Origin of the sequence: Pseudomonas sp. B6(2017), assembly GCF_002112765.1 — a bacterium.
GTDB classification, from domain to species: domain Bacteria; phylum Pseudomonadota; class Gammaproteobacteria; order Pseudomonadales; family Pseudomonadaceae; genus Aquipseudomonas; species Aquipseudomonas piscis.
Genome location: NZ_NEIQ01000029.1, coordinates 1 through 47,108, shown reverse-complemented (window position 1 = coordinate 47,108; position 47,108 = coordinate 1). Strand labels below are relative to the sequence as shown.

The following is a 47,108-nucleotide window of genomic DNA, read 5'->3' as shown; positions in this document are numbered from 1 at the left end:
AAGGATCCGGGGCTCGATGGCCTGGACCAGGAGGCGGTGCAGGTGTTTTCCAGCCTGGCGGCCGCTCGCGGCGAACCCTGGATCAGCCGCTTCGACCCCGGGCAGTTGCAGCACTGGCTGTTGGAGCTGGGGTTTACCGAGGCGCTACTGGTCGCTCCGGCCGAGTTGGAGCAGCGCTACTTCGCCGGGCGCACGGACGGCCTGCGGGCACCGTTCTTCGAACAACTAATGATCGCGCGGGTATAGGCGCCGGCGAGTTGTCGTCTTTAGGCGGGATCTATTCATATGCCGTTTGGCTGTTCACGTTTAACAAATAGCAAATGTCCGGTGGTAAAGGACTGGTGGTTCGGTTTTCGTGGTAGCTAGTCGCGGTAGGTAAAAACGACCACTGCTCGATTCGACGGCTGTGTCATACGCTGAAAGCCCATACTAGCTAGCAATTATTACGCTAGGCTGTCTTAGCCGAAATCTGTACGTGCTCAAGGCGACCAGCGACGGTGGGGATCAAGCATTCCTGGCTGAAGAGCGGCGGCGATCATGAATCTGATCCAGTAGGCACGCATGAACGGGCATGATCCGTATGAGTATTTGAAGGGCGTACTGGCGAGGCTGCCGACGCACCGAGATGTTGGCGCATAATTGGAAGACGACTCAGCCTTTAGGAACATAAGCGTTCGCGCTAGCCTGTGCATCAATGACTAAAATCTCGGTGAAACCCTCGCTCAAGCATGGAGGCTGAAGTGCTTTAAAGACGTTCCTGATGGCATTTTCAGGAACAATCTCATCATCAGGGCGCAATTGATTGCGTGCCAAACAGTCTTCCAGCGAAGTAGTGAACCAAGTTGCAATTACATCTACCTCATACTCCTTGGCAACCTGTATGAGCGGTTCACGCTCGCAGCGTTGAACCAGGATGGTATCAAAGATTACAGCGCTAGGCTCAACTACGAGCATCGATTTGGCCCAGGTGCTTTTTCCTGCACCCTGAGGGCCTATCAATAGATACAGACGAGAAGGCTTGGGAATCGCTAGCAGAGCCTTTGATAGGGCGCGGTGAGCCCTCTGCCAAGCCAACCTATTTAGCTCAGCGTTGATAAGGCGTCCATTCTTCGTTTGTAGGAAATGATCAGGGTTGAGGTGCATGAAGGCGGCCTGCCAGTAAAAGCTTGAATGTAGCATTTGAAAGCAGCGTGGGCCGGAGACTGTTTTTGGCAGGAATTAGGAAGGTCAGCCCTGAGCCGCGAAAATCTAAGTCTTTCGCAACAGCATTGAAGGTGTGTTAGCTAGACGCTTACTCCATTTTTTTCCGCGATCAGCGGCCCTTTCGGGTAAGGCTTTTACCATTCCGACCCATTCCATTAGCCGTTCCCCCCTTTTCTGCTCACTTTTTGAACGCTCCGAGAAACCGCCAAGTGTGCATGTTTTCTTTACTTTTTTGAAATGACAGCTATACCCAAAATGCAGAATTGAACATTAAGGATGTTAACTGTTTTGTTAATTTGTTCGATAAGTTTTAGGCTTGAACTGAAGAGTTTAATTATATATTTATGGTTTTTGAGTTATTTGCTCTGCAAGTGAGAAGGTTATTTTGTTTATAAATTATTCCTCTTAAGGATTTGAGGTGAAGAATGAGATTTTGGGGTAATCATAAGTTTCAAAATGTCTTTTTCGAGCTAAACGATAGATTTAGGGGGGCGATTATTTCAAAAATACTTGTTTTTCTTTGTGGGTTGTTCCTCCTGCAGTCAGCAAGTGCAGATAAGGTGCGTGTTGATATTTTAAATGGAGAGGTAGTCGGGGTATTTCACTTTGGGTTATATGAAACTTTTGATCAGGCTTTTTCGGAGTGTGAAAAGGCGATGATTGGTGTCAATTGGAGTAGGCCTCGACCTAGTTGCCATAAGTGGTTTACAGACTTCACTGGCACACATATGGAAGGTGTTGAGGTAATAGGGTGCTTTTTTTTTCCATCGTCGGATATGAACTGCCCGAATTTCTATGTTCGATATATTGTTGGTTCGTGCGACTCGCCATATAAGTTTAATAAAATAACAGGGGAGTGTGGTACTGATGAACAGAACGGCCCTCCACCTTCATTAAGTTGTGTCGGTGATCCTATAGATCTAGTTACAGGAAATGTTTATGAGGAAGAGCAAGATTACTCAATCCTCGGATCGGATTTAAAATTTTCCAGGCACTATAATAGTGCGGATGGCGTCTGGCGTCACAATTTTTCTACTCATCTTTCTTTCTCGCAGGACAAAATTGCTCTTGTTAAAATGACAGGAAAAACATATTTCTATAATGTTGTGGGTGGAGTTGTCAGCGGCGGTGGGCTGGGTAGTGGAGGGTTGACTAAACTTTCGGGGTCTTGGGTCTATATAGATATTGATAATCAAAAGTACTCTTTTGATAAGTTTGGTCGCCTTACTTCATGGCGGACCAATAGTGGCGAATTGTTGTCGTTAGATTACGTAGAAGGAAAAGTATCTGTTATTAGCTCTAGTGGAAAAAATATCGTATTTACACAGGATGACAGATTTCAGCCTATAAGCTTAAGTGCGCAAGGTGTAATCGTAAATTATGCGTATAGTCAAGATGTGAATAGTCCTTCGCGTCTTATTAAGGTTAACTCAAGTTATGATGGTGTTTTAAATAGTAGGGAGTACGCGTATGAAGATCCAGTCAACTCGTACCTGCTAACGAGTATCATCGATGAACGTGGGGTTAAATATGTGGCGTGGAAATACGATGCTAAGGGGCGCGCTATAGAAAACCAACGTTCTGGTGGTGGACGTATGTTGGTTGAATATCTTAATAGTATGCGTACCACTACAAATGAACTGGGTATTCGTACCTCATATATTGTGGAAGATTTTGGAGGTCGAGGCCTAGTTACTTACATTGGTGCTGGGCCAACAAATAATTGCCCGTACAGTGACTCTAGTTATACGTACAATGCTGCCGGTCAGATGCTTAGTAAAACCGATGCAGAAGGCAATGTTACTAAATATTCTTACAATGAACGTGGATTAGAAGTCTCCCGCATTGAAGCTAGCGGATCTCTCATGGCCAGAACAATAAGTACGGAATGGGATCCCCAGCATTATTTGAAAACTAAAATTACTGAGCCGACTAGAATCACACTGTTCACCTATGACGAAGTAGGAAGGATTGTAAGTCAGCAGGTAATTAAAAAATAATTCCTCATTTCCGAGAGGTTTTTATGGGTTCTCTTGTTGGCTTTAGGGAAGTATTGGTGTTCGTGGTTTGTATGTGCGCAAGTTTTTGGTCTTTTGCTGATGGGGTTATTAAATATACCTATACATCTACAGGGAAAATTTTAACCGTCGATGGTCCTAGATTGGATTTGTCCGACATACTCACTTATAAGTATGATCAGGATGATAATCTAGTTGGGGTTAACAATGCTCTTGGGCAATCAGTAAAATTTTCTGATTTTGATAGTCAAGGGCGCGCTCAGGAAATAACAGATTCAAATGGAGTTGCAACGAGTTTTAAGTTTACTGTGAAAGGTTTGCTTGAGTCCGTTGTAGTCGATGGTGGGGAAACATTATTCGCCTATAACTCCGTGGGAGATGTTACACGAATAACAGATCCGAATGGTGGATTTCTTCAATATACATATGATGAATCAAGACGAGTAATTGGCGTTTCGAATGCCATGGGGGAGTCACAGACTTATGTTTTAGATGCTATGGGTAATCGTATACTTGTACAAGTTAAAGACTCTAATGGGACTATTCTTCGACAGCAACAACGAACATACGATGAGTTAGGTCGAATTCTAACCCTGGTTGGTGCTGCAGGACAAATTACAAGATTTTCATACGACCTGAATGGTCAGCAGAATCAGAAAATTAATGCGCTTAATAATTCAAGTAGTAGTGCTTTTGATGCATTAGGACGCATCTATCGTATTACCGATGCGAATGGTGGAGTTACAGAGCTAAAGTATGATGCTGGAGACAATGTATCAAAAGTTATAGATGCTCGAGGTGTAACTACCCAGTACAGCTATGATGAACAGGATAGAGTATTGCAAATCAAGAGCCCGGATGCTGGTACTTCAAACTTTAGTTACGATGAGGCAGGGAACCTCAAGCAGAAGGTAGATGCGCTTGGGCAGATTACTAATTACAAGTATGATGCGCTTAACCGCTTGGCTAGTATAAGTTATCCAGAAGCGCCTATGTTGGACGTTGTATATGGATATGATCAGACAAGTAATAGCAATAAGGGCGTCGGTAGGCTCACATCTATTAAAGATGCAAGCGGGGTTGTTTCATATGCTTATGATGAGAAAGGGCAGCGCATTACTCAAGATTGGACCGCAAATTTAGCAGGACTCAATGTCGGCTCATCCTTGCATTACACCTATGATAAGGCCGGTCGGGTCATTAAGCAGGTGTATCCAGATAATATTTCAGTTGCATATCAGCGTAATAAGTTAGGGCGGACTACTGATGTTACTCTAAGTGTAAATGGTCAAGGGTTTTCTATAGCTAAAAATATTTCTTATATGCCTTTAGGTCCACTCAAAGAATTGACTTGGGGGAATGGTCTATCTTTGAATCGTTCTTATGACAGAGACTATAAAATAATATCTCAGACTGTGGGTGGGTGGCAGAATCAATATGAATATGACCTAGTGGGAAATTTATCCAATCACAGAAGTAATTTATGGGGTGCAGTTCAATATCAGTACGATGCTTTGGGTCGTTTAACTCAAGAACAGAACCTCGTGGAAAAGAAGGACTATGTGCTAGATGCTGCAGGTAATCGAGCAGAGCGTAGGACAACTGAACTTTCATCCGGAACTGTCTCTGAAGCGCAAATTTCTAATATTGCCAAAGATAGTAATCGTGTAGTTGCGCTGGAAGGAGTAAATCTTCCCTACGATGCTGCTGGTAATTTGCTCCAACATTCTACAGGTTTACGTTATGCCTATGATGCAAGCGGGAGAATGAATGCTGTCTATCAAGCAGGTGGTCAGCGTATTGTTTCTTTTTCCTATAATAACCAGGGTCAAAGGCTTCTGAAGACAAAGTTCAATCCTGAAAATAGCTCTTTAATTGGTGGAACTACTTATTTATACGGCGCGAGTGGAGAGCTTCTAGGTGAGGCTGAATATTCGTCTGCAGGGCGCCATCTTGTTACACGTTATTGGTTCTGGCTGGAAAGCCTACCATTGGCGCAGCTAGAAATAAACTATGAAAGTGGTGCTCCCAGTGGATTTAATATAGTGTTTTTGCACTCTGACTATATGAATACACCTCGTTTAGCCAGTACTCATCAAGGTATTGTTTGGAGTTGGAGTAGCGATGCTTATGGCGCGTCAGTCCCTAATGAAGATGTTTCTGGGTCAGGTAAGTTGACTCATATTCCTTTACGATTTCCAGGGCAGATTTACGATGAAGAAACTCGTTTAGCATACAATTATCATCGTGATTACGATCAAAATTTAGGTAGATACGTACAAAGCGATCCTACCGGGTTGAGTGGTGGCTTGAACACATATAACTATGGTGGTGGTAACCCTATAAACAATATTGATCCTGATGGGCTTGTTTGCATCAGTTCTAGCGGCGTAGTTAGTTGCGAGGTTCCGGGTGGGCCAAAGATAAGGTTTCCTGCTCCTAACAATTGGCCGGAATATATTGGGGCGACATCTTCTGGTTATCATTTTTATAATAAGGCTGTTAGTGCGGAAGGAGCTGGGCGTGCATGTCTGGAGAGCTTTGTGCGTAATAATCCAACGCCAGGTCGTCCTATGCCTGCTACGGTATCGGGAACACTTAATGATGCGTCCCCACTATGGGCTAAGTGGATGATCGCAAGTCCGGTTATGAGTTATGAAATGAGCTATAATGGGTCTCCAGTAATTGTCAATGTTACCTTGCCTGGTCATCCACTATTTCCTGGTTATGTGGCCCGTACAGTGGATTTTGAAAGTGCTGGTGGAATGATGAATAACTTTGGTGAAGGACTTGGATGGCTACAAAGCTCAAGTAACCCGTTAGCGGATTTCCTCATAAATAATATCTGGTACAAGCTGTCAGCTGATGCTGTAAATTCTTGCTCTTGTGGCGGTCGGTAGGAGGAAGTATGAACGTCGAAAAATTCAGATTGCTTCTTGGTTTTCTAGTTGCGCCTGTGGTTCCTGCGTTACTTATTTATCTCTGGTCGTTATTAGTATCGAGTGATGCTGATGCAGAGTGGGGGGGGCGTGTTTTTTTAGTGTTCGGCTACCTGGCCATGATTATCTTTGGCGTCCCTATCTTCGCTTTGGTAAACAGAAAGTGGCGTGTGGAAAATCCTGCGGCGTATATGGCTGGCGGAGCTATTATTGGGGCGCTATTGGGAGCGGCTATCTTTGTCCCAGACATTGTTTCGAATTGGCATTCAAAACATAATCAATCTGTTTATTTAATCAAAAGTGGTTTGCCAATCATGGGGGCGGCTTGTGGATTTATCGCTGGAGGAGCTTTTTGGCTCATAGCAATAAAAAAATAATCTTTGTTTCTTAGTCAATTCAAACTGAAATTTCTTTACGATATCAGCCTAACCAACTTCGGCTATCTCGACCTACCATTACCGCCCGAATAGAGCTGAGCTTCGGCACCTGCGACGATCTCAGCGGCTACAAATCGAGATCCGCAAGGAACCTGTCGAATTGACTGCACTCTGCACCCAGATAGTCGAGGAGGTGCGTGCCAGCTACCCCGGGGTGCGGGTCTTGTTCGCGGAGGGGGAGGCGCTCAATGGTCTGTTCGATCCCGGGCGCATGGGCCGGGTCTTCGCCAACCTGCTGGGCAATGCCGTGCAACACGGCGATGTTCGGCAGCCTATCGAGGTGCGCCTGGTGCGTGATCCGACCCAGATCTGCTTTGAAGTGCACAACTATGGAGAACCCATCGCCACTGGTCTGTCCCGCGCTGAGTGGACACTGGCTTAAGGTGGATAATGTCCACCGCTAGGAGTGTTCATGACCCAGACCAGACGGCGTTTTCCTGAATCCTTCAAACGCGAGGCGGTAGACCAGGTGTCGTGTGAGCTCCATTGCTTCATGCAGGACTCGCGCGACCTCCACGATCTGATCCTCAGCGAAGCGGTAGAACACGATGTGCCTGGGCCTTACTACTCGGCCCTCGGTATTCTCCGATCTGTAGAAGAACAGATGCAGGCCTCGTAGGTCTGGCAAGATCTTCTCCCGAAGGCTGTCCTCGGTCTGGATCCGCAGGCCCTGGACCAGTCGATTGAAGATGACTGCCTCGCGGCGCTGGTAAAAGTCCCGCGTCGGCTCGAAATCTTTCATTAGCTTTGTCAGTCTAATAAAAGTCGCGATAACTAATTTGATCTTTATTTATGAAGGCGGCCCGCCTATCAGAAGAAACACCCAGCTCCTTTACTGCCCTGTTGAGGCTTCGCAGATGGAGTTGAGATAATCCTTCGGCAGGTAGGGATGAAGATGCGGGCTGTCAAACTGAATAAATTGCCGTGGAATAGGGTCGTCTTGTGAAGTTTTGCTTCTCCATTTTCCCTCTGTCAGCGGCCCTTTAGGGTAAAGCTTTTACCATTCTGATCCATTCCATTAGCCGTTCAACCTCATTTGCCTTTGCGACATTTCCCTTTAGGTTTATTCGGAGAAGTATTAATGAAGGCAATAAGAGGCAGGTGTTGCTGTTAATTATAGAATAACTGAGTTTTTCAAGCTGATGTGGTGGATCAGCCTTTCACTTAAATCTAATGCTCAGCAGCATCTCTATCATATATATGTAGAAAGCAGCCGTAATGTTTTCACCCATTGGCCTAATAGAATAGACGTTGTCTAGTTCGATTAACGCAATTCTAGTTGCGGCGAAGAACGGTCATGTGTAATCCTTGCCCGGCGCCGCATATCGGCGCCGGGTGTGAGAACCTGAATTGATACCAGCGGGTCGCGTTATGGCGATCCGTAGGGCAGGCGTTCGCGTCTGGCCGGTCTGGTATCAGCCGGTTTCTCACCCCTACGGGTCGCCGCCATCCAATCTCTGATGACGGCACAGCAGAGCCACTCAGGGAGGAGGAAGCGGTATGGAGCATTTCGATAGTCAGATCAAGCCAAGTATCTACGCTGAAACGGCTTATGAGTTGATTCTCAGGGGCGTTAACCGATTTCAGTCTGAAGCAGATAGGCGGTTATTGCTGGACTCACTACTGTGCCAATGCGCTGTGTTTGCCCGTATAATAGCTGGCGAAGAGGCATTTCAGGATTTGCTGGAACGGCTGAAAAATTTTGATTTCGATGCTGAGTTTCAGGCAGATACTCATGCGCATTGATTCTCGCTTAGCAATGGTTGGGTGGGCTGCTATTATATCAATAACAGATCATGCACAGCACTAGCGCCCAATCAGGCTCAATTCTTCCGAACTTGTTTGTTTATTTCAGATGTCGTGTGAGCTCCATTGCGTTATGCAGGACTCGCACGACCTCCACGATCTGATCCTCAGTGGAGCGGTAGAACATGATGTGCTTGGGCCTTACTAGTCGGCCTTCGGTATTCTCCGATCTGCAGAAAAACAGGTGCAGGCTTCGCAGGCTTGGCGAGATCTCCTCACGAGTGACGCTGCCCAATCTATCGGGCGCCTCACCTATGGATCGAAAGGTGTGCTGCAGGATGCTCTGGTACCGACGCCGGGCACCTTCGCCAAACCTCATTTCTGTGTACCGTAGGATGTCAATGACGTCCGTCCGAGCTTGCTTTGAAATGTGTACCTGGAGCTGGCTCATTCTTTCTCGCTTGCCAGTTGGCCCAGGTTTTCGAAGTAAGCCTCCAGATCCTCAATAGCTACAGAATCAAACTGCTCAGACTCAAGCTCCATGATGCCGATCGATGTCGCGTTGCGTAGGGCTTCGAGCCTGGCGGACTCCGATGCCTCATGCTCGAGCAGCATTCGGAGGCCGGCGCGCACGACCTCGCTGAAGTTCTGGTAGCGGCCATCCCTTACCAACTGGTCGATTGACTGTTCCATGGGGTTGGGGACTATGACGTTGTGTGTTGCCATGAGGGTGTCCTACGTGATGGGTGGTCATGGCATTTTACGCCATATCCCTTGCTAAAACACCAAAGGTGTCGTATATCTGAAAATATGGTGTTCTTACGGACTCGAGACATAAATCATGACAGCTGCAGCCACTACAACCTTTGCTCATCGCCTCGGTAGCGCACTGGGGACTGCGGCACGATTCTGTCTGCATGATCGCAACCCAATGGTCCGCTGGATCAAGCGCGCAATCGTTCTTGTCGTCTTGGGCGCTGTCCTCGTGAACTCATTCAGTTTGATTGCAACCGGTCTCTTGAGCTTGGGAAGTATAGGGCTGGTTTTATTGGCTTTGACTAAAGTTGGTGGAGCTGGCTTCGCGGAGAGTAATTGTTCTGAGTTGGCTCATAATCCGAAGATTCCTCGAAATGGCCAGTGGGGATATGGTTATTACGATAATTATGGGAACTTCAAAGGAATGTCAAACCCAGATAAGTGAGTATGTTTTGTTCATCGTGTTGGGGGCCAAATAGCCCCCATTTTTATTTCGATGAAATTGACCCCACAGCCTGTTGAGCCATGCCGCCAGCTTTTTCCCCTGAAGATTGAAGATCTTTCGTACCGCTAGATATTCCCTCAAGAACTTTACCCGCGCTCACTCCAGCCCAACCAAGTGCGCCTATCCAGAACATTGGCAAGATGATGAACATGGCCCCCATGACGAAGTTAAGGATTGCATCTTGAGTGGTTGTGTTAAGCCCCATCACCGGGTCAAACGAAAGATGCGGTGAGCCTGAGCCGTAAAGTACGTCGATGATGGTGCTGTCTACCCAACGTGCCAGCTGGAACCAAAAGTCGACAAAAATCAGTGCGAAGAACACCACTGACATGGTCATCGCAACTTTCAGTTGGTAGGCACCAATGATCAGTACCAGGGGCAGGCAGATCACCATTGCCATCTTGAGGTAGGCCATCACCATGGGCAGCGCCTGACGAACGATATCCATCCCCGGAAAGTACGCCAGTGAGCCCACCCCAACTCCGAGTGTTCCGCCTGCGCGAGCTAGCCCGTTCCACATTGTCCCGCCGATTTGGCCACCATAGTCGGAGTACACGTCTCCATTGACCTGGCTGGACGGTGAGACGACCTGTCGAATCATCGAGTCCGTGACTTCGTCCTTAGACAGCCATTTCGCCCAGCCAAGAAACTTGTTCATCAGGGTGGGATCGACCTGCGCCTGTAGGCGATCTCGTAGACCAATGTTGCCGTCCGACCACCATTGCTTGCATGTCGGATATCCTCCACCCCCGGTCACCTGGGGCAGTCCGTCGTCTCGTTTCGCGTCGTATGGCCATGCTGTTCGAGGAGTCTTGGAGTAGTCCGTGTCGTAATAGCCAGATGTGTTCAGCAGGAAGCGTGAGCCGATCCAGTTGAGGTCCTGCAGGGTTTTGGGGTCTTTCGTGATTGACCCGAGATCCGGCTGACGCATGAAGAGGCGCGCCCGGGAAGGGCCGAAGCAGTCGTGTGTAAAGTCAGCTACCTCCTGAGCAAGCAAAGGGTTATCAATCCGGATTGCGTCGACGTCCATCCGCATCTGCCTAAGATCGGTACCGCAGGGGATCGCCGCTACCGCTCCGCTATTCAGGCCCTTGCTCAGCGAGTGCATTACAGCCCACCAGATCGGGATTCTTGCGCTCTTGCCGGTCAGCGAACTGAAGGTGGTATTCCATCCGGTATCGCTTGGGGCCGGCAGCAGGACCTGACATTGCTTAGCCCTGGTCTGGTCGAACTGGAGGGTATCGAAGCCCACACTCATCACGGGGATGGCGCACAAAGAAACAACCACGTAACCGATGTACAGCTGGGTCTCAATCCTAGCCAGCGACAAGACGCCCTTGTTGCCTTCATCTGCCCCTTCCTGGCGGACCTTGATCCATTCCCTCACGACGATGATCAAGAAGGGGAGAGCGAACAGGCCGGTGTCAGAGATCATGTCCCAGATGCCGTTGTTGATCAGCCAGCCGACCAGTGTCAGGTAAAACTCCAGGTAGTCGTTCGCGTAGAGGGTCATAGAACCTCCTCCCAGGGGATCGGCGCCTTACTGATCTCAAGCACCAGGAACAACATCAGAACGAGCCCTTCGACACGTATGAGGCGCTTTTGGGCTTGAGCAGAGGGTTGGGGTAGCTGTCTCTTCAAACGCAGCCAGACGAAGACGATGAGGCTGTAGAGGAACAGCCTCCACAGCGCCATTGTGAGGAAGTTATTGCTTCGCCATGTCGACCAGGTCTCCATGGCTCCTAGATTGTTGAGTGCAATCAGGCTGATCACAACGCACACAATCATAAAAAACACACATAGGGTCAGGCCACCCGCCAGGCGCCTGAGTACCGTGGGTTTCTTCTCGAGGTCCTCTGGCAGGCTCATGAGTTACTCCCTGCCTGCAGGTTTCTGCAGTTGTCGCAGGCGATCGCTTTCGGGAGCGGCTTGGTAGATCGTACGAGAGTTCTCAGCGCGAGTCTTACCGCGCTCAATGATCGCCATCGGTGAGTTGTTCGCCAGGTCGCGCCGAAGATCCAGCTCAAACTTGAGGTTTTCGATTTCTTTCTGCAGAACCTCGGATTGGGTTGTTGTCTGTTCCACTGCCAGATTGTTCGCGGAGACGTTCGATTCTCGAGATCCAGTGATCAGCATGCGATTCAACATCAGCGCTTTGCCGAGAATGTCCGAGAGCGCCACTTCGGATGCCAAACGCTGTGCGAGCACTGCTTGATCGCGCTCATCCCTCAGTGCGTTGATCACACCGCGGGTAATTGGCAGAGAGTCGCTACTGGCTTCTCTCAGTTTTTCTGAAGTGATGTGCGTACCAGGTTTCAGCAGATCCTGGATGGCTGTCAGTTTTTTATCGTAGGTTTCCTGGATCAGTGGAGTGAGCCCCACACCAGGCGTCGAGGCACTGGAGCAGCCTTCGCAGGTTTTGATTTCTTGCTCACCCAGGACCCGGTTCGCAAACTGCGCGGCTTCGGTAGGAGACTCCCAGTAACCGCACACCAGGCCGTTTGAGCAGTTCGATTGTTGAACGCGGGAGGTCTCAGTAGCTGAGCGGCCGTTGAGTAGGTTGTAGCCGGCTTTGATGACGTCGCTTACAACCTTGATGGGTTTTTGTCCTGAGCCGCCTGCTTGTTCACCTCCTACCCATGTAACCCCGGAGTTACCTGGGCCGTTTTCAACTTTGTCCACGACGGCAACAGCGTCATTCCCCGAGGACAAGGCCTGTCCCATTTTTTGTCCTTCTGCGACCTTCCCCCAGCCGGCCTGGCCACCGGCGATGTCGGCCATGCGCTCGGCCATTGCCCTGCAGGTACCCTTCGATCGATCGTAATCGAGGCGCGCCTGCAGGATGCCGTTAGTCAGCAGGTTGTACAGTGCGGGGTTTGCTCTTTGCAGAATTAATGCCGGGAGCGACATCACCGCGCCTGTAGCGCTCTGGATGACGTTGCTCATGATGTTTTGAAAGCCCTGCGTGGCGCCGTTTAGTTGGTTCTCCAGGGTATGGCTCAAGTCCATGTTTCCGCAGATCAGGTTGTTCTGCCATCCGGCTCCGACGGTGATGCTTTCCATCTGGCCGGCGCTACCCATGCTCACAGCACTGCCCCCGCCGATGCTGTAAAGCACGTCGTCGCCAATCACGCTGCCCTGAGATTCAACCTTGATTGGGTCAGCCGCAAAAGCCACGGTACCGCTCAAGCTCATGGCTAATCCGATAGCCTGGGTCATCTTCTTCATTCTTCACGTCCGTCGCTGAGTTATTGAAAGTCGGTGCTGCCGAGGAAAATCTGCCCGCGCCGTTGGCAGCACGAGTAGGGGCGCCAGAGAGCCCAGGCATAAGCGCCGTTGGCCGCTTCCATATCTGTGCCTATTCCCCATCCGCTTGTAGGAAATGTTGCGCAGGTAAGGCTCAGGGAAGGCGTGAGTTGCTGCCACTTCCCGGTCGAGTAGTCGTCCTCGAGGAGTTCGCCGGCAGGCCAGTAGCCAGGCATTGGGAAGGTCCGCATTGGCACGTAGACGTGCGGTTGGCCCACACGTGTTGTGATATCGCCGGCACGTTGAGCGATCACCGCTGCTGCTTTGAAGTCGTCGCTCTGGTGAATGAATCCGCTGCGCGGGTAGATGCTTCCCCACATGTTCGCGGACAGGAGGCCGCCAACCTCCCTCAGACCAGGTATCAGGGCCTCTGGATATACGACCTCGGGGAGCCCGTGGCGCCATGCAAGGGTGTCGAGGGTACTGAGCATGTACGGAACGAAGGGGAGGGTGGCCCCTGGGCATGCGTAGCCCGAAGCGGCTGCAAACTTACTGAAAACAGCCCCACCTGGGTGCCCGATTACGTCAGCGTTTTTGAACTTCGAGATGTTGTTTTCGGCGCCGTGGTTCGTTGTTCCGTTGTTCCCGGCTTGCGCTGTGGGATTCGGCATACCCATCGGGCTGACTTCCACCCATGGGTTTTCGCCGGTATTGGCGTAGGCCGAGACAACGGCGTCGGGCACGTAGTGACGGACCTTGACCGAGGTCTTGACCTTGCAACCGAAGGGCGTACACAGCAGCCAGTAGCAGATCCCTACAATCCGATAATCCAGGCAGGTCGGGGAGGCTGTAGACGCCACGATTGCCGCCGTGTTGATCACGGCTGATGCTGAAAATGAAGTGAGCGCAGTCAGCGCAAATGCCAACGTGCGAGATCTCATTGCTGCCTCCTCGAGCGCTCGATAGCTTTCAAGGCAGCTGCAACGTCAGGTTGGCCGTAGACAACGTACTTTCGGTCGACTACTACAGCCGGGATCTTCTCAATGCCGGCACTCCAGGCATCAGTCAGCCCCTGCTGTGCCTTGGCCAACTCCCCGATTAGGCGGATGCCCTCTGCGCTCTTCATCATTCGTTGAGCAGCGATTTTGGCCTGCTGGGGATTGGGGGGAAGGTTACGTGATAGCTGGTTTTCCAGGTGCTCCTGGTCATCCAGCAAAATGACGCGAACCTGAACGCCTGCAGGCACTACCAGTGGATGAGCGGAGTCGGTGACTGCCCAGGCTTCAGCGTGAGCGTCCCCAAGTGCAAGTGAGCCGAAGATGATAAGGAGGATGGCTTTTAACATACGGGCTATACCTAGTCATTAGTAGATAGGTACAGCCTGGGTCGACTCAAAACTGAGTGCAGTAGAAAATGGATAACCAAGACGTTGGGATTTTCTGGTGTCGATTACGGCCATCAAGTCATACTGACGTATTACACCTTTTAGCCTTGAACTCTACCAATCTAGCGCAATAGGCGGCGGGCCCTGAAGTGATGAAAAGGGCGGTAGGGTATCTTCGGCTATTTCCTGAATCACTTCGGCGGCAGGTCGCTGTGAAAATTGAATGCCGAGCGCCGCATGGTTCACTGCTGTAGCTTGCCACTCTTCCAATAGTGCTATCAGGCCATTACGTTCTGTATGAAGAAAATAGCCACTTTGTTGATGAGCGCATAGGTGATTAGGGGCCTCCTCAAGACAAAACCGAAAGTATAAGCTGCTTAAGTTTGGCAGGGGAAACATACGTGACCGAGGCTATAAGCGTATTTGTCAACTGAGTCATGACCCGAGAATCGGGTCTCGTATAGGATCAATATTTCGAAAAAGCTTTGGGGTACTTTTCTAAGTAGGCGTCACAAAGCTGTGTGTCTTGGGAGCGCATGAACGCTCTGAAGTCGGGTATCAAGAAAACCAATAGAGACAATAATAAAACCATTCCGCCTAGTAATGTAATGGTTAGTTCTATTCCGAAGTTTTCGATTAGAGTGTTCATGGCGAAACTTCCCACTGGGCTAGCTGCCGCAGATAAAAATGAGACTGTAGCAAATATACGATTACGATAGTTTTTGGGAGTTGCAAGCAGCCTAACAGCAGACGTTGGGATATTTATTAGCATTAGCCCCACACCCCCCCAGAAAAATGCAATAGATACAATTAGTGGAGATGAAATACTGCCGGCTACCAATAGATTACACCCTAGGAAAGCAAAGCCAGAAGATACACATAAATCACGTGGAATTTTGTCAGACATCCAGCTTATTATTTTGTAACTTCCCGCCAAGATACCTAGTCCGAAGCAAGAATCCAAGAGGCCAATGTAAGTCACCGGGTAATGCATGACATTCTTAACGTATAGCGGAATAAGAATAGTGAAGAACGGGAAAAGGGCGAAGTTTATCATCATTGCAATAACGGCAAGATAAAACTCAACCTTTACATCGTAAACTACTTTGAATCCTTCATAGATCATACTGAAACCTCCTCTGCCTTGACTTCTTTCGTCCTGAACAGAGGCGCCTATGTGGCTCGGGATAGTTGCAATCAATATTCCCGCAATAAGAACTGCAAAAAAATCTGCGACAAAAGCAAACGTTATGCCGACTCCATAGATCAGCCCACTGGCGAGCACGGGTCCTAACAAAATAGAAAATGACGACATCACACTTTTGCTACGAAAAGCTAGAGATACCTGGTCATCATTTGCAAACAAAGGAATAATCGACGATTGAAGAGGGTCGCGTATTCCAACAATCGCGCTGCTGATCAGCATCAGCACACCAACCATCCAAGGATTGAACTCCCCTATGAGCGACAACAGTACCATCAATAGAGTAGTCAGTAAGCTGATCCATGAAGCGGTTTTTATGATTGTAATTTTGTTGTACTTGTCCCCTAGCCAACCGAGGAGTGGTTTGGCCAATACCTCTACCGTGATAGCACAGGCAATCATATTAGCAAAATAAAGTGCAGAGCCAGTTTCTTGTAGAGCCCACCAGGCTACCGCCAGCTGATTACACCTGCCCCCAAGCACCATCAGTAAAAAGCTGAGTTGTACTTTCAGTAAACGTCGATCGATAGTAAGAAAGCCCCAGCTAATGCCCGAGAAACTTGCACTCATTCATAACCCTCTGATTATTATATAGTTAATATTTTATCAGGTACGCCCCATAGACTCATGGATGACGTGGTCGTCCGGGGATTCCTACACATCCGTTATACCTTCTTGCATGGTAGCGTGAGTTCCTTGATTGCCAGAGGCACGTGTTTCTCTTGGTGCAGGAATGAGCTTACGAATGTGCCGGCTAAACAGGGTGACGCTCCCAACTCCTAGCAAGAGGGTTCCTATGACGGAGATCATTAATCCTAGCGAGCCTGTCAGGTCGTTGCCCCAAAGGAGCGCTGCACTGGTGTGTCTGTTGACGATAGGGGTGATCAAAGAGGAAACCGCAGGGGCCGACAGTAAAAGGGACGTCGGGGTCATTAGGTACTGAGTGATTGAGCGTAACGCGATGATCTTGCCTTGTATGTCCTGTGGCGTATGGGTATGCCAGATAGTCTGGTTGGAGCTGGCCAGGAGTGCTACTGAGGCCCCGACCAAGGGTGTCAGTAACCAAAGACTCTCCCTGAAGGCCGCCAGCCCAATGGCAATGAAGCTGAAGCCGAGAATGAAGGTACTGGCGATCAGCAAATACACGGGGTGAATACGTTTCTTGAGCCGGGCCATGGAGAGCCCCGAGAGCAGCATTCCAGCTCCGATCGCTGCTGATACCAACCCTAACTCAAGATTGGATCGCGAATTCAGTACATAAGGCGTCAGGGCGACCATGAAGATCGAAAGCAGAGCGTTGATCAGCATGAAGACGAGTAGCAGGGTCACCAGGGGGCGCTTGCTCAAGAGCCAAAGCAGGCTCTGTCGAATCTCAGCGATCACTGGGGGACTTTTCGGGAGGCGAAGCGGGGAGCTGAAAGTAACGCTGAACGTGCAGCAAAGCAGCAGAGTTGCGCTGGTGACAAAGGTCAGTGCGTCGCTACCGAGCAGCAGAGGGAGGCCGAGGTAGTCGAAGCCGACTGCCCCCAGTATTGGTCCTAATATGAGTGAGCCGCCACGGAAGACTTGCTGGACCGAGTTGACCTTCAGCAACGCGTCCTTGGGCGTGATCTCTGGGATCAGAGAGGCCGAGGCGGTATAGCGAAATTCGTTCGCGCAAGCAAGGCACAATGCCAGGGTAATGGCCTGAAGAGTTCCGAACAGACCGTATCGATACAGAGTGAGGGATAACAGCAGGCTGACACAAGAAAGGCTGTCGGCGGCGATCAGAATTTTTTTCTTTTCGTAGCGATCACTGGCCAGTCCCGCGATGGGAGCAAACAGAAGGACTGTGAGTGGAGTGATGATTCCCAGTAAGGTCATTGCGCTGTAGGAACCTGTTACATGGAATATCCATGCAGCAATCCCGAAGGTAGTCAGGCTCGACCCCATACTGTTCATGCCAAGTATGCAGACAAACAGAACGGGAGATAGAGATATACGAAGCATTAAGGCGTGACCTCTGGAGGGTGGTTTTTCAGGGAGGCAGCGTCAGACAGTGGTGGACTCAGAGCAGGCTGGACAGTTTCGGTAGCGGATGTAGGCCTGGCGTTCCGTGTATCCATCCAGGGACACCTTGAAGCTTTCGAAGAGCGCTTCCTGGCTGCTATTGCCGGTTAGAAAATGCAGGATCGTCGAAGTCATGAAGCTCGCTACCAAGGCGGGCCTCGGACCAAAAGCGGCGCGTGCAGGTAGCGGGTGCGCGGTGAGCTTTTGCAGGAAGCTGGCCGGGTCTGCATAGCGCGATCGGTATGTACGTGCCTGACAGAGATAGCAGGGCGACTGGAAGGGAACGCTGATCGGTCCAATCCAGTTGCTGGCCATGGCCAGATAGGGTGTGCGCAGCGCCAGCGAAGCCTTGCCGATCCATTCGCGAATTTTCAGTCTTGGTTGATCGGCGGTCAGCAATATGAATTCGGTGCCGCTAGCCGCGCTCAATGCCTGTTCCTGGCTATCGACATAGCTGGTCAGTGCCTCAACCCGCACCGGTGAGTGCTGAGCCAAAAGAATGTCGCGCAGCACTTCGGCCTTGTGCTGGCCAATACTGCTTTCTGGGTAGAGAAATTGTCGGGGGAGGTTGCTCCGCGCCACGCGGTCGCCGTCCACCAGGCGTATACCGCCGACTCCGGCGGCGGCCAGCATGAGTGCCGCCAGAGAGCCTGCGGCACCAGCGCCGACGATGCATACCGTTGAGTTCTGCAAGCGAGTGTTCATCCGCTGGACTGAGTTCGTACTGCTGGCGAATGCCTTGAAATATTCGTCCTGCCAGACGAAGCGAGTTTCAGTATCGGCAGCTTCGCGTGGGCTCCCGTCATGAACCCGAATGAGTCCCAACTCCCAGAGGTTGGCCAGCGCGGAGGTGCGATATCGTTTGCCGGTGGAGGCTGACACTCGACGACCTATGAGTCCATCAGATGAGGCATCCGCCAGGATGTGGTACTCGTCCTGAGTATTGGAGAAGACGATGGAGTCGCCTTTCTCACTATGTAGCCAGAGATGTTGGTCGGCGTTTTCCACTGTCCATGACGGTATGACTTCAAGTATGCATTCATCACTCGTCAAGTCATCCAGTATTACGTTTCTCATGGTTGGCATGTCTTACATCCTTGTGAGGCTTAGTTTGCGGCGTAGACTTTCAGGTCAGTAGCGGGTACTGCCTCGGAATATCCCTGTACCAACGGATGACAACTTCCCGTCCCAGTTTCTGCTGGACTTCCAACATTGCTTCTTCCAGCAAGCCTTTATTGATGTCGATAAAATGCTCTAGGTCTTGTCTGATCAGTGTGGCGCCTGCACCTTGCACATCATCAGGGGCAGGTTTGTGGTGTATGTAGTGACCAAAGTAATAAGTGCAGAAGTCGGTGTATTCTCGAGTACTGAGAATGAATTCGTGCCAGAAACCATCTAGTACCCATTGCTCCTGAAAGCAGGGGAAAGCGAAAGGTCTTTCGTCCCTAGTACCGATGAGCCATATCCATTTCTTCAAATCAATAAACAGTTCTTGGCATTCGTGGATGGGCAGTCCATGTTTTTTCGACATGGTCTTAACCAGGGCATCATTGCGATAGGCCAATACATCTTGTAATGCCGGTGTTCTTCTCATGTTTGTCTTCCATGCTGGATGTACTCCACGATGAGGAACGGCCCTTAGGCCGCTCCCCCAGGTTATCGCTGTTCTATCTTTCTTCCGTGCAACAGACGACTGCCCGCTCGGGATCTTCTTCCCAACGTGCGGCCGCTTCGTCAAGGATGGTGGATATCAGGTTATCCTCGGCGTCCTGTTTAGCTTCTATAAAGGCATTCATCTCAAAAGGCATGACGGAACTCCATGTAATGGCATACGTACTATTGAAGGTTGGTTGCATAATGGGTAGTAGCAATTTGGATGTATCCAGCAGGTGGCCTATCAAAGGCCCTGGCTATTGGGAAGCGGACATCCTGCGGCCCTGACGGGTTCGGCATTGGCGAGCGAGAAGTGGCCTGCTCCCAAGGTGAGAAGCAGCAGCAGGGAGAGTCTCTGAACGAGTTGCATAGGACAGTTCCTTCTATTTGATTGACATGAGTGTGGATACAAAGCAGTCATTGAATTCTGTGATCCACAACACCCTGTGAAAATACTCGAAGGAAAATATAGGGCTCAGTTAGATGATTTTTTTATATGCTTAGATTGATTGTTAAGGAAACCTAAAGCTGGTGGCTTTTCTTATTTTTTGAGCGTCACCCCTAACTATTATTTTTCCTTCGATAGGAACTTTGGTCTGTTCCGGAGCTGGTGGACAGGTAGTTAAGAGTTACTGCTCGCATAGCGCCGCTCAAACTCCATCGGGCTGAGATAGCCCAACGTCGAGTAGCGGCGGCGGTGATTGTAAAAGCGGGTGTAGTCGAACAGGTCGGTTTTCGCCTCGTGGTAGCTGGCATAGCGCGTCAGATACACTCGCTCAGCCTTCAGCGGACGGAAGAAGCTCTCCATCGCGGCGTTGTCCCAGCAGTTCCCGGGACGTGAATGGCTGGGCACGATTCGATGTCGCCGAAGTAAGGCCTGGTAGTCGTACGCGCAGTATTGGGCTGCCTCGATCCGAGTGCAGCAGCACTTCTTCTTTCGGCTGCTGGCGTTCAATGGCCATCTCCAGCGTGGCGTGTACCAAGGCCTGCTGCATGCGGTGGTGTATCGCCCAACCGACGACGGCTCGTGAATAGAGATCGAGCACGACTGCCAGATACAGCCAACCTTGGGCCGTCCGCGCGTAGGTCATGTCCTAGACCCAGTGCCGATTGACGCGATCCGAGGCGAACTGGCGATCCAGGTGGTTCGGGGCAATCGGTAGAGCATGACGACTGCTGGAAAGCAGCCGCCAGCGCTTGCGCGAGGGAACGCGCAGACCGGCTTCGCGCATCAGTCGAGCAACCCGGTGTCGACCACACGCATGCCCCATGGCCGCTAACTCGGCCTTGATTCGGCGATGGCCATAGATCCCATTCACCTCGTGGTGAATGGTGCGGATCTCCTTGCTTAGACGCCGATTCGCCATCTCTCTCGACGAAGGTGGCCGCTGCTGCCAGGCATATAAGCCGCTACGGGATAGCGACCAGCCAACGCCTCGATGGCGCGGAACTTCACTTCGTGGGCTGCGAGAAGATGGCGAGCGCCTTTTTTAAAACATCGCGCTCCATGGTGACCTGAGCCAGTTGCTGGCGTAGACGCCGCAGCTCCGCGCTCTCACCACGCTGCTTGCCGTTGCCCGGAAAGGCATCGTCACCTTGCTGCTCGTACTGGCGCTTCCATTTGCCCAGCAGGCTTTCAGCGATGCCGAGCGTCTCGGCTACATGACGAAGCGGCGTGCCGGCAAGTACCTGGTCTACCGCCTCGCGTTTGAAGGATTCGGGAAAACGTCGTCTGGTCTGGGTCATGAACACTCCTTGCGGTGGACATTATCCACCTTAAGTCAGTGTCCACTCAGCCCGGGACAGACCAAAGGTAGTGAACTTGCACCTATTTACCAGCACTCTTGAATGCCCACTGTGAACCGAAAAAGCAGGAATAGACTGAACGCTACTATTTGCGGTTGGCTACCCTCTGCCAAGAGCAGCTTAGGGCCACGATGGACCCGGACCGATGCAGCCATTCGAGTGGGCATGTCACTGATCTGGCAGAATGCTGGACGCCTAAACGTGAGCGAACTCAACGGCTTTACTTTTCTGGGCCAGTATATGCACCCCAAAGCTTTTGATATTGGGCAAAGTGGCATTATGGTGAGCGATGATGTGCGCCGCCTCGTCATGGGCTTTGTCGTGAGTAGTGTGAGCATCACTCACAATGGTCACGTCATACCCCAGTGAAGCTGCACGACGGACCGTAGTGTCGATGCAGAATTCCGTGGCATAGCCACATATAACAAGATGAGAAATGCTGTTTTCTAACAGTACGGATTCGAGATTTGTTCTCAAAAATGAATCAGGGGTGGTCTTGCGAACAAAGTGATCAGTGCTGCCTATAGTCAGGCTGGCATCCAGGGCCCATGCTTCGCTGCCATGCATGAAATAGTCGCCGCTGATAGCTTCGTGCTGAACAAAAATAACGGGCGCGTTACCCAATCTAGCGCGCCGTGACAATTCGTTAATCCGTTTCATGACCTCTAATTATGAGTAGGGCCTGGGCAATAGTGTAAATAGCCCGTGCTGCACATCAATCACGATCAATGCTTTCATTGATATCTGCTTCCTTACAAACGAACCGGCGATGGGGATTGTCGCTGTTCTCCATGAGTGATTGCAATGGGTCGGTTAGCGCCACTGGACCGAGCTGATTATCCTTGCCCTCCCTCACATGGAGGACAAGACATGAACACTATTACAACCAGCAGACGTCAGCCTTGGAACAAAGGAAAACTGGTTGGGCAGAAAGCCCCGCTCCGACTGAAAGATATCTGGGCCATTCGGGTAAGGCTTCAAATCGCGCAAGACACTCGTGATTTAGCCCTCTTCGATTTGGCAATCGACAGCAAGCTACGAGCCTGTGACCTGACCAAGCATCGTGTATGCGATGTTGCTCATGCGCGCCTCTTTAAGCGCTGCAGCTCCATGCATCTGCAGTGGAAAATGGGTATCCGTCCAGCGAAGTCATCTATCCAGTTTTGCAAGCCAAGACAGAGTATGCAGTTGAGTTTCCCAAGAGCGCGATTGTCTTCTGCGCTAGGAACGCGGATATTTCCATACCTTATTGCCTGGAAAATTTTCGATGAAACTACCAGAAATCAGTACATTTATTGCTCGATGGCCCTTGCTGGGCCTGGCTCCCCCTACCGCTTGGATGGTTTCTCAAGACTGCGAAAATCAAGTTCTGGCTTTGCTGGCACGGCTTGGCGCAGGTTATCGACGCCACGGAAACTGTGCAGTCCATGAAACTGCCGTTGTTGAGCAAGGTGCTGTGTTAAAGGGCGCGATTATCATCGGCGCAGGATCCTTCGTGGCGGCGGGTGCCTACCTACGTGGGGGTGTTTATCTCGACAGTGAATGCATTGTTGGCCCAAGCTGCGAAGTGAAAAGCAGCTTCATGCTTGCCGGAAGCAAGCTGGCGCACTTCAATTTTGTCGGCGACTCATTGATTGGCGAGAACGTGAATGTCGAAGCAGGTGCAATTATAGCCAATTACCGCAACGAGCTAGATGGTGTGGATATCAAAATCCGCTATGCAGATAATGTGATCGAAACAGGAATTAAGAAATTCGGTGCCTTGGTCGGCGATGGCTGCAAAATTGGGGCGAACGCAGTCATCGCACCCGGTGCTCTATTGCGGCCAAAGACACACGTTCCACGTCTCGGGTTAATTGACCAGTTTTCCTACGATTAAGCAGAACGTCCGCCTCATCCGGCAGCACGCCGACGATTTCCCACATATTATCTCGCCAAACTGGCGCAGGCCTGCTCACACGCACTCTCCTGCTCCGGCTTTGACCAGCATCTGCTGATCACACGCAAGCTGCGACTGCCGCAACGAGCAAGCGCTCGTACCCGATCAGCTTTCGGTGCTCTGCAGCACTGCCCGCACCTTCACCTCCGGGCTGTCGGTCTGCCTGAGCCTCCAGACAATAGAGCCCCATCGACACCATCAAGACTCGCTGTTAACATCCGCGCCACGTTCGCCATCAACAAGGGGATTGGCGAAAATAGAAGCCCCGAAGACTTACGCACTTCGGGGCTTTGTCTTTCATGGAGCGCACTCATTTTTCGACCTGGAATGTAGGCGTATCTCGCGATTTTTCCTAAAGCGGATTTTCGCTTCAGTTTTATTCTTTAAAAGACGGGCTTTAGCCCTTATTGCTGAGCGAAGCGAATCATTTGCATCCTTTGTTAGGCACTTTTTACCAGCCGTTTTTTTAGGTGATACAGGCTGGTCCCAACAGGTCGACCTTCCAGAACACCATAAATCTCGTACCCATGCTGTTCGTAGAAGTTTTTAGCATCAAAGGTTTTTAAGAATGCAACCATCGCCCCATTTTCAACGCCAATTTTTTCTGCCCTCTCCAATAGCATAGAACCAATTTTTCTACCGCGATGAGATTCCTTAACCCAAAAGGTATCAATCTCCACCCCATCCCAGTAACAATTAAACTTAATTGCACCGACATACTCGCCTACGTCGTCGTGCGCAACCAGCATAAACATCTTATCTTCCGACTCTGGTGTTAGATCTGGGTATTGAATCCGAAGGTATTCTGAAAACCTACTATCCAAAACTGACTGATCTTTTTCTGTTGGAGAATCCAATACTTCAATCCTGACTTCCAATTTACTTCTCCAGTGATTAACCTTAAAAGTTACCTACAGATTCCTGCATAACATTTTATTTTGCGATATTCAATGTCGCGTGACACCTAATATTCATGCACCCTCAAATTTAGCAATCATAAATTCAGATATGCATATACGACATCAGTAATAAGAGAAATTAGCATAATCACACTAATTATCATCACCACGCCACCTGCCTAGAGGTTGTAATCTTCTTCACGTGGCTCTGATACGCTGCCAGGACTATTCAGCAGTCCAGTTGATCAGCCAAGTCCAGAAAGTCTCGGGCATTGATATCGAAGCGCTCATCAAAAGCCGTATCGACATTACCCTGAGGCCCGAACTCCAGCGGCCTGGCGACGAACGCAGTTTTCATACCCAATGCCCCCGCCGCCAACAGATCGTACTTGTGACAGGCAACCATCATGGCATTGTCGGCGGCCACATCAAGATAACGGAGCGCCATTTCATAAGTCCGCGGATCAGGCTTGAAGGTCTCAACCATCTCAGCAGCGAAGATGGCATCCCAGGGTAAAGCTCCTGCTTTTGAAATGTTGACCACCGCACTGACATCGGCATTTGACAAGGTCACTATCTTGAAGCGGGTCCTAAGTCTATGCAGGCCCTGAACAGCATCGGGCCAGGGAGCAATCGTCTGCCAGGCGAAATTGATGCGCTCACGCTCCTCGGGGGAGAGAAATCCTACGTGGTACGTCTCGATGACCTCATCGAGGGCGCAGCGATAGAGACGATCCACAGACGTCCATGGCCGCCTGTCACAAAGAATGTCATCGAGGGCCGGGCGATACTTGCCTCGCCAGTCATCGACAAAACATCCCCAGTCGACGCCGGTAGCCCGGCTACCTGCAATGGCTGCCGCCTGTTGCGCGATGCTCGAACGAAAATCGGTGACAGTCCCCTGAACATCGAAAATTAATGCTTGAAGCGTGTTCACTGCCTTCTCTCCGTCGAGTCAGGGCGCTAGGACTGGTATGCAGAGATTGACGCCTCATAAGTTTTCGTTTCAATACATCCCCCTTAGCTAATTTGCAAGCTAACCACGAATTGATTTATGCAGGGACATTATCAATATGGATTTAAGCGACGCCTTGCATCGCCCGTGATCACCTGATGGTCTATTGATTTAATCGATCGACAGGATCAGTAAATGCGGCTCAAGCGCTCCAACCAACAGCTCTCCGAAGACCTAGAGTCATCTGCACTAACTTTGGATTGGGCAGCAGCAGATATTATCAGCATTGCTAATAGCCTAGTCGTGGCTGGCAAGAGTCATGAGGCAGAGGAGCTGATCGAGATATGCCAGAACGTCCGCGCCGAAGTCGAGCTCTTATATGCACTGGCTGACGAGCAATAAATCCGGGGGATCGCTGGCGGCTTCGCAAGGCAGCTGAGGCCATGCAGCATCGCAATAGTGTTCTAGAGCGTATCCGCCCGGGCATCTCACCTTGCTCGACCTCAGATGATCAGGGGCAGTCGATACCTCACCTCTACAAGTGCTGCGCCCCCCCTTTCGAGATCGCGCTCACTTCCCGTTTCTTCAATACATCCTACGCCGCGATAAAATCGGATAGCTCGCTCATTTTCGGTCAAGACCCAAAGGGTTAAACGCTGATAACCTTGCTTTATCAAGTGCTGTAACCCGGCCTGCCATAAAGCAAAGCCGACTCCAGTTTTCCAGTGTTCAGCAATAACGTAGAGAGCCATGACCTCAGCTAAATTTTCAGCGGTTATATCCTCATCTCGGCATACCCCGACAGATATCCAGCCGACCAGCTCGTTGTTCAGCTCCGCGACGAATACGTTCGATTCGCTCGACTCAATCGAGCGAATCCAATAGGATTCCCGCTGTGGCAGCGAAGCGCCCAATGACAGCAAGTATTCAGCTGGCATCAAGTCACGATACGCGTCTTGCCAACTGCTGATATGGACTTGCGCAATAGCTTTCGCGTCCGATGGTAATCCTTTCCGAATCATAGGTGCTCCTTTCAGGCTCCCGACGTTTTGCCTCAGGGTATCAGCCCGTCAGTTGCTACACCGTATGCCACTTATGCGGATGCGCCAGCAGGCCTGCGGTCGGGAGCTGCTTGTCGATTAACTGTGCCGGATCGGTGCCTGGATCAGTGTTTCGCACTAGGGGCAGGCCCACTTTCCACCTACATGTTGCTCGACTGTGAACACGCCAGGTGTGTAATCGAGCTTCTCGCTGATGTCCTCGCCGATGCGCTGAAGTTGGCAGCCGCAGGCGCACTGAGTGCTCTCAGGTTCATGGCGAATCACCGTGCGTGGAAACTGCGGCGGCAGCGGCGCACGCTTGGGCTTCTGACGTGGCTCGGCTGGTGCAGGTGGCGAATTGACCGCCTTTAACTCGGCTTCGATGGCCGCGATATCGGTGTCGAGCAGGTCATAAAGCAGCTGCCTTGGTCGGGACTCGTTTGCTCGCTGCGCTTGACAAACTTGTGCTGTTTGAGGATGGCTATCTCATGAGCGAGTTGCTCATTGACCGTTTCGAGGCGATGGATTTTCTGACCCATGGAGTCGACCTGAGACAGCAACTGCATGGCCTGTTCAGCCAAAGCGCGCAGCTGTTCCGGTGTCATCTGGTCGAGATTGGGTGAGGAGGTCATGCTGCTGATTGTGCAAAAGCAGGTGTTCAGCGGCGATAAACCGATAGGCTAATAGCAGGTTCTAGAGCACTGTGATCGAGCCGCCCGCGCCGACCCGCCGCCAAGGTAACCCCAGCACCCAGGCTTGAAGTTGCTCGTTATCACGTTCGACTTCCGATCCGTGGCGGATCCTGGGCCAGTGAAATTTGCCTTGGTTTAGTCGTCGCGCTGCAAGCCAAATACCAACGCCGTCATGCACCAGGACTTTCATTCGGTTAGCGCGGCGATTGGCAAAGAGATAGGCACAGTGCGGCTTCGCTGCACCGAATACAGCAATAACTCTGGCCAACGCGGTCTCGGTGCCGACACGCATATCCATGGGTTCGGTGGCGAGCCAGATGGCGTCGATGCAGATCACTGGGCAAGCTCGCGGATAAAACGGGCGCACCCATCAGGATCTGAGGATGGCCACTTCACGGTGAGTTTCTGCGGCCCAAAAGGAACTTCGATAATGACGGACATTTGCTGAGCGGGCTGGGTTCGGGATTCTAGTCTCATCGGAACGAAAGCGGGTAACGCCGGCGCCTGACGATCACGATAAGCTGGTATTCACTTTCGGACGAGGTTGGCATTAATGCCGTGGCGCAAGGCTACGCTGGCCATCGACACTCCAGGCTCCAGGCATTCTTGGACGACCTGGGCTTTATAGGGTTTGGAATAAGAGGTGCGTTGGCGCATGGCAATCCTGACGATAAGGGTGATAGTGTCCACGTATTTAAGTGGACACCATCGCCCGTATAGCTGGGATCAGGTAGGTGACTTCGCCGGACGCTTACGAAAATGGTGCCAGACGAGATTGACGTCTGTTTGCCCATCGATCCACTGCATGAGTCGTGGGGTGTAAGTCCTGCAGTACGGACACTCGAGGTCGGCATACTCGGTGATGGTCCACCTGGCATCCGGTTTACCATAGAGCCAGGAACTCTCTTTCCCCTTGCTCGAGCCACCTGGTGGTTTGCTTTTCGACAGGTACACCACAGGAATCGCGACAAACGTGATTAATGCGATGACCATGATGATCGCAAAAAGGACAATGTCCTTACTCTTTGCGTTCATGTCTTAGGTTCCTCGGTGGCCTTAGAGTTCTTGGCCAGTAGCTTTTGTCGTTCCAGGGCCGCTAGAAGGTCCTTAACGGCTTCTTCCTGTTGTGGGTGTCGCTGTAACCACTCGTTCAGTGCTGACTGAATCCGTAGCATCACTTCGCGTCGATCAAGAGCATTACTTTTGATCTGTTGCAGCTCTTCGATCAGTACAGGGGCACACACCTCGAGCGCCTGCAGGGCATCCTCGCCCGGGCTTTTAAGCAGCTGGGTCAGGCTCTCGATTAAATTCTGGGTCAAGGTATTGAGGACTCTCATGCCTGGTGCTCCATGGCCTTGTTTTCAGGAAATTTGATGGGGAACGATGCGATACCGCGCAGCTCATCGAGATCCGCGGCTACTTGAAGTGCTGCATGAAGCTCATCGCATCCCAGCTCCTGCATGATCTTGAAGCGCTGGGCCTTTTCTTCACTTTCGGTCATGGCAAGGGCGAGATATAGGCTCGGTGGTACTACACGGAAGAGGAACTCTTTGCCTTTGCCCAGAAGCACACCTTCGGTGAATTTCCCGCTCTCTTTACTTGCAGAAAGGATCATTTTTTTCTGTGCTGACGTGAGCTCTCGGAAATTTGCAATTTTCTCGACCTCATCGGGCGGCATATTGAGGCACATCCACCACTCAATCATGTTGAGCATAGGGGCACCGGAGGCTGGGATGTCATCGATGTTTTGTGTTGCTAGCCAGAACCAAGCACCGAGCTTTCGCCACATTTTCGTGATCTTCATGGCGTAGGGGAGCAGCAGGGGGTGCTTAGTGATGATGTGGCCTTCGTCAGTGATTTTGACGATCGGGCGCCCTTTGTACTGATCGCGTTCGGCGATGTTGTTCACTGTGTTGAGCATTGAGATGTAGGCGATCGCAAGCTGGGCTGCATAGCCTTCGCGAGCGTAGGTTGCGAAATCAACGACAGTCAGGTCCGCCTCCGGCCATGGGGTGCCTTCGCGGTTGAACATCTCGCCGTCCGCACCCATGGTGAACATGTCCATCGCCTCAGCCATTTCCGAAAGCCGGTTTCGCCTAGTTTCGGGGGTTCCTTCGTTACGAGAGGCCTCGTACAGGGCATCACGCACATCCTGGGTCAACACGACGCGCCCCGCCTTCACGCAGGTATTGGCAGCGGCAAGAATGGCTTGTCGGATGGCGCTTCGGTCGGCCCTGGTCATGCGTTCATCTTCTTTTTCTTCGCCGCCGGTAATCATCAAACGAGCAATGATCTCCATTTCTCCGAGGATGTCCCGCTGCTCATCTTCCATCTCTACGCGCTGGGAAGTGGCGTCGGAGGCATCGATGTCGTCTGCATCGAGGACTTTGACCATATTTGGGGTCTGGACCAGTTTGATGGCATCTGCAAAGGGGGCAAGACTCACGCCGGAACCCGGCGCTAGGCGCACTCTATGCACCGACAGCCCCAAGTTCTGTGCGAACTGTGCCAGTAAGCCGAAGCTGTTACCGGCCTCGGCGACGTACATCCGAGGACCGTAAATCGCAAGCATCTGGCAGATCACGTTTGTCAGGGATGCGGACTTGCCCGATCCGGTGGGGCCGAAAATAAAGCCATGGGCATTCATTTGCCGGTCAAGCCGGTTGAAGGGATCGAATGTGAGGGGCGCACCGCCGCGGTTGAAAAATGTGAATCCTGGGTGGCCGGTTCCTGTCGAGCGCCCCCAGATCGGGGCCAGATTCGCAATGTGCTGAACGAACATCAACTGGACGTACCAGTCCATAGCTCGACGTTCGTTCGGATCGAAGTTGCAAGGCAACCAGCGCAGATAGCTGTTGAGAGGTGCGACTTCATCTTGCGGCATCACTGGATGCATGCCGGCAGCTTGCAGTACGTTGCAGAGCTGGGTTGATCGCTGATCCAGCTCTACCCTGTCTTTGCCGCTCAGAAAGAAGGCCACGCTGGCGCGATAAAGTTTGTGCTTGCGACCAAGGATGGTGCGAGCAGTTTCAACGTCTTGCCGCGTGTGCAGCGAGGCCTGAGTATCGCCAACCGCTTTCTTTGACAGCTGCTCGAGGTGCCCCTCGAGGAGGTCCTGGGGTGTCGGCACCATGGTGATGCAAAGTGTTGTGTTCTCAGGTAGACGGTCAAATAGGGCGTTGAGCGCATCTGCTTGTCTAATTTCACCCGTTAGATGACCGGTCTTAGGCGGGTTTTTTAACCGGTCGAGCATCACTACTCGATGTGGTCTGCCATCGAATACCCACAGGCCTTTATCAACGTCTGACAGCGGCTCTCTGAAAAAAAGGTTCTGCGAAAAATCAGTGCCGCTGGCTAGGGGAAGCTCACCGTCCTCGAGGTCACGGGGCGGCTCACATACTTGTTCGTAGAACCGTCGAATGTCCTGGTCACTGCCGCCTAGATGATCAGGGTATGGATTGAACCAACGGATCAACCAATTTTGGATTCCCGTTTCGTCTAGGCGTTTTGCAACGACGCCGGCATTTGCCAGGGCGCCGATGAGTCGCTCGCAGATCAGTTTCAGGTAGGAGCCAGGATCTTGGCCGCGCACGTTGAGATCCTGTTTTTTCACCCGACGATATACGACCAGGCGAACCTTACGGTTCTGACCCCGCCATGGCAGCTTGCTGACCGTCGTATCTTCGAAAAGTCCACCAGGTTTTGAAATCGCGTCCAGGTGACGCTGAAAGAGGGCCACGTAGAGCTTGGTGAACTCACTCCCCTGTACTCGAGGGTGCACGTATTTGTTCAGGTTTGCCCGGTACTCGTCCCAGCGTGTTTCGTCTTGGGCATAGAGTTGTAGCACCCAGGGCGAGCTTTCCAGCTCATCCAAGCTGTCCTGCAGAGCATTTTCAAGTGCGTCCCTGGCAAGATGTAGCCATTCGGCTTCTCGACCCTCGGTCCCGATCGGTACAAGCTCAAAGAAAGCCGCGCGCGATACCCCGTCTTCGAGCAGCATGGCCTGCTCCTCAGGTAAGTATTCGACCCAAGGCAATAGGTCCACAATCGACGGAGCAACTTCGTAGAGCTTCGATACATCGCTCTTTTTGGCCGGTTGCGACCCTTCACTTGGGGGGGGGATTCCCAGCGCCTGCAGGCGCTCCAGGTAGCGCTCCCGCGCTTGTTCTAGATCAGGGTGAACAGGTTCACTTGTTAGTTGTTCATCAGACTCAACCGCGAGGTTGAGCTTTTCGCGCAGGCGCTCGAAGAATCCCATCTCAATAGTCCTCTGTCCGCTCGCCTGGCATTGCGTACTGCACACGCTGATAGAGCGGAAAAACGGTGGTATATCCGGGAACAGGCACTGGGTCAGATCCAGCCAGATGCGGGAACACGTACATGACCAGGTCAGGATTCGGCAGGCGTTTAAATTGGCTGTAGATCTCGTTCTGTGCGGTGCGTGCAAAGTCGTCTGCTGTGGCGCGCTGATTCGTCATCTGCTGCTCATCGAGGGGACGTCTCAGTTGTAACCGTGCATCGAGCACTTGTCGGCTGCTTGAGCTGCTCGCCCCCCCTGGGGCTCCCTGTTGCCAAACATCCATCATGGTTTCTTCTCCGTGCGGGAGCAGTTTGTCTTTGTTTGTTGTGCAACCTGCAAGGAGGGCAATTGCCATGACTGCAAGTGGGAGAGCATTAATCGAGCGCGGCTGGGACATTATTCGCTCCGGAGTGGTAGTCGACTTTGCGACCCTTCAGTTCATAGTCGATCGCCAGTTGCTGATCGAGGTGTACGGCGACCTTCGCGCCAGGCTGTACATACACAGCAGCAAATGCCTCGCCATAGAGCTTGTTCATCCAAGAGCGGATATCACTTACGCCTCCGGACAAGATCGATCCGATCGCAGAATTTCCTGATGAGCCGGTGGTGCCGAAAGAGGTGCCGTTGCCGGTGAACATCGTTGTGTTGTTGCTCTCGTCGGCCTTAAGCAGCTTCGCAACGCCGGCACCGGCGGCAGTAACAAGCGACTGATTAGTCAAATATTCGGCCGCGTTGGAGCGCCGATCGCCCGAAATACATGGAATACCGTAGGAGTCGCTGATCCAGCCCAGGCCACCCTGAATGGTCTTCGCATCTGTACTGCTGGCCTGGTTGTTGTTCTGGTTGCCGTCCGTGTCTTCAGCCGGCGCCGGGAAGGTCCTGACAGTGCCGTCGTTGAAGACAAACGTCAGGCTGCGGATCTGCCCTCTTACACATGAGAGTGTCCAGTCGCCACTGGCGGTGCCCGTTGCGACTGCACCAGCTACGTAGGGGAGCTCGATGCCATTCGCAGTCAGGTTGTCTGGGCCAATCAGGATCTTGAAAGGAAACGGGTCGTTGACGGTTCCATCAATAGGCACCCGGCCGATCAGGGCAGACATGGCTACTGATCCCATCAGCGTGGAGTTCTGGGGCAAGGTGTAGGTCTTGCGCACAAACTTCCTGGTTTCACGGTCGACCTGCTGATTTCCAGGACGCAGGCCTTGATCGATCTGTTCCAGTGCATTCTGGCCTCTGTTGGCTGCCGGGCCGAAACTGGTAGGAAAGTTGAACCCGCTTGCAGCCTGACTAGAGCCAAGGGGCAGGGGTTTACCGTTCGCGTCCACAGCAGTGGCATCGCGCGGTTCAATCCAGACAAGGCCGTCCTTCGTCATAGGAGACTGTTCGAAGCCTTTGCCGTCACCTGGCTGCACACCAAACCCAATTGGAAGGTCGCCCCCAGCTGCGTTAGGTTGGTTGCTGAGGTTGTTGAGTTGAGTTTGCAGAGAGTCGATCAGGCCCTGGCTCTTGTTCTGAACCTCGTCCTGTAGTTCTTTTTTCGCATTGTCTAGACGGCTCTCAACTTTTGAGTCCATGTCCTTCAGCTGCTTCTGAAGCTCTTCGTTCTGAGACTTCTGATCGTTGTTGATCTTTAGCAGATCAGCCACCTGTTGCCGAAGCTCCTTGCTTTCTGTGACTACGGTCCGAAGCGTGTCACCTGGTGTGTCGCCATCCACACCTAGCTTTTGTGCCTCACCGGAACCGATGGCCACGACGTTGTTTTCCTGGTGATCCACCTGACTCTTCTTCGTTGCGGTAAAGAACATCACCGCAGCGAAGACAAGAAAGGGCACTGCAAGCCACTTCAGGAGGGGATTACTTTGAATGCTCACGTTCACCCCCCATCTTCGGATCAATCTGGTTTACCGAACTTGGAAGCAACGAATGTTTGAGCCCTTTGCCCTGGGTGACCAGGTACAGAGTTGTGGTATCAGAAGGGTTTCCCCGGGGGCCGAGGTAGGGGTGCTGGTATGTGGCTGTTGCAAAGCTGCCAAGGAGGTCCCTTGGATTTAGGGTCAGTTGTTGGGGGCTCAAGTTGCGCAACTTGATTGCCGTCACAAATGTGTTGTCGAGCTGCCAGGCTCCTATGGCCACAGCTTCAACAGGCAGTGTTGGAAGCAAAGTGCTCAGATCCATTTTACGATCCACCCGTACCGGCTGGATTCCGGCTACTGGCTCAACAGTGCGCAGAGGTGCATACAGCATTTGGGCTGCATATCGTGTTAGCGCGACGGGAGAAGGTGTTTCATGACGAGGCTCTTCCTCTGCCTCCTCCTCAGCGGGGGAAGGTGTTTGAGCTCGAGCTGAACCAGGAGTGCTTGGCTTGGAGATTTGGCCATAACGCGTCCCAGCAATGCTGTCACCCGCGATAATCTTTGCTGGCTCAAGTGAGGCCTGGCCGGGTTTAGGTGCTGTGGCTGCAATGTCTACAAGCATGATTTCGCCTGTAGCGACATTTTGCAGTTGGAGCCGTGTAGGCGGAATTTCTTCGCTTGCTCGAAAGTAGATTGCCCCACCAACGCTTTGTACACGAAGGCTGCCGGCGATGGTTGGAGGGATGCCGACGCGAACGTTTTGGTCGACAAACACGATCCTTTCCTCACCAACGTGGAGGGGAACGGAAAGAGGTATACGCTCCCACTGCATGATCTCAACCGCCTGCGCGCTGGCCGTTACCAGGAGAGCAGTGCCAGCTAACCACAGACCTAACCGCAGACGTAGGTTCATGGTTTATCTCCTGCCGGGGAGACTTCGATGCGTTGAGGATCGCCCGCGTAGCAGTTCCACAAGAGGCCAAACGGGTTTTTCTCGGGGTCAGTATCAGATCGAATGATGTGTAGAGGGTATCTTGCGAGTGCCCGCTTAACCCGTTCCCCAGCAACCGATTCGTCAGCGATCAGATCGAGATTAACAATCCAGTCGTTTATGCTCTTGACGTTGGTGTGTTCTCCGCTCTGATCGCTGATCCCACGGCCAGGAATCTCCGACACGCTGCGTTCGCGTTTCCGGAGTTCTCCAGCATTCAGCCTTAGCTCGTAGTCTTTTTTCAGATAGTCACGGCAACTGGGGGTCAGGTAGCCATCCAGTCTGCTGATATTCGCTAAATAGTCTTCCTCACCGTCGCGCGGCCATCTCTGCATCTGCTGAAAAATGTAGAAGCCGAAGGCGTAGACGCTCTCAGGAGGGACGTCCCACCACTTTCGAGTGCTGCCACTACGCAGATCTGGTGGGACGTGGATGGTCAGATCACTAGGCGCAGTTTTCCAGCCGTAGGCCATATAGGCGGCAATCATCGTCATCAAAAGCAGTGCAATGCGCAGACTAAGGATGTGCGCCTCTTGAGCGTTCACTTTTTTACGAAAACTCATGGAGGTTCCTTTTAGTCACGGCGGCAGGTCCATGCACCTGATCGCGTGATCAGGCTGCTGTTGCCGAATGGAAGGTGAGCTATGGCCACTTGTATGTGGCGATAAAACCAAGTGTCTGGGCGTCCCCGTTTCATGCGGCGAATGATCCTACTTGCGACGGACAACCCGAGCACTCCTCCGACCAATGCTCCAGCTATGATCAGCGACCAGTTTCCGAAGAGGATCGACGCCGGCACACCAAGGACAAACCCAACGGCACCGCTGACGGAAATCGTTGCCCACATCTCGTCTGCGGTAAGTCCACCCATAATTACGGGCTGTCGGTTCAGGTTATTGGGTAGGAACTGGAGGGTTCTGTCGTCGTGGTTGTCGTCAGCCATGGGCGCTCACTACCATCAAAGAATGCTGGTGGCCTTGGTGACCATGAAGATGGCCAAGCCGATTAGGCATACGCCCACAACTGCTGTAGAGCCCAGATCTCGCCACTTTTTCTTGCCTTCGTGGATGTCGTGGTAGACCCCGAAAGCATGCACTGCCACGCCAATGATCATTGCGCCGAGAAGCAGCAGCCCGAGCAGCATGAAACCGTCATAACCGTAGTTCTGAAGAGTTTGCATCCAGCTTTTACCTTCACCGCGGGACGGGGCTTGTGCCTGAGGTAAGGCCGCGTTCGCTGTCTGGATGACAGATGCAGCGGCAAGCAATGCGATTAGGTGAATTTTGGGGGTGGGCATGATTGCTCCTTTAATCAACTGAGAACGATGAAGGACAGGACCATCAGAAGCAGCAGCACTCGGATGGCAGATGAACTGGCGATTGAGCGATCGATGTTTTTGGTGGCCCAGCCACGCCAGATGCTGTACAGCGCCCATGCCGCCCAGAGCATTGCGACGGTCATTACTGCCCCGACGATTAGGTTGGTACTAGCCTGGGCGGTCGCACCACTTGCTGCGTTGAAAGCGGCAGATTGCGCAGAGCTCATGCTCATTACCTCTTCCCTCCGGCGGTGTACTGACCGGAGAGGTCTGTGGCGTCTCGAGGTTGGGCACGACTCGGGGTGAGATAAGCCTGGAGGCCTCGGCGGATCCGCTGGATGTCTGCCGCCAGGCGGTCATAGTCGAGGTAGTAGGTTTGCCCTGGTTCACCTGCGATGGCGCTACTACGCCGCGCAGAGTCCTCAAGGGCATTGAGCTGCCTGACCATGACTTCGATGTTGGTTTGCTCAGATGCTGTAGCGGCTTCCACCACCGGACTGACTGCAATGCCGCCAGCAACGATCATGGTCAGCGCTGTCATCGATGAGCGGCGTGTAGATGTCGAAAGTAGATCGTGGTTCACGGGTGGCGGGACTCTGGCAAGACTGTTTCCAAAGCATGCCGCTAGAGATTTGTGGTGCGCCTCAAGAAATGGTTAACCGGGAACCTTTCATTTTTTGCAGTTTGCATTCGTTTTCTACTTTTGGGTTACCACTGCTGAACTTATGGCCCGTCTAGGAGGATTGTGCTTATCTTCTCAACGTATTAACGGTTTGTCGGTGTTCGAGTTGATAGCGGGGAAGTCCAGTGTTCATGCGTGTCCCCTATGCTTAAAGCATAGCTTGGAGATGTCTAGGACCTCAGGAGCAGTCCAGAGTAATCGTGAGTGTACCCACTGATGTGACTGCCTCTTATAGCGCCTCTGAGAACCTCTCTGGGCCACCGAGCAGAATTTGATCCCGCAACGCGCCAAGACCTACTTCGCGTCCAGACAACCTCGCCTCGACCAAGCCCGAGGAAGCAGCCTTCAAGCGCCAGCTCGACCATTCCAACCACCTGATCACCGTTTCTGGAGCCAAGCTAACCCACCTAGTGGTTGACGGCAGCCACGGTAATGGATGATTATGAGATTATTCAGTCCGGTTATTAGGTAGAGCTAGTCATGGCCCGTACACGCAACGAACAGCTGCATGAGCAACGCCGCGAACAGATTCTGTTGGCGGCTACCCGCGTCTTCAAGAAAAAAGGCTTCCATGGCGCACGCACCGAAGACATCTGCCAACAGGCGGACATGAGCGCTGGGGCTGTCTTTCGCTATTTCTCCGACAAGCGAGAAATTATTGACGGTGTTATCGCAAAGGAGTGCGAACGCTACTTTTGTCAGGCTCAGCAATTGTTTAGTAAGGAGGGATTGCATCGTTTAGCTAGCATCAGTGCAGAGAAACTAACGCAAGAGTTGCAGCTAGGGGAGTTTGATCTCAGTTTGGATAGTTGGTTGGAAATAACACGGGGTCATGGCCAAATCAAGCTGATTGATTTAGAACAGCAAATGCGTAAGCAACTGAGTGAGCTTTTAGCCCATGGTCAACTTGAGGGCTGGGTGCGTTCTGACCTTTCTCCGCAAGGATCGGCGAGGCTCTTATTTTCATTATTCAGCGGTCTATGGTTAGAGATGAATTTGGGCTTGAGCATAGATACAGATCAGGCAGCTGCAGCGCTCGGTGATTTTGTACGAACCTATCTCTTTGCTCCAGACTTTCAACGTAGGTTTGGATCATGGTGAATGACACCTTCTTAAAACGCCCTTCAAAGATGGGCTTTTTTTTAACCAATAATGAGACGGATTACTCCGTTTTTTTAAAAAAAGTTTCTAAATATGTTGATTTGTTATTGCTAATCCTCTGTGTTCTGCTGATCAGCACCTTCAGTAATATGCAGATGGCTCGCTCGGAACAAGTCACGAATGGCTTTTCCCTATATGGAAATAAAATCGATAAAAGAATGATCATGGTTTTGGCTACACAGATCGCTGCAGAGTCGTCGAAAAATAGATTATGGACATGGGGGCTTAAGAGGGCAGACTCTCAATCAAGGCCTCTAATACCTGAACCTGCTGTGCAAAAATCTTGTAGATATTGGGTAATGGTTTCATCAATGGTTAACGGTGACCTACCTCTTCCGAGACTCTTGCGCAGAAGTCCGTTTTTGAAAGTAAGGCGCTACCCACACTGTCTGGGAGTTTCTCATGCTGAATCAACGGAGTTCAGGTATACCCTGAATTCTTGAGAATAAGTAATGAGGCGGATTATTTAAATTTATTAATTCTCTTTCATGCTGTTCTCAAAGCTTACAAGGCTTTATGTTAAGCTATGAGAAATAAAGTATGTATTTTGTGTTTGGTTAATCGTTGCTTGCACCATTTTTTCTTGCTGCGGGCTCAGTATTATCTGGTTGTCCAGTGTCTGTTTTTCTTTAATTACATATTAATTGTATGCGGAGGTGAATTGGCATGTGTCGCGCATGCGCTGACTGGTAGGACTATGATTAATTGGTTCGAAATTTTTCTCTGTTGGGCTTTATTGTAAGTGGTGATTTTAATGTCAGGTTTTAGTTGGGTTGGCGAGACTTTAGTTTCGATCATGTTTTAGTTTTGAGGTAAAATACATTTACATAAAACGTACCGAACGCTTTCAGGAGTCCCTATGGTGTGCTTAAATAGGTTTGTCAACCTACTTACGGGAGCTATAGCATGTCTCGCCTTGCCGAATATCGTAAACTTGAACAGCAATTGGCTGCCCAAATGGCCGAGCTCGAATCCATGAAAAGTGACTCTGGTTTAAAAATGGAAATGGAGTTTGAGAGCAAGCTGCGCGCTTTGCTCGGCGAGTACGGTTTTAGCCTGAGGGATGTAATCAACCTGCTAGATCCGCGCTCTGCCCGTCGTATCGCTCTTAATGAGCCGAAAGCTGCAGTCCGTAAACCGCGTCAAGTGAAGGTCTATAAGAATCCTCACAATGGTGAAGTGGTGGAAACCAAAGGTGGTAATCACCGAACTCTGAAGGAGTGGAAGAGTGAATATGGCTCCGACACTGTAGAATCCTGGTTGGCTCAGTAGTTTGGGACTCGTGTGTAACGCATCCTGTTAAGGACAAGCCATCCTAAGACCTCTTACTAGGTCCTAAGAGGTCTTAGGAAAAAGCTCACCTGGCGAGTTGAGATATCAGACCTGGTTTGAGACTTAGGTACTGATGCGCTAACACCAAGACGTTGGTAATTCCTCAAAGATATTTCTTGAAGCTGGCAGCAGTGATGCTCACTGCGACGCCGAGCAGCGCAGCACACGGGAGCAGGACCAGGAGCGGGCTGATGCTGATCGGAAGCGCCAGGTAGAAGGTCCATGGGAGAATGGCCAGTGGAATGAGCGTTCCCCTTGCTTTGTGATAGAGGTAGCTGGACTCGCGCCCAGCACCGAACTTGCGGAGGTCTCGTCGGACCAGGCCGTCGACCAGACCTGTGAGTGCGGCCATAGCGAACAGCGGTATAGTCATCAACAACACAACGAGACGAACACAGAACACCAGGACGGTGAACAGCGCTGCAAGGGCATAGTTCTGCACCGTCGTGACGCTTTGTGCTGCAATGTATCGAATGTCCAGGTCGTTGCGTGGGCCGGTATGAGCTATCGACTCCATCCCTTGGACCCAGCTGAGCATCCCAGTTTTCACGATCAGCCAATCATATGCCCCTGTAACGAGCCAGGTTGCTGTGCGCCCGGGTTCTTGCACAACGGCACTGTGTACCAGCCCCTGGGATAGCCAACAGAGCTCATTTGTTAGCATTTGCTGCCCATGCCTCCAGCCGGCTTCTGGCCAGAAAAAATAGAGGCATAACCAGTCGACCAGGATCGCGACTATGAGAGAACCGAACATCACCCCGAGGAAGTTGAAGGGGAACCAGAAAATTTTGCTGATCAGCGACTCTGGTCTCTCCTGTTGCTGTTGAGCCTTCTTTGATACGTCATCTGCCATGTACTACTCCTCGTCATCGGTGGCGGCCTGGCGAAAGTCTTCTACCAGGTCTTCAGGCAGAGCGCTTTTCAGCTCCTGATAGCCAGGGGCTTCCCACCACTCTGAAGGTGCAGCCGATGATCGCCGCATGCCGGCAGCGAGGTCCTGCAGGTTACCTGGCATGACCTCATCGGGGTCGTTGGCGGGGAGCGGCATTCGGATCTTCCAGAGGTTGCCTCCCTCGATCAGCGCGAAAGCCTGCCCCTTCGGCAACCCAACTACATGAGCTGGTTCAATCATCGGTACGCTTGTCGCCTGCAACTGATCGTGCGAGCTCGAGGTGAATGCTGTCTTACCGTTGAGTGAGTCATTCGCACTGCTCGCCGGGGTGCTGTTGTAGATCTGCACCTTGGGTAGCTGATTGGTCAGAAGTTCTGCCGTCGCGGTCTCCCGAACACGTAGCATGAACAGGTTGTTGAAGTTACCGATAACCTGGCCGGCTTTGGCTTTCGAGCCAATCTTCGCTTCGATATCGCTCATGGTTTGCGTATAAGCAGTGACCTGCATACCGGCGCCGCCAGCCTTGTTTACCATCGGGATAAACTCGTCCCCGATCAGTTCGTTGAACTCGTCTGCGTGGAGATTGATGCGGACCTTACCCCCGGCCATATTTCCAGGCAGCCCGTCGTCGATGCCGTGTTTGTAGATGTGGCCGGCAACAGATACCAGGTCGCTGAACATCGAGTTGCCCACGGCCGCGGCGACTTCGGTATCCGAGAGTGCATCGAGGCCGATGTAAACAACGGCACGCTTTCGGATGACCTGCATCCAGTCGAATATAGGGCGTTGGTCGGACAGATCGAGGTAGTCCGGGGCGAGTAACTCTGCAATCCGACCCGTGGTGAGTTTCTCGAGGAGCGGCAGCAGGGATGCAACGATCTTGTCGAAGTAGGTCTTGTCATAGCGCACTGCACTGCGCAGGCCATCCATCACAGAGTCGTCGATGCGTTTCTGCGTCAAGTACATGTCGACGGCTACCACGCGTAGCGGGCGGTCTTTCATTGCAAACGAGAGATTCTTTCGATCGATCTTCGCTTCCAGCGCAACGATGGTCTCCCAGGCCTTCGGATCATGTTCCGCGAAGTATTTCTGCGCGTACTCGATGAAGAGTTCATCGATGTTGATTACGTGCCGGCGAATCTGCTCGTAGTCTGGCCGGCGGCCCAGTGCTACAAGCGACTGCGCGATGATGTTAACGAATCGCCAGGCGAATTCCCGGAATGCTGCAGAGTTACCCTCGCCGGAGAGCTGACCAGCAATACGTGTAGCGACCTCACTGATCCGTCCAAAGCGACCGATGGCGTTGTAGCGTGCGGAGATGTCTGGCCACCCTAGGTGAAACACATAAAACTCGTCGAGACGCCCAGCTCGCTTGCACTCGACGTACATGCGCTTGAGCAGATCAGCGTCGCCCTTGGGGTCGAAGACAATCACGACCTCATGATCAGGTCTTTGTTCTGGTCGCCCATGCCGGCCCCAGCGATGTGGGGTTTGGCTTCTTCTGCCCATGTGTCGTGGTGATCCACGGCGATGTGTTCGGCGAATATCTTGCGTGATGAAAACCTCAGCCAGTCGTGTTTTCCCGACGCGGGTGGTTCCCAGCACTAGAGAGTGTCCTACTCGCTCGCCGAGTGGCAGGCTGACGTTCTGCTCGTCTGGCTCTATCCCATGCAACCTTGGCAAACCTCCCACGGGTGGAAGAGGCCGGGCGGGGTTCAGGCTGGATTCCCAACTGGTGAGCTTCGTGATCGCCTTCAGAGGGAAGGGGGCAAACTCCAGACGCTCCTCCAGCCAGCGCGCCCCCTCATACAGCCTGGTCGGTTCGACGTATCTGGAGTATTGGGGCAGGTAGGTATCAGTTAAGCGTTGGGTGTGTTTCTGCGTCCAGCGAAATCCCCTGCCGATGAATAGACGCTCGTTGCTGATCGGCATTTCAGCGCTAGTCATTGTGTAATGGGGAAGTCGTCTAAGGTTGGCCTGGTAACGCAGCACCCTGCGTGCCTGCAGTAATCGAACTGTGCCCAGGTAGGCGAAGCCCAGTGCTGCGACTATTCCGAACAGAGGTGTCAGTGCGAACGCCCATGGAGCTTGAACACAGAGTGCCGCCGCGACGTAGCAGACAGCCGTGGTGAACAGCTCCACCGGAGGGCGTAGAAGTGACTCAAGTGAATAGGTGCTCATTCTCGTTCCTCTTGTGCGTGAACGCTGTTGCTTCCCTACGGGCCTGTTCAACGTCTTCATCGGGTAACCGTTCGGCTAGCCGGAGTGCAAATGCGTGTTCGTTGATCTGTGAAACGCCAGTGACCTTGCCCCCGTATAGCTCGCTCACATGCCTGACCTGGTTAATCAGCTCTTCTCGGCCCGGGCGACTAATGGGGTGGCTGATGACTACCGTGAAGACTGCTGACGGTCCCTGCATGCACCACCTCTTACTGCTGTCGAATGGTTGTTGAGGTGATCAGTACCGGGTAGTGCTTCAGCCCTAGCCGGTTGGCGATATCGCTTGCAGGTGTCGGCTCAAGTTGCAATCCGGGCGCCAAACGCCTGATCTCGTTGATCCGAGCGGCGGAGATGACGTTGACTACTAGCCCCACTGCTTGCAGTTGCTGCAGCTGCTGCAGGTGCTGTGTCAGCCATGCTCGTGACATCGGGTCGTCACCTATTAGGAAAAGCGGTTGCAGGCCAGGGGCATTGATTGTCCTGCCTACTACCGCCCCTGGCGTCATCTCTGGAGTTTTGACGGGATAGGCTCCACCGCTTAGGAGTCCTTTGATTGGGTGGGGACCCGACTCTGGTACCAGGTTGAGGTCCTGGTAGTAGGGCAGGGCTGAAACCCCACCGTTGTCCTGGACAACTATGAGTTTGGAACTGGCTTGCACCGTGCCTGCTGCAAGCATTGCAAGCAGGACCGGAGCTGCCTTCAGAAAACTAGTCATTGATTGTTCACCAAGAAGTTTATGCCTGTGACACGGCTTAGGTGCCGAGCGAAATCTGCTCTGTATTTGGCTGCAGGCGCGCCACCGGCAGGGCGGTGGTAGCGACCCGCCGCGTCAAACCAGTTGCCACCCTTGGCTTTGTGTTCCGCCAGAATCTCTGCGGTTACATTCAGGTTCTTGTAAGGGTCGAGCCCTTCGCAGGGGGAGCTATAGCGATGGCCGTTAGCGTGGATGTTCGTCTGACCAAGGCCGACGTCGACTCTCGACGGACCAGCAGTTGCGATAGCAATATTCAGCGCCCTGCATGCATCGATCCTGGTAGCGAATCGGTAGCCGGTACCGGCCACATTCAGCGTCCAAGGCCAAGGCACAATCTGTCCTCGAAGTTTGGTACCGCTCTCTTGCAGCGCTACGGAATACAGCACCACGGCTGGTATTCCGTGGGCGACCGCAATCGCCTTGTAAGCTGGTGGAGGATCCTCAGCGGCCATTGCCTGGCTGCACAGCAGCACCAGGACCCAGCAGGTCCTCATTACTGACGGCGCCATTGGCCATTCACCTGTTTTACTGCCGCTGGGAGTTCACCGCCCAGGCCAAGGCCGAGCCAGCGACCTTGGTCATGGTTGAGAGTGATTCGTCTGCTCTTGACGTTGACCGGGTCGACGCCAGCGAGAATTGCCCATCGCCGGATGCGCTCGTCATCGCCCTGGCTGCCGACGAAGTAGAGGTCGAAAGGTGTCTGCGATGCTTGTAGCTTCTTCACTTCGTCGATGCACACAACGCAGTTGTCTTTCACGAAGATCGCCAGGCGGCCGTCTCCCTGCAGCAACGGTGAGCTGTTTGCTGTTGGATTGGTCGGGGTTGCCGTGGAGATCTCGATCGCTTTCTCGCCCGGGTAGAGTCTCCTGTACGCTTCATCGTATGCGCGCTGATACGACAACTCTTTTTCTACACGCTGCCTTTCGGTCTCTACTTGCAGCTCCGCATAGCGCCGGCGCTCCTCATCTGAGCGTGCTTCGATACCCAGGGCAGTCAATGGGTCCAGCCCCGGCGAGTACACCCCCCGCGGCCCCTGCATTACATCCTGGTACCGCTGGTACTCTTGGCTGGAAATCCCCCATTCATTTGCTGCCTTGTCTTGGAGTCTTCTCTGTGATGATTCGCCTTCGGCGGTGAAGTGGAGCTGTGATGCTTGTCCTGCAGATACTGGTGCTGCTGCGGCATAAGCCGTGGGGATCAGGTAGCAGGCGAGGGTGCAGAGAATCTTTAGATTCATGGATAGTTGATTCCTATGGCTGAGGCTGAAGGCTCAATGTTCTTGTTGATCCGGATGCGTCGAATGTCGCAGTTGTTTCGTTGAGCGCCTTCAGCCGCCATTGACTTCCCGCAACAACGTCTCCAGGTCGAACCAGGTAAATCTGGCTCAGCCGTGTACTTCCTGAAGGAGCAATAGATAGGAACTTCTCTCCCCCCCTGTACTCGATGCCGAACATCTGGAAGGGAGGGGGCTCAGGAGGGGCGGGAGGTGCCTTGGCTTTAGCGGCCGGTTTGGACTTAGTAGGCTTGGATGGGACGAGTGTCGCGAATGGTTTCTCAGGCTTGCTCAGTCGTTTGATTGCTCCACTCAATGACTCCACATCGGCCTTGATCACCAGGAGCTCGCTGGAGTTTGCAGCTGAATGGGCGACATCAGTGACAAGGTCGTGCGCACGCTTTGCGTAGTCTTGTGCAACGTCGATCCGGTGTGAGATCGCCTTCTGCGCTGCAGAGAAGTCATCTTGCGTGACTAACGGTTTACCAGCGATAGCGTCCAGGCGATCATCACTTGCACTCATTCTCGAGAGCAGCGCATCGAGCTTAGCTTTCTCCGCAGCCCCTTCCAGCGAGCCTCGCAATACCGAGAGTTGATACTGTTGAACGCCCAAGGCTGTGATTAGGGCGATGGCCCCCAGGCTGGTGAGCAGTGTTTTCTTTGTCAGGCGCAGTTTCATGGGAGTCCTCTCGAAGCTGAGAACACCCTCGCCGAACAGCTGATTCAGCGCACTAGAAAATGATTAGCTCATGAGCTTTCATTTTTTATCATTGATGTATTGTGAGACTCCTATGTGGAAATAGTCGCAGTCTATAGTTTTTAGTATGAGTCGTGGCGTATGCAGGCGACTTCAAATCGAATGCTCTGGCATGCCTCGATCAGCTCTTCGGCTTCACCAGTTTTCCAGCATCGATGAGGCTGTTAGCAATATTCACAATGTCGGAGGCAGCCCAGTCTAAGGGCTAGTGCTGAGGACTCTAGGTCGCCGGAGAGATCTTGGTTGGAGGGCTTGAGCGGCATGAATGGGGCCTATCGATTGATTTAGACATTAAACCATCAGATGGTCGTAGTCGACGCGTGGCGCTACCTTAAATCCAAATCGATTATGTACCTATATAAATCAGTGTCTGATGAGATTTCTATTTCGGCAAGGAGGGGGCTAAAGAGAGAGGGGTTAGGAAGCGGTCGGTAGATGCTTACCGGTAGCCTCTCCTCAAAAGGAGAAAAATTGAGGTGAAGAATTCGCTTTAAGAGGAACGGTGTAATCGACCTGCATTCGTGGCCAGAAAAATTTGCGTGACTCATGAAGGAGTGGTGGGCCTTCGGGGGCTTCTATTTTCGCCAAACCCTTTGTTGATGACGAACGTGGCACAGATGTTGGGCGCGAGGTTTCAGGGTGTCGATGGGGCGCATTTTTATGCTTGAAGCAAAATCAACACTGTCGTGGGCTATATGAGTGCTTAGCTTGTCTTGCTGGATTTCGGGGAATGCTTAATGCACTGTTCAGGATTATTTTACCTCCACTACGCTAGAATCAAACGTACGGACTGGATAGTGTCAGGTGTCTCCATGCAAGAAAGTGCGCTATGATCGCTCATTGTTAATACTTGGCAGTACAGTGAATTAATATAACCAAGGGTAGTTCTATGTTGCGCAGACACTCAGTGATTGTGGCTGTTTCTTATATATTCAGTAGTGCGGCCTGCGCTGCTGACACACCCACAACAGTCAATAACGACCTCGTCAGCGTCTACCAGGAGGCGGTTGATAACAATGCAGATTTGGCGGTTGCTCGCGCCGACTACAGTGCTCGTCGCGAAGTCGTGCCTCAGGCACGCGCCGGGCTGTTGCCCAACCTTTCGGCTGGTGCCGAGATGATGAATGCCCGTACTAAGCTTGATGAGCCTTCAGTTACTTCTAATCGTAGTGGTAATTCTTGGAGCGCTACCTTAGCGCAGCCGATTTTTCGTGCTGATCGCTGGTTTCAGCTACAGGCCGCAGAGGCGGTCAATGAGCAGGCTGCACTTCAACTCTCAGCCACTGAACAAAGCTTGATTCGACAGACTGCTGAGACCTACTTCGCGGTGCTACGTGCACAGGATAATCTTGCTTCAACCAAGGCTGAAGAGTCGGCATTTAAACATCAATTGGAGCAATCCAATGAGCGTTTTGACGTTGGCCTCTCGGACAAGACAGATGTCTTGCAATCACAGGCCAGTTACGACACGGCCCGAGCCAACCGAATTGTTGCTGAGCGTCAAGTGCAAGATGCGTTTGAAGCCTTAGTTACTCTAACCAATCGCCAGTACACTGCAATTCAGGGTGTTGTTCATACTCTCCCGGTGCAGGTGCCGACACCCAACGATGCTAAGGCTTGGGTCGAAGCTGCGGGACGCCAGAACCTCAACTTGCTAGCTAGCAACCATGCTGTGACAGCCGCCGAAGAGACTGTGCGACAGCGAAAGGCTGGCCACGCACCAACCCTTGACGCAGTAGTTAAGTATCAGAACGGCGATAATGACAGTCTTGGTTTTACTAACCCTTCGCAGACTGGAGTGCGTTATGGTGGAGATGTTGAGCAGACTAGTGTTGGCTTACAACTGAATATTCCGATCTACAGTGGTGGCCTCACTAGTTCGCAGGTTCGTGAGGCGTACTCGCGTCTGACCCAGAGCGAACAGCAGCGTGAGAGTCTGCGCCGTCAGGTAGTAGAGAGTACTCGTAATCTGCATCGTGCAGTGAATACTGATGTTGAGCAAATTCAGGCGCGCAAACAGTCAATAGTGTCTAATCAGAGTGCTTTGGAGGCAACCGAAGTTGGTTATCAGGTGGGTACTCGTAATATTGTTGACGTATTAGATGCTCAGCGCCAGTTGTACGCATCTGTACGTGATTATAATAATAGCCGCTATGACTACATATTAGACAACTTGCGTTTGAAACAAGCGGCAGGCACCTTGAGTCCGCAGGATCTACGTGACTTGGGGCGGTATCTGAAGGTTAATTATAATCCGGATAAGGATTTTCTGCCGCCGGACTTGGCAGTGGAGGCTAAGAAGAACTTCGGCAGTCGCCCATGAGCTGATTTGCAAAAGTTTATCGAAATACTGCCCCTTTGAGTCTACCTAGTTCTGGATAGGAGCAGGTTTTGTCCGAAATGCAGCTTTGGGTTAGGTGTGGCCAATACCTACCCTTGCGCTTTCGGATATAACTCCAGTGATCTAAGAATGTACATCCCGATGATGCTCAGACATATTTTAGAGCGGCTGTAGGTGGGATATTCATCGCATTGCCTCATCAAGGCAATGCGATGCTCATTATCGACCCACCTTGTATAGCAGCGGAATCTTTATGTACCGATTGCTGGTCCTTTATGGGCCTGATCCGAGGAAGGCTCTTGTGGATGTCTTGGTCGGTTTTCCCATTGAAGCAGCAGGGAAATGCCACAGGGCAGGACCGTCAGGGTCACTATCGTGGCAACCGCCAGCCCACCAATCACTGCATAGGCCATGGGCCCCCAGAATATCTGCGGGGCAATCGGGATCATGCCGAGGATGGCGGCGCAGGCGGTCAACAAAATCGGCCGGGCCCGGTGCATCGAGGCGTGCACTATAGCCTCGGAAGGGGATTGGCCGAGCCGCATGTTGATGTCGACCTCCTCGATCAGGATGATCGCGTTGCGCACGATCATGCCCACTAGGGCGATGACCCCCAGCTGCGCGACAAAGCCCATGGGCGTTGCCGTCGGCAACATGGCCAGAACCACACCGATGAGCCCGAACGGAGCCATCGCCAACGCCAGGAACATGCGCGAGAAACTGCGCAGTTGCACCATCAGCAGCACGCACATCACCAGTGCC

General features: G+C 52.1%; 53 protein-coding genes and 6 pseudogenes. 16 read left to right on the top strand and 43 right to left on the bottom strand.

All coding sequences use genetic code 11. The annotated features are described in order from the left end of the window. Together CAG11_RS33730 and CAG11_RS33550 are read left to right on the top strand one after the other, a co-directional pair. The coding region (locus CAG11_RS33730) for a hypothetical protein (RefSeq protein ID WP_218191795.1) at window positions 1-246 on the top strand (246 nt) is incomplete at its 5' end. A 276-nt stretch (window positions 247-522) separates the two neighbouring features. Next, window positions 523-639, top strand: a pseudogene (locus tag CAG11_RS33550) (transposase domain-containing protein); the annotation flags it as partial. Between the two features lie 12 nt (window positions 640-651). Here the strand turns inward: CAG11_RS33550 and CAG11_RS31910 are convergent. Continuing rightward, on the bottom strand, window positions 652-1,143 hold the full coding sequence (locus tag CAG11_RS31910) for an AAA family ATPase (RefSeq protein WP_085600545.1): 492 nt from the start codon (window positions 1,141-1,143) through the stop codon (window positions 652-654). Between the two features lie 485 nt (window positions 1,144-1,628). On the opposite strand from CAG11_RS31910, the gene CAG11_RS31905 reads away from it, so the two are divergent. The 6 genes from CAG11_RS31905 to CAG11_RS31870 all read left to right on the top strand — a co-directional run bounded on the left by CAG11_RS31905 (window position 1,629) and on the right by CAG11_RS31870 (window position 8,343). Next, window positions 1,629-3,203: a DUF6531 domain-containing protein gene (locus CAG11_RS31905; RefSeq protein WP_085600537.1), complete on the top strand. Its 1,575-nt coding sequence runs from the start codon at window positions 1,629-1,631 to the stop codon at window positions 3,201-3,203. Between the two features lie 23 nt (window positions 3,204-3,226). Continuing rightward, window positions 3,227-6,121 carry an RHS repeat-associated core domain-containing protein gene (locus tag CAG11_RS33545; RefSeq protein WP_143494865.1) on the top strand — a complete coding sequence of 965 codons (2,895 nt, stop codon included), beginning with the start codon at window positions 3,227-3,229 and terminating at the stop codon, window positions 6,119-6,121. An 8-nt stretch (window positions 6,122-6,129) separates the two neighbouring features. Then, window positions 6,130-6,537, top strand: coding sequence for a hypothetical protein (locus CAG11_RS33540; protein ID WP_143494863.1), 408 nt, complete (start codon window positions 6,130-6,132; stop codon window positions 6,535-6,537). A 160-nt stretch (window positions 6,538-6,697) separates the two neighbouring features. After that, window positions 6,698-6,979 (top strand): hypothetical protein, encoded by a 282-nt coding sequence (locus tag CAG11_RS31880; protein ID WP_177409204.1) that lies wholly within the window; start codon window positions 6,698-6,700, stop codon window positions 6,977-6,979. 30 nt (window positions 6,980-7,009) lie between these two features. Beyond that, window positions 7,010-7,216: a hypothetical protein gene (locus CAG11_RS33725; RefSeq protein WP_158091458.1), complete on the top strand. Its 207-nt coding sequence runs from the start codon at window positions 7,010-7,012 to the stop codon at window positions 7,214-7,216. 881 nt (window positions 7,217-8,097) lie between these two features. Continuing rightward, complete coding sequence (locus tag CAG11_RS31870) at window positions 8,098-8,343, top strand: hypothetical protein (protein WP_085600533.1); 246 nt, start codon at window positions 8,098-8,100, stop codon at window positions 8,341-8,343. Between the two features lie 100 nt (window positions 8,344-8,443). Here CAG11_RS31870 and CAG11_RS31865 read toward each other — a convergent pair whose 3' ends face one another. Beyond that, window positions 8,444-8,794: a type II toxin-antitoxin system RelE/ParE family toxin gene (locus CAG11_RS31865; RefSeq protein WP_085600531.1), complete on the bottom strand. Its 351-nt coding sequence runs from the start codon at window positions 8,792-8,794 to the stop codon at window positions 8,444-8,446. Beyond that, window positions 8,791-9,069, bottom strand: coding sequence for a type II toxin-antitoxin system ParD family antitoxin (locus tag CAG11_RS31860; protein ID WP_085600529.1), 279 nt, complete (start codon window positions 9,067-9,069; stop codon window positions 8,791-8,793). The genes CAG11_RS31865 and CAG11_RS31860 overlap by 4 nt, the downstream gene beginning before the upstream one ends. 115 nt (window positions 9,070-9,184) lie before the next feature. Here CAG11_RS31860 and CAG11_RS33535 point away from each other — a divergent pair, with 115 nt between their 5' ends. Then, complete coding sequence (locus tag CAG11_RS33535; RefSeq protein WP_143494861.1) at window positions 9,185-9,544, top strand: DUF3742 family protein; 360 nt, start codon at window positions 9,185-9,187, stop codon at window positions 9,542-9,544. Window positions 9,545-9,587: 43 nt separating this feature from the next. On the opposite strand, the gene CAG11_RS31855 is transcribed toward CAG11_RS33535, so the two are convergent. The 16 genes and pseudogenes from CAG11_RS31855 to CAG11_RS31795 form a co-directional block, all read right to left on the bottom strand. Further along, window positions 9,588-11,117, bottom strand: a complete 1,530-nt coding sequence (locus CAG11_RS31855) for a conjugal transfer protein TraG N-terminal domain-containing protein (RefSeq protein ID WP_085600527.1) — start codon at window positions 11,115-11,117, stop codon at window positions 9,588-9,590. After that, window positions 11,114-11,473 carry a hypothetical protein gene (locus CAG11_RS31850; protein WP_085600526.1) on the bottom strand — a complete coding sequence of 120 codons (360 nt, stop codon included), beginning with the start codon at window positions 11,471-11,473 and terminating at the stop codon, window positions 11,114-11,116. The genes CAG11_RS31855 and CAG11_RS31850 overlap by 4 nt, the downstream gene beginning before the upstream one ends. A gap of 3 nt (window positions 11,474-11,476) precedes the next feature. Continuing rightward, window positions 11,477-12,832: an integrating conjugative element protein gene (locus tag CAG11_RS31845; RefSeq protein ID WP_085600524.1), complete on the bottom strand. Its 1,356-nt coding sequence runs from the start codon at window positions 12,830-12,832 to the stop codon at window positions 11,477-11,479. 20 nt (window positions 12,833-12,852) lie between these two features. Further along, complete coding sequence (locus CAG11_RS31840) at window positions 12,853-13,791, bottom strand: TIGR03756 family integrating conjugative element protein (RefSeq protein WP_143494859.1); 939 nt, start codon at window positions 13,789-13,791, stop codon at window positions 12,853-12,855. Continuing rightward, window positions 13,788-14,195: a TIGR03757 family integrating conjugative element protein gene (locus CAG11_RS31835; RefSeq protein WP_085600522.1), complete on the bottom strand. Its 408-nt coding sequence runs from the start codon at window positions 14,193-14,195 to the stop codon at window positions 13,788-13,790. The genes CAG11_RS31840 and CAG11_RS31835 overlap by 4 nt, the downstream gene beginning before the upstream one ends. Window positions 14,196-14,348: 153 nt before the next feature. After that, a pseudogene (locus tag CAG11_RS34620) lies at window positions 14,349-14,546 on the bottom strand (LLM class flavin-dependent oxidoreductase); the annotation flags it as partial. A gap of 154 nt (window positions 14,547-14,700) precedes the next feature. Then, a complete protein-coding gene (locus CAG11_RS31830; protein ID WP_085600520.1) occupies window positions 14,701-16,008 on the bottom strand; it encodes an MFS transporter in 1,308 nt (435 codons plus the stop codon). An 84-nt stretch (window positions 16,009-16,092) separates the two neighbouring features. After that, entirely contained in the window at window positions 16,093-17,427 is a 1,335-nt protein-coding gene (locus CAG11_RS31825) for an MFS transporter (protein ID WP_085600518.1), read from the bottom strand. A 42-nt stretch (window positions 17,428-17,469) separates the two neighbouring features. Further along, on the bottom strand, window positions 17,470-18,573 hold the full coding sequence (locus CAG11_RS31820; RefSeq protein ID WP_085600516.1) for a ThiF family adenylyltransferase: 1,104 nt from the start codon (window positions 18,571-18,573) through the stop codon (window positions 17,470-17,472). 40 nt (window positions 18,574-18,613) lie between these two features. Beyond that, window positions 18,614-19,081, bottom strand: a complete 468-nt coding sequence (locus CAG11_RS31815) for a hypothetical protein (RefSeq protein WP_085600514.1) — start codon at window positions 19,079-19,081, stop codon at window positions 18,614-18,616. Between the two features lie 73 nt (window positions 19,082-19,154). Further along, complete coding sequence (locus CAG11_RS33720) at window positions 19,155-19,295, bottom strand: hypothetical protein (protein WP_158091456.1); 141 nt, start codon at window positions 19,293-19,295, stop codon at window positions 19,155-19,157. 467 nt (window positions 19,296-19,762) lie between these two features. Then, window positions 19,763-19,993 (bottom strand): integrase core domain-containing protein, encoded by a 231-nt coding sequence (locus CAG11_RS31810; RefSeq protein WP_219738279.1) that lies wholly within the window; start codon window positions 19,991-19,993, stop codon window positions 19,763-19,765. Further along, window positions 19,917-20,231 carry a DDE-type integrase/transposase/recombinase gene (locus CAG11_RS34615; RefSeq protein ID WP_219738278.1) on the bottom strand — a complete coding sequence of 105 codons (315 nt, stop codon included), beginning with the start codon at window positions 20,229-20,231 and terminating at the stop codon, window positions 19,917-19,919. Before CAG11_RS34615 ends, CAG11_RS31810 begins: the two co-directional genes overlap by 77 nt. Before the next feature lie 3 nt (window positions 20,232-20,234). Next, window positions 20,235-20,507, bottom strand: a complete 273-nt coding sequence (locus CAG11_RS34610; protein WP_085600510.1) for an IS3 family transposase — start codon at window positions 20,505-20,507, stop codon at window positions 20,235-20,237. Between the two features lie 85 nt (window positions 20,508-20,592). Continuing rightward, on the bottom strand, window positions 20,593-20,886 hold the full coding sequence (locus tag CAG11_RS31800) for an IS3 family transposase (protein WP_033974343.1): 294 nt from the start codon (window positions 20,884-20,886) through the stop codon (window positions 20,593-20,595). A gap of 255 nt (window positions 20,887-21,141) precedes the next feature. Then, window positions 21,142-21,606, bottom strand: a complete 465-nt coding sequence (locus CAG11_RS31795; protein WP_256578816.1) for an isochorismatase family protein — start codon at window positions 21,604-21,606, stop codon at window positions 21,142-21,144. 210 nt (window positions 21,607-21,816) lie between these two features. On the opposite strand from CAG11_RS31795, the pseudogene CAG11_RS31790 reads away from it, so the two are divergent. Beyond that, window positions 21,817-22,029: pseudogene (locus CAG11_RS31790) on the top strand (integrase); the annotation flags it as partial. Window positions 22,030-22,213: 184 nt separating this feature from the next. Further along, complete coding sequence (locus CAG11_RS31785) at window positions 22,214-22,825, top strand: transferase (protein WP_085600508.1); 612 nt, start codon at window positions 22,214-22,216, stop codon at window positions 22,823-22,825. A 500-nt stretch (window positions 22,826-23,325) separates the two neighbouring features. On the opposite strand, the gene CAG11_RS31780 is transcribed toward CAG11_RS31785, so the two are convergent. Beyond that, a complete protein-coding gene (locus tag CAG11_RS31780; RefSeq protein ID WP_085600506.1) occupies window positions 23,326-23,763 on the bottom strand; it encodes a GNAT family N-acetyltransferase in 438 nt (145 codons plus the stop codon). Between the two features lie 250 nt (window positions 23,764-24,013). After that, window positions 24,014-24,721, bottom strand: a complete 708-nt coding sequence (locus CAG11_RS31775; RefSeq protein WP_085600504.1) for a haloacid dehalogenase type II — start codon at window positions 24,719-24,721, stop codon at window positions 24,014-24,016. 213 nt (window positions 24,722-24,934) lie between these two features. Between CAG11_RS31775 and CAG11_RS31770 the strand changes: the two genes are divergently transcribed. Then, entirely contained in the window at window positions 24,935-25,141 is a 207-nt protein-coding gene (locus tag CAG11_RS31770) for a hypothetical protein (protein ID WP_085600502.1), read from the top strand. Window positions 25,142-25,242: 101 nt separating this feature from the next. On the opposite strand, the gene CAG11_RS31765 is transcribed toward CAG11_RS31770, so the two are convergent. The 15 genes and pseudogenes from CAG11_RS31765 to CAG11_RS31695 form a co-directional block, all read right to left on the bottom strand. Beyond that, window positions 25,243-25,761, bottom strand: a complete 519-nt coding sequence (locus CAG11_RS31765) for a GNAT family N-acetyltransferase (RefSeq protein WP_085600500.1) — start codon at window positions 25,759-25,761, stop codon at window positions 25,243-25,245. A gap of 79 nt (window positions 25,762-25,840) precedes the next feature. Next, window positions 25,841-26,411 (bottom strand): annotated as a pseudogene (locus tag CAG11_RS31760) (IS66 family transposase zinc-finger binding domain-containing protein); the annotation flags it as partial. 61 nt (window positions 26,412-26,472) lie between these two features. Beyond that, on the bottom strand, window positions 26,473-26,808 hold the full coding sequence (tnpB, locus tag CAG11_RS34315) for an IS66 family insertion sequence element accessory protein TnpB (protein ID WP_143494857.1): 336 nt from the start codon (window positions 26,806-26,808) through the stop codon (window positions 26,473-26,475). 191 nt (window positions 26,809-26,999) lie between these two features. Then, window positions 27,000-27,128, bottom strand: a complete 129-nt coding sequence (locus CAG11_RS31750) for a transposase (protein ID WP_085600498.1) — start codon at window positions 27,126-27,128, stop codon at window positions 27,000-27,002. A 102-nt stretch (window positions 27,129-27,230) separates the two neighbouring features. After that, window positions 27,231-27,506, bottom strand: a pseudogene (locus CAG11_RS31745) (DsbA family protein); the annotation flags it as partial. Further along, a complete protein-coding gene (locus CAG11_RS31740; RefSeq protein ID WP_085600496.1) occupies window positions 27,503-27,808 on the bottom strand; it encodes a hypothetical protein in 306 nt (101 codons plus the stop codon). The pseudogene CAG11_RS31745 and the gene CAG11_RS31740, both read right to left, overlap by 4 nt. Continuing rightward, entirely contained in the window at window positions 27,805-30,729 is a 2,925-nt protein-coding gene (locus CAG11_RS31735) for a conjugative transfer ATPase (RefSeq protein ID WP_085600494.1), read from the bottom strand. Before CAG11_RS31735 ends, CAG11_RS31740 begins: the two co-directional genes overlap by 4 nt. Window position 30,730: 1 nt before the next feature. Further along, a complete protein-coding gene (locus tag CAG11_RS31730) occupies window positions 30,731-31,168 on the bottom strand; it encodes a TIGR03751 family conjugal transfer lipoprotein (protein WP_085600492.1) in 438 nt (145 codons plus the stop codon). Then, a complete protein-coding gene (locus CAG11_RS31725; protein ID WP_085600539.1) occupies window positions 31,146-32,642 on the bottom strand; it encodes a TIGR03752 family integrating conjugative element protein in 1,497 nt (498 codons plus the stop codon). Before CAG11_RS31725 ends, CAG11_RS31730 begins: the two co-directional genes overlap by 23 nt. After that, window positions 32,626-33,537, bottom strand: coding sequence for a TIGR03749 family integrating conjugative element protein (locus CAG11_RS31720; protein ID WP_085600490.1), 912 nt, complete (start codon window positions 33,535-33,537; stop codon window positions 32,626-32,628). Before CAG11_RS31720 ends, CAG11_RS31725 begins: the two co-directional genes overlap by 17 nt. Further along, entirely contained in the window at window positions 33,534-34,178 is a 645-nt protein-coding gene (locus CAG11_RS31715) for a PFL_4703 family integrating conjugative element protein (RefSeq protein WP_085600488.1), read from the bottom strand. The genes CAG11_RS31720 and CAG11_RS31715 overlap by 4 nt, the downstream gene beginning before the upstream one ends. An 11-nt stretch (window positions 34,179-34,189) precedes the next feature. Beyond that, window positions 34,190-34,558, bottom strand: a complete 369-nt coding sequence (locus tag CAG11_RS31710) for a TIGR03750 family conjugal transfer protein (protein ID WP_085600486.1) — start codon at window positions 34,556-34,558, stop codon at window positions 34,190-34,192. A 15-nt stretch (window positions 34,559-34,573) separates the two neighbouring features. Next, window positions 34,574-34,912, bottom strand: a complete 339-nt coding sequence (locus CAG11_RS31705) for a TIGR03745 family integrating conjugative element membrane protein (protein ID WP_085600484.1) — start codon at window positions 34,910-34,912, stop codon at window positions 34,574-34,576. Between the two features lie 14 nt (window positions 34,913-34,926). Further along, window positions 34,927-35,166: a TIGR03758 family integrating conjugative element protein gene (locus CAG11_RS31700; RefSeq protein ID WP_085600482.1), complete on the bottom strand. Its 240-nt coding sequence runs from the start codon at window positions 35,164-35,166 to the stop codon at window positions 34,927-34,929. Next, the gene (locus CAG11_RS31695; RefSeq protein WP_143494867.1) at window positions 35,166-35,474 is read right to left on the bottom strand and encodes an RAQPRD family integrative conjugative element protein; all 309 of its coding nucleotides are present in this window, start codon (window positions 35,472-35,474) and stop codon (window positions 35,166-35,168) included. Before CAG11_RS31695 ends, CAG11_RS31700 begins: the two co-directional genes overlap by 1 nt. Before the next feature lie 391 nt (window positions 35,475-35,865). Here CAG11_RS31695 and CAG11_RS34605 point away from each other — a divergent pair. From CAG11_RS34605 to CAG11_RS31685, 3 genes and pseudogenes are all read left to right on the top strand, one after another. Next, a pseudogene (locus tag CAG11_RS34605) lies at window positions 35,866-36,001 on the top strand (hypothetical protein); the annotation flags it as partial. A gap of 94 nt (window positions 36,002-36,095) precedes the next feature. Beyond that, the gene (locus CAG11_RS31690; protein ID WP_085600478.1) at window positions 36,096-36,716 is read left to right on the top strand and encodes a TetR/AcrR family transcriptional regulator; all 621 of its coding nucleotides are present in this window, start codon (window positions 36,096-36,098) and stop codon (window positions 36,714-36,716) included. Between the two features lie 966 nt (window positions 36,717-37,682). Beyond that, a complete protein-coding gene (locus tag CAG11_RS31685; protein ID WP_085600476.1) occupies window positions 37,683-38,048 on the top strand; it encodes a histone-like nucleoid-structuring protein, MvaT/MvaU family in 366 nt (121 codons plus the stop codon). A gap of 163 nt (window positions 38,049-38,211) precedes the next feature. Here the strand turns inward: CAG11_RS31685 and CAG11_RS31680 are convergent, their stop codons facing one another. From CAG11_RS31680 to CAG11_RS31650, 6 genes are all read right to left on the bottom strand, one after another. Then, on the bottom strand, window positions 38,212-38,961 hold the full coding sequence (locus tag CAG11_RS31680; RefSeq protein ID WP_085600474.1) for a TIGR03747 family integrating conjugative element membrane protein: 750 nt from the start codon (window positions 38,959-38,961) through the stop codon (window positions 38,212-38,214). A gap of 3 nt (window positions 38,962-38,964) precedes the next feature. Next, window positions 38,965-41,181, bottom strand: a complete 2,217-nt coding sequence (traD, locus tag CAG11_RS31675) for a type IV conjugative transfer system coupling protein TraD (protein WP_085600472.1) — start codon at window positions 41,179-41,181, stop codon at window positions 38,965-38,967. 248 nt (window positions 41,182-41,429) lie between these two features. Then, complete coding sequence (locus tag CAG11_RS31665) at window positions 41,430-41,936, bottom strand: integrating conjugative element protein (protein WP_085600469.1); 507 nt, start codon at window positions 41,934-41,936, stop codon at window positions 41,430-41,432. Further along, complete coding sequence (locus tag CAG11_RS31660; RefSeq protein WP_085600467.1) at window positions 41,933-42,484, bottom strand: transglycosylase SLT domain-containing protein; 552 nt, start codon at window positions 42,482-42,484, stop codon at window positions 41,933-41,935. The genes CAG11_RS31665 and CAG11_RS31660 overlap by 4 nt, the downstream gene beginning before the upstream one ends. Next, window positions 42,469-43,212 (bottom strand): TIGR03759 family integrating conjugative element protein, encoded by a 744-nt coding sequence (locus CAG11_RS31655; RefSeq protein WP_085600465.1) that lies wholly within the window; start codon window positions 43,210-43,212, stop codon window positions 42,469-42,471. The genes CAG11_RS31660 and CAG11_RS31655 overlap by 16 nt, the downstream gene beginning before the upstream one ends. A 13-nt stretch (window positions 43,213-43,225) precedes the next feature. Further along, a complete protein-coding gene (locus CAG11_RS31650) occupies window positions 43,226-43,927 on the bottom strand; it encodes a methyl-accepting chemotaxis protein (protein ID WP_085600463.1) in 702 nt (233 codons plus the stop codon). A 967-nt stretch (window positions 43,928-44,894) separates the two neighbouring features. Between CAG11_RS31650 and CAG11_RS31645 the strand changes: the two genes are divergently transcribed. Next, window positions 44,895-46,328: a TolC family outer membrane protein gene (locus CAG11_RS31645; protein WP_085600461.1), complete on the top strand. Its 1,434-nt coding sequence runs from the start codon at window positions 44,895-44,897 to the stop codon at window positions 46,326-46,328. A 269-nt stretch (window positions 46,329-46,597) separates the two neighbouring features. Here the strand turns inward: CAG11_RS31645 and CAG11_RS31640 are convergent. Then, on the bottom strand, window positions 46,598-47,108 hold a 511-nt coding region (locus tag CAG11_RS31640), incomplete at its 5' end, for an efflux RND transporter permease subunit (protein WP_143494855.1).

Coding starts and splice junctions, on each gene's coding strand:
- CAG11_RS31865 (WP_085600531.1), bottom strand. CDS start 8,794: ATGAGCCAGCTCCAGGTACACATTTCAAAGCAAGCTCGGACGGACGTC.
- CAG11_RS31730 (WP_085600492.1), bottom strand. CDS start 31,168: ATGTCCCAGCCGCGCTCGATTAATGCTCTCCCACTTGCAGTCATGGCA.
- CAG11_RS31695 (WP_143494867.1), bottom strand. CDS start 35,474: ATGACAGCGCTGACCATGATCGTTGCTGGCGGCATTGCAGTCAGTCCG.
- CAG11_RS31740 (WP_085600496.1), bottom strand. CDS start 27,808: ATGAGAGTCCTCAATACCTTGACCCAGAATTTAATCGAGAGCCTGACC.
- CAG11_RS31750 (WP_085600498.1), bottom strand. CDS start 27,128: ATGCGCCAACGCACCTCTTATTCCAAACCCTATAAAGCCCAGGTCGTC.
- CAG11_RS31715 (WP_085600488.1), bottom strand. CDS start 34,178: ATGAGTTTTCGTAAAAAAGTGAACGCTCAAGAGGCGCACATCCTTAGT.
- CAG11_RS31800 (WP_033974343.1), bottom strand. CDS start 20,886: ATGACCCAGACCAGACGACGTTTTCCCGAATCCTTCAAACGCGAGGCG.
- CAG11_RS31665 (WP_085600469.1), bottom strand. CDS start 41,936: ATGACTAGTTTTCTGAAGGCAGCTCCGGTCCTGCTTGCAATGCTTGCA.
- CAG11_RS33545 (WP_143494865.1), top strand. CDS start 3,227: ATGGGTTCTCTTGTTGGCTTTAGGGAAGTATTGGTGTTCGTGGTTTGT.
- CAG11_RS31835 (WP_085600522.1), bottom strand. CDS start 14,195: ATGTTAAAAGCCATCCTCCTTATCATCTTCGGCTCACTTGCACTTGGG.
- CAG11_RS33535 (WP_143494861.1), top strand. CDS start 9,185: ATGACAGCTGCAGCCACTACAACCTTTGCTCATCGCCTCGGTAGCGCA.
- CAG11_RS31680 (WP_085600474.1), bottom strand. CDS start 38,961: ATGGCAGATGACGTATCAAAGAAGGCTCAACAGCAACAGGAGAGACCA.
- CAG11_RS31705 (WP_085600484.1), bottom strand. CDS start 34,912: ATGCCCACCCCCAAAATTCACCTAATCGCATTGCTTGCCGCTGCATCT.
- CAG11_RS31660 (WP_085600467.1), bottom strand. CDS start 42,484: ATGGCGCCGTCAGTAATGAGGACCTGCTGGGTCCTGGTGCTGCTGTGC.
- CAG11_RS31700 (WP_085600482.1), bottom strand. CDS start 35,166: ATGAGCATGAGCTCTGCGCAATCTGCCGCTTTCAACGCAGCAAGTGGT.
- CAG11_RS33540 (WP_143494863.1), top strand. CDS start 6,130: ATGAACGTCGAAAAATTCAGATTGCTTCTTGGTTTTCTAGTTGCGCCT.
- CAG11_RS31690 (WP_085600478.1), top strand. CDS start 36,096: ATGGCCCGTACACGCAACGAACAGCTGCATGAGCAACGCCGCGAACAG.
- CAG11_RS31770 (WP_085600502.1), top strand. CDS start 24,935: ATGCGGCTCAAGCGCTCCAACCAACAGCTCTCCGAAGACCTAGAGTCA.
- CAG11_RS31650 (WP_085600463.1), bottom strand. CDS start 43,927: ATGAAACTGCGCCTGACAAAGAAAACACTGCTCACCAGCCTGGGGGCC.
- traD (WP_085600472.1), bottom strand. CDS start 41,181: ATGAGCACCTATTCACTTGAGTCACTTCTACGCCCTCCGGTGGAGCTG.
- CAG11_RS31830 (WP_085600520.1), bottom strand. CDS start 16,008: ATGAGTGCAAGTTTCTCGGGCATTAGCTGGGGCTTTCTTACTATCGAT.
- CAG11_RS34610 (WP_085600510.1), bottom strand. CDS start 20,507: ATGGCGAATCGGCGTCTAAGCAAGGAGATCCGCACCATTCACCACGAG.
- CAG11_RS31840 (WP_143494859.1), bottom strand. CDS start 13,791: ATGAGATCTCGCACGTTGGCATTTGCGCTGACTGCGCTCACTTCATTT.
- CAG11_RS31870 (WP_085600533.1), top strand. CDS start 8,098: ATGGAGCATTTCGATAGTCAGATCAAGCCAAGTATCTACGCTGAAACG.
- CAG11_RS31785 (WP_085600508.1), top strand. CDS start 22,214: ATGAAACTACCAGAAATCAGTACATTTATTGCTCGATGGCCCTTGCTG.
- CAG11_RS31845 (WP_085600524.1), bottom strand. CDS start 12,832: ATGAAGAAGATGACCCAGGCTATCGGATTAGCCATGAGCTTGAGCGGT.
- CAG11_RS31685 (WP_085600476.1), top strand. CDS start 37,683: ATGTCTCGCCTTGCCGAATATCGTAAACTTGAACAGCAATTGGCTGCC.
- CAG11_RS31910 (WP_085600545.1), bottom strand. CDS start 1,143: ATGCACCTCAACCCTGATCATTTCCTACAAACGAAGAATGGACGCCTT.
- CAG11_RS31720 (WP_085600490.1), bottom strand. CDS start 33,537: ATGAACCTACGTCTGCGGTTAGGTCTGTGGTTAGCTGGCACTGCTCTC.
- CAG11_RS31735 (WP_085600494.1), bottom strand. CDS start 30,729: ATGGGATTCTTCGAGCGCCTGCGCGAAAAGCTCAACCTCGCGGTTGAG.
- CAG11_RS31710 (WP_085600486.1), bottom strand. CDS start 34,558: ATGGCTGACGACAACCACGACGACAGAACCCTCCAGTTCCTACCCAAT.
- CAG11_RS31795 (WP_256578816.1), bottom strand. CDS start 21,606: ATGAAACGGATTAACGAATTGTCACGGCGCGCTAGATTGGGTAACGCG.
- CAG11_RS31765 (WP_085600500.1), bottom strand. CDS start 25,761: ATGATTCGGAAAGGATTACCATCGGACGCGAAAGCTATTGCGCAAGTC.
- CAG11_RS31655 (WP_085600465.1), bottom strand. CDS start 43,212: ATGAATCTAAAGATTCTCTGCACCCTCGCCTGCTACCTGATCCCCACG.
- CAG11_RS33720 (WP_158091456.1), bottom strand. CDS start 19,295: ATGCCTTTTGAGATGAATGCCTTTATAGAAGCTAAACAGGACGCCGAG.
- CAG11_RS33725 (WP_158091458.1), top strand. CDS start 7,010: ATGACCCAGACCAGACGGCGTTTTCCTGAATCCTTCAAACGCGAGGCG.
- CAG11_RS31825 (WP_085600518.1), bottom strand. CDS start 17,427: ATGCTTCGTATATCTCTATCTCCCGTTCTGTTTGTCTGCATACTTGGC.
- CAG11_RS31820 (WP_085600516.1), bottom strand. CDS start 18,573: ATGCCAACCATGAGAAACGTAATACTGGATGACTTGACGAGTGATGAA.
- CAG11_RS31855 (WP_085600527.1), bottom strand. CDS start 11,117: ATGACCCTCTACGCGAACGACTACCTGGAGTTTTACCTGACACTGGTC.
- CAG11_RS31860 (WP_085600529.1), bottom strand. CDS start 9,069: ATGGCAACACACAACGTCATAGTCCCCAACCCCATGGAACAGTCAATC.
- CAG11_RS31645 (WP_085600461.1), top strand. CDS start 44,895: ATGTTGCGCAGACACTCAGTGATTGTGGCTGTTTCTTATATATTCAGT.
- CAG11_RS31850 (WP_085600526.1), bottom strand. CDS start 11,473: ATGAGCCTGCCAGAGGACCTCGAGAAGAAACCCACGGTACTCAGGCGC.
- CAG11_RS31815 (WP_085600514.1), bottom strand. CDS start 19,081: ATGAGAAGAACACCGGCATTACAAGATGTATTGGCCTATCGCAATGAT.
- CAG11_RS31905 (WP_085600537.1), top strand. CDS start 1,629: ATGAGATTTTGGGGTAATCATAAGTTTCAAAATGTCTTTTTCGAGCTA.
- CAG11_RS34615 (WP_219738278.1), bottom strand. CDS start 20,231: ATGACCTACGCGCGGACGGCCCAAGGTTGGCTGTATCTGGCAGTCGTG.